The sequence below is a fragment of the Streptococcus tangpeifui genome (assembly GCF_011038795.1).
Lineage (GTDB): Bacteria > Bacillota > Bacilli > Lactobacillales > Streptococcaceae > Streptococcus > Streptococcus tangpeifui.
In genome coordinates, this window is the sequence record NZ_JAAKDU010000015.1 from 1 (window position 1) to 45,728 (window position 45,728).

43 protein-coding genes and 1 tRNA gene are annotated in these 45,728 nt (G+C 41.3%); 30 read left to right on the plus strand and 14 right to left on the minus strand.

What is annotated here, in order from left to right:
* Positions 1–525: 525 nt before the first annotated feature.
* The 3 genes from G7Y32_RS09600 to G7Y32_RS09610 all read left to right on the plus strand — a co-directional run bounded on the left by G7Y32_RS09600 (position 526) and on the right by G7Y32_RS09610 (position 2,356).
* Positions 526–1,152 (plus strand): hypothetical protein, encoded by a 627-nt coding sequence (locus G7Y32_RS09600; protein ID WP_004229403.1) that lies wholly within the window; start codon positions 526–528, stop codon positions 1,150–1,152.
* A gap of 17 nt (positions 1,153–1,169) precedes the next feature.
* Positions 1,170–1,826, plus strand: a complete 657-nt coding sequence (locus G7Y32_RS09605) for a DNA alkylation repair protein (RefSeq protein ID WP_165213174.1) — start codon at positions 1,170–1,172, stop codon at positions 1,824–1,826.
* 296 nt (positions 1,827–2,122) lie between these two features.
* Positions 2,123–2,356, plus strand: a complete 234-nt coding sequence (locus tag G7Y32_RS09610; RefSeq protein WP_165213176.1) for a leucocin A/sakacin P family class II bacteriocin — start codon at positions 2,123–2,125, stop codon at positions 2,354–2,356.
* Positions 2,357–2,712: 356 nt separating this feature from the next.
* On the opposite strand, the gene serS is transcribed toward G7Y32_RS09610, so the two are convergent.
* Complete coding sequence (gene serS, locus G7Y32_RS09615; RefSeq protein ID WP_165213178.1) at positions 2,713–3,993, minus strand: serine--tRNA ligase; 1,281 nt, start codon at positions 3,991–3,993, stop codon at positions 2,713–2,715.
* 267 nt (positions 3,994–4,260) lie between these two features.
* Positions 4,261–4,632, minus strand: a complete 372-nt coding sequence (locus G7Y32_RS09620; protein ID WP_165213180.1) for a DUF956 family protein — start codon at positions 4,630–4,632, stop codon at positions 4,261–4,263.
* 210 nt (positions 4,633–4,842) lie between these two features.
* On the opposite strand from G7Y32_RS09620, the gene G7Y32_RS09625 reads away from it, so the two are divergent.
* A complete protein-coding gene (locus G7Y32_RS09625; protein ID WP_165213182.1) occupies positions 4,843–5,193 on the plus strand; it encodes a hypothetical protein in 351 nt (116 codons plus the stop codon).
* Between the two features lie 547 nt (positions 5,194–5,740).
* Positions 5,741–8,032: a peptide cleavage/export ABC transporter gene (locus G7Y32_RS09630; protein WP_165213184.1), complete on the plus strand. Its 2,292-nt coding sequence runs from the start codon at positions 5,741–5,743 to the stop codon at positions 8,030–8,032.
* A 423-nt stretch (positions 8,033–8,455) separates the two neighbouring features.
* Here the strand turns inward: G7Y32_RS09630 and G7Y32_RS09635 are convergent, their stop codons facing one another.
* The 8 genes from G7Y32_RS09635 to G7Y32_RS09670 form a co-directional block, all read right to left on the minus strand.
* On the minus strand, positions 8,456–9,382 hold the full coding sequence (locus G7Y32_RS09635) for a PTS system mannose/fructose/sorbose family transporter subunit IID (RefSeq protein WP_165213186.1): 927 nt from the start codon (positions 9,380–9,382) through the stop codon (positions 8,456–8,458).
* Positions 9,383–9,396: 14 nt separating this feature from the next.
* Positions 9,397–10,212, minus strand: a complete 816-nt coding sequence (locus tag G7Y32_RS09640; RefSeq protein WP_165213188.1) for a PTS mannose/fructose/sorbose transporter subunit IIC — start codon at positions 10,210–10,212, stop codon at positions 9,397–9,399.
* A 32-nt stretch (positions 10,213–10,244) separates the two neighbouring features.
* Positions 10,245–11,246: a PTS sugar transporter subunit IIB gene (locus tag G7Y32_RS09645; protein ID WP_165213190.1), complete on the minus strand. Its 1,002-nt coding sequence runs from the start codon at positions 11,244–11,246 to the stop codon at positions 10,245–10,247.
* Positions 11,247–12,264: 1,018 nt separating this feature from the next.
* Positions 12,265–12,651: a DUF956 family protein gene (locus tag G7Y32_RS09650; RefSeq protein WP_165213192.1), complete on the minus strand. Its 387-nt coding sequence runs from the start codon at positions 12,649–12,651 to the stop codon at positions 12,265–12,267.
* Positions 12,652–12,664: 13 nt separating this feature from the next.
* The gene (locus G7Y32_RS09655) at positions 12,665–13,585 is read right to left on the minus strand and encodes a PTS system mannose/fructose/sorbose family transporter subunit IID (protein ID WP_165213194.1); all 921 of its coding nucleotides are present in this window, start codon (positions 13,583–13,585) and stop codon (positions 12,665–12,667) included.
* 15 nt (positions 13,586–13,600) lie between these two features.
* Positions 13,601–14,404: a PTS mannose/fructose/sorbose transporter subunit IIC gene (locus tag G7Y32_RS09660; protein WP_165213196.1), complete on the minus strand. Its 804-nt coding sequence runs from the start codon at positions 14,402–14,404 to the stop codon at positions 13,601–13,603.
* A gap of 17 nt (positions 14,405–14,421) precedes the next feature.
* Entirely contained in the window at positions 14,422–15,432 is a 1,011-nt protein-coding gene (locus G7Y32_RS09665) for a PTS sugar transporter subunit IIB (RefSeq protein WP_165213198.1), read from the minus strand.
* Between the two features lie 276 nt (positions 15,433–15,708).
* Complete coding sequence (locus tag G7Y32_RS09670; RefSeq protein ID WP_165213200.1) at positions 15,709–16,521, minus strand: Cof-type HAD-IIB family hydrolase; 813 nt, start codon at positions 16,519–16,521, stop codon at positions 15,709–15,711.
* Between the two features lie 252 nt (positions 16,522–16,773).
* On the opposite strand from G7Y32_RS09670, the gene G7Y32_RS09675 reads away from it, so the two are divergent.
* From G7Y32_RS09675 to lytR, 4 genes are all read left to right on the plus strand, one after another.
* Positions 16,774–18,192, plus strand: a complete 1,419-nt coding sequence (locus G7Y32_RS09675; protein ID WP_165213202.1) for an NCS2 family permease — start codon at positions 16,774–16,776, stop codon at positions 18,190–18,192.
* 100 nt (positions 18,193–18,292) lie between these two features.
* A complete protein-coding gene (gene tsaE, locus G7Y32_RS09680) occupies positions 18,293–18,733 on the plus strand; it encodes a tRNA (adenosine(37)-N6)-threonylcarbamoyltransferase complex ATPase subunit type 1 TsaE (RefSeq protein ID WP_165213212.1) in 441 nt (146 codons plus the stop codon).
* Positions 18,726–19,238 (plus strand): GNAT family N-acetyltransferase, encoded by a 513-nt coding sequence (locus G7Y32_RS09685; protein ID WP_165213214.1) that lies wholly within the window; start codon positions 18,726–18,728, stop codon positions 19,236–19,238. Before tsaE ends, G7Y32_RS09685 begins: the two co-directional genes overlap by 8 nt.
* Before the next feature lie 8 nt (positions 19,239–19,246).
* Positions 19,247–20,470 carry a glycopolymer--peptidoglycan transferase LytR gene (gene lytR, locus G7Y32_RS09690; RefSeq protein ID WP_165213216.1) on the plus strand — a complete coding sequence of 408 codons (1,224 nt, stop codon included), beginning with the start codon at positions 19,247–19,249 and terminating at the stop codon, positions 20,468–20,470.
* Between the two features lie 348 nt (positions 20,471–20,818).
* On the opposite strand, the gene G7Y32_RS09695 is transcribed toward lytR, so the two are convergent.
* On the minus strand, positions 20,819–21,121 hold the full coding sequence (locus G7Y32_RS09695; protein WP_165213218.1) for a hypothetical protein: 303 nt from the start codon (positions 21,119–21,121) through the stop codon (positions 20,819–20,821).
* A complete protein-coding gene (locus G7Y32_RS09700) occupies positions 21,118–21,537 on the minus strand; it encodes an HIT family protein (protein WP_165213220.1) in 420 nt (139 codons plus the stop codon). Before G7Y32_RS09700 ends, G7Y32_RS09695 begins: the two co-directional genes overlap by 4 nt.
* A gap of 100 nt (positions 21,538–21,637) precedes the next feature.
* Here G7Y32_RS09700 and G7Y32_RS09705 point away from each other — a divergent pair, with 100 nt between their 5' ends.
* The 17 genes from G7Y32_RS09705 (at position 21,638) to G7Y32_RS09785 (ending at position 36,817) form a co-directional block, all read left to right on the plus strand.
* A complete protein-coding gene (locus G7Y32_RS09705) occupies positions 21,638–22,363 on the plus strand; it encodes an ABC transporter ATP-binding protein (RefSeq protein WP_165213222.1) in 726 nt (241 codons plus the stop codon).
* 1 nt (position 22,364) lies between these two features.
* Positions 22,365–23,411, plus strand: a complete 1,047-nt coding sequence (locus G7Y32_RS09710; protein WP_165213224.1) for an ABC transporter permease — start codon at positions 22,365–22,367, stop codon at positions 23,409–23,411.
* 118 nt (positions 23,412–23,529) lie between these two features.
* Positions 23,530–24,336 carry a cell cycle regulator CcrZ gene (gene ccrZ / locus G7Y32_RS09715; RefSeq protein ID WP_398600683.1) on the plus strand — a complete coding sequence of 269 codons (807 nt, stop codon included), beginning with the start codon at positions 23,530–23,532 and terminating at the stop codon, positions 24,334–24,336.
* Entirely contained in the window at positions 24,337–24,972 is a 636-nt protein-coding gene (trmB, locus tag G7Y32_RS09720; RefSeq protein ID WP_165213228.1) for a tRNA (guanosine(46)-N7)-methyltransferase TrmB, read from the plus strand.
* A 165-nt stretch (positions 24,973–25,137) separates the two neighbouring features.
* Positions 25,138–25,224: transfer RNA gene (locus tag G7Y32_RS09725), tRNA-Ser, on the plus strand.
* A gap of 247 nt (positions 25,225–25,471) precedes the next feature.
* The gene (rimP, locus tag G7Y32_RS09730) at positions 25,472–25,948 is read left to right on the plus strand and encodes a ribosome maturation factor RimP (RefSeq protein WP_165213260.1); all 477 of its coding nucleotides are present in this window, start codon (positions 25,472–25,474) and stop codon (positions 25,946–25,948) included.
* Between the two features lie 164 nt (positions 25,949–26,112).
* The gene (nusA, locus tag G7Y32_RS09735; protein WP_165213230.1) at positions 26,113–27,345 is read left to right on the plus strand and encodes a transcription termination factor NusA; all 1,233 of its coding nucleotides are present in this window, start codon (positions 26,113–26,115) and stop codon (positions 27,343–27,345) included.
* 20 nt (positions 27,346–27,365) lie between these two features.
* A complete protein-coding gene (gene rnpM / locus G7Y32_RS09740; RefSeq protein ID WP_165213232.1) occupies positions 27,366–27,662 on the plus strand; it encodes an RNase P modulator RnpM in 297 nt (98 codons plus the stop codon).
* Positions 27,655–27,957, plus strand: a complete 303-nt coding sequence (locus G7Y32_RS09745) for a YlxQ-related RNA-binding protein (RefSeq protein ID WP_165213234.1) — start codon at positions 27,655–27,657, stop codon at positions 27,955–27,957. Before rnpM ends, G7Y32_RS09745 begins: the two co-directional genes overlap by 8 nt.
* A 19-nt stretch (positions 27,958–27,976) precedes the next feature.
* Positions 27,977–30,724, plus strand: a complete 2,748-nt coding sequence (gene infB, locus G7Y32_RS09750; RefSeq protein ID WP_165213236.1) for a translation initiation factor IF-2 — start codon at positions 27,977–27,979, stop codon at positions 30,722–30,724.
* A gap of 35 nt (positions 30,725–30,759) precedes the next feature.
* The gene (rbfA, locus tag G7Y32_RS09755) at positions 30,760–31,113 is read left to right on the plus strand and encodes a 30S ribosome-binding factor RbfA (RefSeq protein WP_165213238.1); all 354 of its coding nucleotides are present in this window, start codon (positions 30,760–30,762) and stop codon (positions 31,111–31,113) included.
* Between the two features lie 394 nt (positions 31,114–31,507).
* Positions 31,508–32,056, plus strand: a complete 549-nt coding sequence (locus G7Y32_RS09760) for a nucleotidyltransferase family protein (protein ID WP_165213240.1) — start codon at positions 31,508–31,510, stop codon at positions 32,054–32,056.
* Positions 32,057–32,174: 118 nt separating this feature from the next.
* Positions 32,175–32,597, plus strand: a complete 423-nt coding sequence (locus G7Y32_RS09765; RefSeq protein WP_165213242.1) for a CopY/TcrY family copper transport repressor — start codon at positions 32,175–32,177, stop codon at positions 32,595–32,597.
* Positions 32,598–32,621: 24 nt separating this feature from the next.
* Positions 32,622–34,859, plus strand: coding sequence for a heavy metal translocating P-type ATPase (locus G7Y32_RS09770; RefSeq protein WP_165213244.1), 2,238 nt, complete (start codon positions 32,622–32,624; stop codon positions 34,857–34,859).
* A 176-nt stretch (positions 34,860–35,035) separates the two neighbouring features.
* Positions 35,036–35,239: a copper chaperone CopZ gene (gene copZ, locus G7Y32_RS09775; protein WP_165213246.1), complete on the plus strand. Its 204-nt coding sequence runs from the start codon at positions 35,036–35,038 to the stop codon at positions 35,237–35,239.
* Between the two features lie 78 nt (positions 35,240–35,317).
* Positions 35,318–35,632, plus strand: a complete 315-nt coding sequence (gene trxA / locus G7Y32_RS09780) for a thioredoxin (RefSeq protein WP_165213248.1) — start codon at positions 35,318–35,320, stop codon at positions 35,630–35,632.
* A gap of 138 nt (positions 35,633–35,770) precedes the next feature.
* Positions 35,771–36,817, plus strand: a complete 1,047-nt coding sequence (locus tag G7Y32_RS09785; protein WP_165213250.1) for an alcohol dehydrogenase catalytic domain-containing protein — start codon at positions 35,771–35,773, stop codon at positions 36,815–36,817.
* A 45-nt stretch (positions 36,818–36,862) separates the two neighbouring features.
* Here G7Y32_RS09785 and G7Y32_RS09790 read toward each other — a convergent pair whose 3' ends face one another.
* Positions 36,863–37,291 carry a YjdF family protein gene (locus tag G7Y32_RS09790; RefSeq protein WP_165213261.1) on the minus strand — a complete coding sequence of 143 codons (429 nt, stop codon included), beginning with the start codon at positions 37,289–37,291 and terminating at the stop codon, positions 36,863–36,865.
* Between the two features lie 353 nt (positions 37,292–37,644).
* Between G7Y32_RS09790 and G7Y32_RS09795 the strand changes: the two genes are divergently transcribed.
* The gene (locus G7Y32_RS09795; RefSeq protein ID WP_165213252.1) at positions 37,645–37,923 is read left to right on the plus strand and encodes a hypothetical protein; all 279 of its coding nucleotides are present in this window, start codon (positions 37,645–37,647) and stop codon (positions 37,921–37,923) included.
* A 74-nt stretch (positions 37,924–37,997) separates the two neighbouring features.
* Positions 37,998–38,150 (plus strand): hypothetical protein, encoded by a 153-nt coding sequence (locus G7Y32_RS09800; protein ID WP_165213254.1) that lies wholly within the window; start codon positions 37,998–38,000, stop codon positions 38,148–38,150.
* Positions 38,151–38,212: 62 nt separating this feature from the next.
* Here G7Y32_RS09800 and mutY read toward each other — a convergent pair whose 3' ends face one another.
* The gene (gene mutY, locus G7Y32_RS09805) at positions 38,213–39,373 is read right to left on the minus strand and encodes an A/G-specific adenine glycosylase (protein WP_346773321.1); all 1,161 of its coding nucleotides are present in this window, start codon (positions 39,371–39,373) and stop codon (positions 38,213–38,215) included.
* A gap of 1,156 nt (positions 39,374–40,529) precedes the next feature.
* Between mutY and G7Y32_RS09810 the strand changes: the two genes are divergently transcribed.
* Together G7Y32_RS09810 and G7Y32_RS09815 are read left to right on the plus strand one after the other, a co-directional pair.
* Positions 40,530–40,811 carry a bacteriocin gene (locus G7Y32_RS09810; protein WP_165213256.1) on the plus strand — a complete coding sequence of 94 codons (282 nt, stop codon included), beginning with the start codon at positions 40,530–40,532 and terminating at the stop codon, positions 40,809–40,811.
* A 2,613-nt stretch (positions 40,812–43,424) separates the two neighbouring features.
* The gene (locus G7Y32_RS09815) at positions 43,425–45,728 is read left to right on the plus strand and encodes a peptide cleavage/export ABC transporter (RefSeq protein WP_165213258.1); all 2,304 of its coding nucleotides are present in this window, start codon (positions 43,425–43,427) and stop codon (positions 45,726–45,728) included.

Genomic DNA, 45,728 nt, shown 5'->3' on the forward strand with positions numbered 1-45,728 from the left:
CTTATTCTGAATTTTTAGCACAGAAAAAGACTACTAGGGACGAGCTAGTAGTCTAAATATAATTTTTTTCGCTTTGATTATATCATAGGGAGGGAATTTTTGCATTCTTTGTAGTTTTCGTATAAAAAATTTGTCCAGGCTTTCTGCTTTGGAATAAATTTTTGACGCAGTAGTTGGGAGTAAGAATTGTTAGTTATGCCAAGAGTCTTACCCCTGCACAGTTCATGAGGGGCTAAAAGCACCTCATAAACCGCTGCTGATTGGAAGTTCTTATCTTGGGGCGTAGTTCCATTTTTAAGCGCCCTCTTAAACAGTCCACAGGACTGTTTAACTACCACGCAAGGTTAGGTCAAACAGTTTGGGGAACTTTTGAAGGTTATCTAATCTGATGAACCTTGTTCATCTTATTTCCAACCTCAAAAGGGTTTCCCAAACCTTTTAAGCTGTGCGGGGATGGGAATGTAACCCAAAATTTTGGGGTTGATCCCACTTCCTTTTATCGCCTCCTAGTATTATAATAAACCTATGTTAACCGCAATCAATAACTATCTGGCTTATCAAGGCCAAAAATATATCAAACCTGAAAAATCAGGGACGCAAGCTTCTGCTATGCAGGATTTGCGGATCTTGGCTCAAGCTGCTCGTCAGGAATTCGCTGAAATCAGTCAAGGACTTGCTCAGCGAGTAGCACCTTTTGAACCTGAACGGGTCAGTCAATGGATGAATCAAGCTCAGGTCTGTCGGCCTCATTTTTGGTGTTATTATCGTCTACCTTCTGATAGCCCAGAGGATGTAGCTATAGCCATTCGCCTCTATGGTCGCAAGGATAACTTTGGTATCTCGGTGGAGGTCAGCTTTGTGGAGCGCAAAAAATCAGAAGATACCTTGTCCAAACAAAACAAGGTCTTGGCAGTGCCAATTGCTGAACCTCTTTACTATTTTGCCCAAGAAGCTGGTGTTAGCCGAAAAGTGGAGGGGAATGAAGAAAACCGATCCAAGCTGCAAGAAGCTGTCGAATCAGGAACTGTCCGAAAGGTACTGGTCAAATATGATATTCCTATAGAAGTGGGAACGTCTCTAGATTCACTAACAGATCAGCTGACCTTGGGGGTTGATCGGGTTCTACCTTACTATGATGCAACGAAAAACTAGAATTTACGAAGAAATAAATGGATTATAAAGAATTAAAAGCTCTTTTTGAAGCCCACCAAGACCCTGAAAATGCCCTTGCCATGGCTAAATACATGCGCAATCAGTTTCGTTTTTATGGTTTGAAAACAGCTGATAGGAGGGCTCTTTACAAGGGCTTTCTTAAAGAAGCAAAGAAAAAACAAATACCAGACTGGCAGTTCTTGAATCAATGCTACGAGGATAGCCACCGAGAACTCCAGTATTTTGTTTATGACTACCTGCTGGCACTGAACAAGTATTTAACCTATGAGGATATTGCTCATATCCGTCATTATATCAAAGACAAGCCGTGGTGGGACACCATTGATTTTCTATGCAAGGTAATCGGCAGTATTGGCTTGAGAGATGACAGGGTGGCTCCTTTAATGTTAAGTTGGTCGCAGGATGAAGATCTTTGGATCAGAAGGACGTCTATCGAGCATCAGCTTGGTCTAAAAGAAGAGACCGATAGAGACCTGCTGGAAAAAATTCTCCTTAACAATTTCGGCAGTCAGGAATTTTTCATCAACAAAGCTATAGGCTGGGCCTTGCGGGATTATTCAAAGACCAATCCAGATTGGGTCAGGCAGTTCATCGAGAAATATGGAAATCAAATGTCTTCCTTAAGCGTAAAAGAAGGCAGCAAGTATCTTTAAATAAGAATGCTGACTATCAAAAAAGCCAGACGGTCATTAGGACGTCTGGCTTTTTCTCATGTGCATAGCTAATAATAAAATAATATCGACAGTTTTCCATTAATAGCAGAAATAGCATAATCTGTAGCATTATTTTCATTTGAAATTAAAAATTCTTTTTCTTTAGGGGGCAGTAACGTAGGTATTTAGTTTCATTAACAATGACGCTTTAGGGGTTCACAGGCCAGCTAAAAAATTTTATAATAACGGCTGTCAGGTAAAAAACTGGCAAATAAAAATAAAAGAGGTATAATCTTATGACAACTCAAACATTGGAACAATTTGACGCAATGACTGTTCAAGAACTGGCTGCTATTGAAGGTGGAGCCACAGTTGAAGATGATGGATCAACGTATTATGGTAATGGACTGTATTGCAGCGAAGATAGAGGTTGCTGGGTAGACACTGGCCGCTTGCTTACTTCTCTTATAAACAATATCCCCGCCCAATGGTTTACTGGTGGCAAATCTGGTTGGAATTCCAACTATTAATTTGACCGCTTCAGTATTAGTGGTTGAATCCAAGTAAACACAGCACTAACGCTTAGTTGCCATACTTCAATTTAACTATGAAAAACAAAAAGAAGCGAATTGATTATATTATTGGCAAAATAGGCTAAGATACTTGTCTAGATTAAGAGGCTATCAGAAAAAAGACATCATTTATCTTGATTCTAGAGAACAGCACAGATTTTCAACATTGTAAATACTAGGCTGTGGTTACGAAGAGTTTCTATAAGAAAAGTAAAGATGGAGCAGTTGATGCTTCATCTTTTTTATAAACTTTATTAGCGCTTGCTTAAAAAAAAACAGACTTCCAAATTTGGAAATCTGCTTGAACTAGCTTATTAATGGTTATCAACAATCACTTCAACCCCACCCATATAAGGTCGGAGGACTTCAGGGATAGTGACAGAGCCGTCTTCATTTTGATAGTTTTCAAGAATGGCTGCGACTGTGCGGCCGACAGCTAAGCCTGAACCATTGAGGGTGTGGAGGAGCTTAACCTTGCCATCAGCTTCGTCGCGGTAGCGAATTTGTGCACGACGCGCTTGGAAGTCTTCACAGTTAGAGCAGGACGAGATTTCCCGGTAGGTATTTTGCGCTGGAATCCAGACTTCAAGATCATAGGTCTTAGCAGCTGAGAAGCCCATATCACCAGTACAAAGTGTGATCACGCGATATGGGAGCTCCAATTTCTGAAGGATGTTTTCGGCATTAGCCACCATCTGCTCTAATTGATTATAAGAGTCTTCTGGTTTAGCAAACTTAACCATTTCTACTTTGTGGAATTGGTGTAGACGGATCAGTCCGCGTGTATCTCGACCAGCAGAACCAGCTTCTGAGCGGAAGGATGGACTCATCGCGGTAAATTTAACAGGCAGCTCCCTACCGTCGATGATCTCATCGCGGTAGAAGTTAGTCAAAGGAACTTCAGCTGTCGGAATGAGGACATAGTCGGAATCGGCTAGCTCAAACGTATCCTCTTTGAATTTCGGATACTGGCCAGTACCAAACATAGAATCGTGGTTGACCATGTAAGGAGGAATCATTTCTGTGTAGCCTTCTTTAGCATGCTCATCTAGCATAAAGTTGTAGATAGCCCGTTCTAAACGAGCTCCTAAACCTTTGTAAAAGAGGAAACGTGACCCCGTAACTTTAGCACCGCGTTCCCAATCTAGAATATTTAGGTCTTCTCCTAGGTCCCAGTGTGGTTTAATTTCGAAATCGAAGTTGCGTGGCACTCCCCAACGGCGGACTTCGACATTTTCATCTTCATCTGCCCCAACTGGTACATCAGCATGTGGCATATTAGGCAGGGTTACAACGATATCGTTGAGCTCTTGGTCAACCTCAGTTAGCTCCGCATCAATAGCCTTGATTTGAGTTGAAACTTGCTGCATTTCAGCAATCTGATCGGAAGCATCTTCCTTGTTGCGTTTGGATTGAGCGATAGCAGCAGAAGCGATATTGCGGTGTGCCTTGAGTTCTTCGGATTTGACTAGCAGATCACGGCGTTTAATATCTAATTCCTTGAGCTGGTCCAAAGTTTCAGACTTGACTCCGCGGTTGGCCAAGTTTTTAGCAACATCGTCAAAATTTTGTCGGATACGTTTTAAATCTAACATAAGTCCTTCTTTCTAAATAAAAAGCACAGCTAGCATTTTGTTGGAGTGCCTGAGGCACGGTTCCATCCAACTTCACTAGCTGTGCACTTGATTGCTATTTGATTGAGTGATAACGGTAGAATTTCGATCAAACCTCTTTATCTGCTCGCAGCATCCGCAGACTTTCTGGAAAAGCTGACTGACCTACTTATCCGCTGTCCTCATTATATAAGAAAAGACTTAAAATGTAAAGACTGGGTATTTATTGACTCCTTCAGCTGCCTCACTTTACTTCTTGTTAAAGCGGCTTGTAATTTCTCCCCAAATCTTTTGCCCCAAAGTAGGGAGTCTGACAATTTTATCATTGCCAATCTTTTCACGAGCTACCTTTAAAATCTTACCAGACTCCTTAGAGGCAAAGAGGAATTTTCCTTGTTTGGTAAAAACTTGAAAATGACGGCTGATTTTACGACCGGAAACATTAGCCCCAATCTTTTCTACCGATGTCCAGGGAATTTGAATATTGTCTTCTGGATTGTTGTCGTTGTAGAATTCCAAAGCTTTGTCGCCAACCATATACTTGCCGACCTTGTTACCCATGCCCATGTAAAAGACACCAGTTGTTGCTAAATCTACCGTGTGATTAAGTGATTGTGCCATAGTTCCTACCTTATGTATTTTTATCTATTATACCATACTCATCTTTTATTCAAAAAATCAAATAAATATCTACTAAAAGAATAATTAAAATAACAGAATGTTAATTAAAAGATTTCAGTGATGCTAAAAAATAATAAAATATCCATAAAATCATGCTATAAGTTATTTTTAATGTTATACTAATGGACATAATTAAAAGGAGGAAATACTATGAAATGTCAAGCATTTGAAGATTTTAAAGCTACAAGTTTGGATAAGTTGTCTTGTACGACGGGTGGAGCTACTGATGGCGAAGTTCTAGCTAATCGGATGGTACAAGGTAAAGCAAGTAATGGCGAAATTGCTATGTATACTTGGAACATTGTTAAAGATGGTTGGGTAAATTCACTCATGTCTTGGGGTACAGGAGGTTATAATAGCTCTGTAGGTTATAATCCTAAAGGTAACCAAGGTTTTAGGAATTATTCATACGATGTTTCTACAGGTTCAGATAGTAGCAGTAGTAGTTCAAGTAATGGTGGTTATGTTAATTATAACCAAAGTTTCAATTCTGGATGGTAAATTTATCGTGATGGGAAGACCTTTTTATAGAATAATTAGCGATTGATAATTTTACTTGTGCAAGTAGCTAAAATCGAATATAACAATTTTTCAAGGATGCAGCTTATCTAGGAAACGCTGTAATTTATACCTGGCAGGATTGTTTAAAGTGCATGTGAGAAAATTGTAAGTAGTATTATTAGCACATATTCTGGTGCAGGCAATACCCTCCTGCTAACTTAGGTTTAATAATTGTGGGTACGATGTAACAAGAGATTCATTAGGTGGTTTATTCCATGCTCAGGAGCTAATAATCTTCTGAGCATGGGCGGTATAATCCATAGCGAGTCAATGATGCAATAATGGCTAACTAACAATACATCAATTCTAATATGAGCACTAGCCTGACTCTGACTATACAGATGTCAGGCTTTTTGTGAATAGTTTGTTAAGGATGCCCCTAAAAACTCTTTTTTTAATCAGAAACTTGATTTAACAATGTTTATGAGTATAAAACAAAAAGAAGTTTTTGAGCTTTCTAGGAGCCTTTGAGTAGAAGGAATGATATATGAACACATTTTCTTATCTTCTTTTGACTGTAGTTTTAGTATTATTAGTCAATGTATTCTTAAAATTTATAAAATACTTTTTTAAAACAACTCCAGCAATGAATAAGGAAAATTCTAAGAAATCTTCAAATTTTTTGTGGAGTCGAACTAGACGTTTTAAGTTTGTTCCTCAAATAGATAATAGGGATTGTGGTGCTGCGGCTCTAGCCTCTATTGCCAAGCATTATGGCTCAGATTATTCTTTAGTTCATTTACGTGAACTGACAAAGACAGACCGACAAGGAACTACAGCATTAGGAATTATTGAAGCAGCTAAGAGTATCGGTTTTGAAACACACTCTCTAGATGCTGATATGTCTTTATTTAGTTACGATGATCTTATCTATCCTTTTATTGTTCACGTTGTTAAAAATGGTCGTCTGCAACATTACTATGTTATTTATGCTAATGAAAGAAACCACTTAATCATTGGTGATCCTGATCCCAATGTGCAAGTTACCCGTATAAGCAAAGAAAAATTTAAGTCCGAATGGACAGGTGTAGCAATCTTCTTCTCCCCAAGAGATGATTACCAGCCCCAAAAGGACAAGAGAAAAGGACTAATAAGTTTTATACCATCTTTTTTAAAGCAGAAGGGTCTCTTGTTTTATATTACCATGGCTAGTCTAATAGTTACTCTAGTTGATATTACTGGAGCCTTCTTCTTACAAACAATACTGGATGAGTATATTCCAAGTCAACAAATTTCAACTTTAGGTCTCATCGCTGCAGGATTGATAATAACTTATGTTGTTCAACAGGTAATAGCTTTCGCTAAAGAGTACCTATTGATGGTATTAGGACAAAGACTGACAATAGATATTATACTTTCCTATCTAAAGCATATTTTTATTCTGCCTATGTCTTTCTTTGCAACTAGGAGAACTGGGGAAATTACATCTCGTTTCACGGATGCCAATCAAATTATTGATGCTATGGCATCGACAATTTTTTCAATTTTTCTAGATTTCACGATGATTATTATAGTTGGGGGAGTACTTCTGATTCAAAATGCTGTCTTATTTTATCTTGCTCTCATTTCTATACCAATCTATATTATGATTATTTTCTCATTTATGAAAATGTTTGGCTACTTAAATTATGAAGTGATGGAAAGTAGCGCAATGATGTCCTCATCTATCATAGAAGATATTAATGGAATAGAAACCATCAAATCTTTGACTAGTGAACAGACTAGTTACCAAAGAATTGACAAAGAATTTGTTAATTTTCTAGAAAGATCTTTTAAATTATACAAGTATGGAGCTATTCAAAACTCAATTAAAACTGCTACAAAGCTAATTTTGAATGTAGTTATTCTTTGGTATGGAGCACGCTTAGTCATGACTGGAAAAATTTCAGTGGGACAAATGATTACATTTAACGTGCTTTTAGGATATTTTTCAAACCCGATTGAAAATATGATTAACTTACAGATTAAACTCCAATCAGCCCGCGTGGCTAATACCCGTCTCAATGAGGTTTATCTGGTGGAGTCCGAGTTTGAAAATGATGGTGAGCTCTCTGAAGACAGCTTTTTAGATGGGGATATTTCCTTTGAAAAATTGTCCTACAAGTATGGCTATGGCCGTGATACGCTGTCAGATATCAACCTGACCATAGCGAAGGGCTCTAAAATCAGCTTAGTTGGACCATCCGGTTCCGGTAAGACAACCTTAGCGAAGATGATGGTCAACTTCTATGAGCCCAATCGCGGGATCGCTCGGATCAATGGTTACGACCTCAAGGTTATTGATAAGACAGCCCTGCGGCAGCACATCAGCTACCTTCCTCAACAGGCTTATGTTTTTAGTGGGACCATCATGGACAACCTGACCTTGGGAGCCAAGGAAGGTACAACTCAGGAAGATATTATCCGAGCTTGTGAACTCGCTGAGATCCGCTCAGATATTGAACAAATGCCTCTGGGGTATCAGACCGAACTGTCTGATGGTGCAGGTGTCTCTGGCGGTCAGAAGCAGCGGATTGCCCTAGCTCGTGCTCTTTTGACTCAGGCTCCGGTTTTGATATTGGATGAGGCTACCAGCAGTTTGGATGTTCTGACGGAAAAGAAAATTGTCGATAACCTCATGGCCATGACCGATAAGACGATTATTTTTGTGGCGCACCGCCTGAGTATTGCGCAGCGGACAGAGCGTATTATTGTGATGGATCAAGGAAAGATTGTAGAGACCGGTAGCCATAAGGAACTGTTGGCGAATAAAGGCTTCTATTACACACTGTTTAACTAAAGAGCTCCCAATTAAGTGAGGAATAACAATGAGAAGTTTAAATAATTAAAAAGAGAGAAGAAAAAGTAAAAACAAAAGGGAAAGATAAAGAAGGAGCAACAGTATAAACGAAACAAAGGAATGAGCTTCTGATTTTTACTGTCAGAGAAAAGTTTGGTAATATGTGTCGGCTTTCCACTAAGAAATGAAATCTTAGGTGATAATCAGAGTCAAGCTTTTTATCAGATAGTAAAATATAATGTGACGCATTAAAATAAAGAATACTATAAAAAGGCCACTTAATATTAAAAATGAAAGTGGCCTTTGCTATGTGACAAAATCATCTGTTTCAAAATATTAAACCCCAGATAGTGGATTTTGGCTGAATCCATTATCTGGGGAAGTTTATCTTGTTAACTAAAAAATTTAAGACAATCAGTAACCTTACATTAATCCAATAACATGAGCAACAATACCTACGATGAAAAGTCCGAGAATCATTACGATTGGTGAAACTTTCTTCTTGAGTAACCACATACAAAGTAGTGTGAGGAGAAGAGCCATCAAACCTGGAAGTAATTTATCCAATTGGTCTTGTAAAGTTTCCACTTTAACGTTAGTAAGACTCAAATTATCTTTGACACCTTGAAGAATCTTTTGGAGTTGACCACTATGAATAACTTCGCTGTCTTTAGGAAATTCTATATAAGTAGCGCCATTGTCATTTGTTAATTTAGTAGATGGGAGCTTCAGTGCAAAGTTAATTGTTACCCAACGTTGAACAAGTGCACCGATGACAAACATACCTAGAATAGAAGCCCCTTTGGTGATGTTTTTAAGGATACCACCTGAAAGGTCCTTTGTGATTTCTGTACCTGCTTTATAGCCAAATTCTTGAGTATACCAGAGGAAGGCCATACGGATGATATTCCAAGCAAGGAAGAAAATAATTGGTCCTAAAATATTTCCTGAAATAGCAAGAGAAGCACCAAGTGCTCCAAGTGTTGGACGAAGAACAAACCAGAAAACTGGATCACCAATACCAGCCAAAGGGCCCATCATGCCAATCTTAATTCCTTGAATAGCAGCATCATCTACTTCTGTACCATTTGATTTTTCTTCTTCAAGAGCAAGTGTCACTCCTAAAATAGGAGCAGCGATATAAGGGTGAGTATTAAAGAACTCCAAGTGACGCTCAAGTGCAGCGGCACGATCTTCTTTATTTTTATAGAGTTTCTTGATTGATGGAATTAAAGCATATGCCCAACCTAAGTTCTGCATCCGCTCATAGTTCCAAGAACCTTGCAAGAAAGTTGAACGCCACCAAACTTTACGGCGATCAGATTTTGATAATTGAATTCTTTCTGACATTATAATACTCCCTTCTAATAATCTTCTAGGATATCGCCGATCGGATCGTCTGACCCAGTATTAGCGTCTCTGCTATCGCTACTACCCGCTTGATTAGTAATGCCAATATAAATCATAGCAAGCGCTACACCAACCATACCTAATCCAAAAAGAGTAATTTGTGTATCAGGAATAGCAGCAAGAACAAAACCGATAATAAAGAATGGCCAAACTTCTCTCGTCGCCATCATATTAAGAATCATTGCATAACCGACAGCGACAACCATGCCACCTCCGATAGTCATACCATCAGATAACCAACTAGGAATAGCTTCCAGTATTGATTTAACATGATTAGCAGGAAGTGCAAGCAATAAAGCAACAGGAAGGACGATACGAAGACCTTGAAGAAGAAGAGCAAAATAATGTGAACGCTCAACTGCCTTAATATTACCGTTCTTTGCGGCCGCATCAGCTCCATGGACAATACCAATTGAAACTGCACGTACTACCATTGTTAACGCAAGACCAGCAATTGCAAGTGGTACCGCAACACCATAGGCGATGGTAATTCCTTTTTGTGAGAAATCTCCGCCTTTAATCATAACTACTGCAGCGGCAGTTGAAGCGAGAGCAACATCTGGTGCAACTGCCGCACCAATATTTGCCCAACCAAGAGCAAGAAATTGTAAAGTTCCGCCAAGCATGATACCTGCAGCGGGTTGACCAGCGGCTAAACCAATTAAGGTACAGGCTACTAATGGTTGGTGGAATTGAAATTGATCCAAGATGCCATCCAATCCCGCAAGGAATGAGACGATGAGGATCAAGATAATAGAAATAACTGACATTATTCTAGTTCCTTTCACTATTTATATTGAACTTACTGAACATTTGCTTTTTTAATCAAATCAAAAAGATCTTTTGGTGTATCTCCGGATACTTTACGAACATCGAATTTTATACCAAGATCACGCAATTTTTCAAAGGTTGCTACGTCATCCTTGTCCATTGATAAAACGTTGTTAACCATCGTTTTTCCAGTTGAGTGAGCCATGGAACCAATATTAAGTTCCTTGATTGGAACTCCTCCTTCAATTGCACGAAGAGCATCTTGAGGTGTTTCAAAAAGAACCAAGGCATGTGTATTGCCAAAACGTGGATCTTTAGATGCTTCAATCAATTTCTTGATTGGAATAACGTTTGCTCTAATCCCGTTAGGGGCAGCCTGCTTAATTAATTCCTTACGCATTTCATCTTTTGAAACAGCATCAGAAGCAACAATAATCCGATTAGCTTTAGAGGCTGGCGTCCAATTAGTTGCCACTTGACCGTGTAGGAGACGTGTGTCCACGCGAGCTAAATTAATTTTTAGCTTACCATCTCCAATGACGGTTCCTTCTGGGATAGCACCGGAAGGATGCTGTCCGACTGGTGCCGCAGCACCAGCTGCTGGAACAGCCTCAGCGGGAGCCAGCTCTTCAGGAAGCGGTTTGATACCATCTTTTGCTTCCTTAATGATATTTGCCGCTACTTGATCAACACCTGCATCAGCCGCCATCATGCGCTCTGTGTAGGCCTGAATCAACATTGGCAAGTTTAGTCCTGTGATGATAGCGATCTTGCGATCGGTCATTTCACCCATGACACGACTGGCTTGGTTAAATGGCGAACCAGACCAGAGGTCAGCTAGGACTAGAATTTCATCGTCAGCCTCAAAATGTGCGATAGCGTCGTTGAAGTGTCCATAAAGGTCATCAGGCCCTTCGTTTGGCATAAAGGTTACAACTTGAACCTTCTCTTGCTCACCAAAAATCATGGAGCCCGATTGGTGGATACCTTCAGCGAATTTACCGTGGCTGGCAATAATAATACCGATACCCATTCTTGATTTTCCTCCTTTTTATTTAGTTATCCCCGCACTCTTCACTAATCTCTCCCTTGACTTTTCTCTCGGAGCTTAGGGACAGTCAAGAACAAGTCTATTGTAAAACGCTTTCAGAGAAAAGTCAAGGTTATTTGATGAAAAAAATCACATATTTTCAAAAAACGTCAAAAGCTCTCAAATGAAAGGAAATTCTAAGGGATATAAAATCAACTGTTTTCATATAACTATTTGATTTTTGCTTATTTTATGATAGATTTTGGAAATTCTTACAAGAAAATTTTTCCTAACGGTCTGACTAAACTCCCACTTTTGATGGATTGAGAATAGGAAAACAGCCGTGATAGCTTAGTCCTCACTTATAAAGTATTGTAATCTCTGAAGATTACGTATAAAAAATCGATAAATCATCATAAGATGACGATTTCAATTTTCTCCGATCTTCCATTGAAGACTCTGAGCACTGTCACTCTCTTATTTGAAGGCGCCAAACTTTGGCTGTCTGGGGATAGACCGCCAAACTCCGCTGGAGCATTTCAATCTCACCTCCGCACAACTCCAAAGGTCCGGGGGACCTTTGGAGGTTGGAGATAAGATGAACGGTGTTCATCACATAAGGTCTGGGAGACCTTGTGAGGTTGGAAATAAGATGAATAAGGTTCATCACATTAGATAACCTCCAACAGTTCCCCAAACTGTTGGCGCTATCACTTGTGTGGTAGTTAAAACAGTCCAGTGGAGTGTTTAAAGGGGCGCCTGAAAATAGGAATGCGCCCAGGACTTCCAATTAGCAATGGTTCAGTGGTGCTAAAGCACCTAATGAACTGTGAGGACAGGGCTTCTTGGCATGGTCAACAAGTCTTACCCCTAACTGCGTCAATGTTTATTACTGCACAAAAGAATTAAGCTTTGGAGTTTTGTCCCAAGCTCGTCTGTATTGAGAAAGATTATCACTGGTATTTTTCATGATAATAAAAAGGAATTGAAAACCAATTGAGATTTTCAACTCCTTACAATTTTACCTTTTCTTAGTAATCAATCGAACAAGATCTTTAAATCGTTGTTTCAAAATTACGCCGACACTTGGTGCCTTTCTTAGGCTTTCACGAGGAATCCGTTGCTGAATAGCCTTGAGTGTTTCTCGGCTTTGACGGCTGGCAAAACGCAAGCGTCCATTGTGCTTGGTACGAACCTCAAAGCGTGGAATATATTTACCACCAAAGTAGATATCAGCAACCACATAGGTAACTTCTGTCCAAGGAATCTGAATATAATCCTGTAATTTAGTTTCGTTATAAAACTCGAAAGCCTGATCGCCGACCATGATATTGCCGTAAATAGGCCCTTCCCGGAACCAAGTGCCCTTTGAGGTGTGATCCATTTTTGTATTCAGCGATTTAACCATGGGATGCCTCCAATTAGATCAAACCGATAACATGGGCAACGATAGCGACAACAAAGATTCCCAAGATAATCAGAATTGGAGAAACTTTTTTCTTAAGTAAATACATACACAAGAAAGTTAAGCCAAGAGCAGCAAGACCCGGAACCAATTGGTCTAAGTTGTCTTGCAGGGTGGTTACCTTGTTGATATCCAAGGATTTACCATTACCTAGATTATACTGGATAAGGGCCTCTTTAATTCCCTTAGCACCAGATGGGATTTTACTCCAGTCGATATAAGCTCCAGGTTGTTGTTTAACAGTTGAGACAACAGGTGTGAAGGTAATGGTTACCCAACGTTCGATAAGGGCACCGATGACAAACATCCCCATCATAGAAGCACCACGTGTTACTTGTTGGAGGAGATTCCCTGACAGGTCGTCAGTAATAGCAGTTCCGGCTTTGTAACCAAACTCTTGAGTGTACCATTTCACGACTGCTGCCATGACATTCCAGAGAACAAAGAAGAGAATAGGTCCGAGAACGTTACCGGAAACGGCCAGGCTTGCTCCCAAAGAGAGAAGGATTGGGCGAAGTGTAAACCAGAAAAGTGGGTCACCGGCACCGGCAAGAGGTCCCATCATACCGACTTTAACCCCAGAAATAGCAGCATCATCTATATTAGCTCCATTAGCTCTTTCTTCTTCCAGAGCCAGGGTGACACCAAAGATTGGATTAGCCATGAATGGATGGGTATTAAAGAATTCCAAGTGACGTTTAAGAGCAGCCGCCCGTTCTTCTTTAGAACTGTATAGTTTCTTGATAGCAGGGATGAAAGTATAAGCAACCCCACCGTTTTGCATCCGTTCATAGTTGAAAGAACTCAAAAGAAAGTATGAGCGGATAAATGTTTTAATCCGATCTGATTTTGTTAGAGTAATTTTTTTATCAGCCATTATAGGTCCTCCACATTAAAAGTCTTCTAAAATTTCACCGAGTGGGTCACCTGAACCACCGCCGTTATTTGAAGATCCATTAGATCCGCTAGCTTCGAGGGCGAGGAAGAGGAGAGCAAGACAGGCACCGATGATACCTAAACTGATCAAGGTGAGTTGTTTGATGGCAGCCAAAGCAAAACCAATGAAGAAGAATGGCCAAACTTCACGGCTAGACATCATGTTGATAACCATGGCATAACCAACGGCTACGACCATTCCGCCACCTAGGGTCATTCCAGTTGTGAGCCAGTCGGGCATAGCTTGAAGCCCACTGCGAACAGCCTCAACTGGCAGTAACAGCAGTAAAAAGGCAGGAATGGCAACACGTAGTCCTTGTAATCCCATTCCGATAAAGTGCCATCTTTGGATACCGGCGATATTAGCCGATTCAGCAAGCCCGTCCATGATATGTGCGATAAAAGCAGTAGCTGTCCGAACAAACATGGTTAAAGCTAGTCCGGCAACAGCCAGAGGAACGGCCAGACCGATAGCAGTTCCGATTCCTTTGGCCCCTTGTCCACCAAGCATCAGAATGATGGCAGAAGCGACGGCAGCCAGAGAGGCATCTGGTGCCATAGCTGCACCGACATTGGCCCAGCCCATGGTGATCAACTGAAGACTTCCTCCTAGCATGACACCGAGTTCTAAGTTACCGGTTACCAATCCAATAAGTGAACAAGCAACAACGGGTTGGTAGGTTTCAATTTGGTCGTTAACAGAACTACACCCGATAATAAAGGCAACAATAACGACTAAAATGATTTGTATGGTACTCATTTATGTATCCTCCAAGATTATGATTTTTCGGCTAATTTCTTTTCAGCCGATTGAATAAGAGCGTCAATATTTGCAGGGCTGTCAGCTGGTACACCGCGAACATCAAATGCCACGCCCATAGCTTGCAATTCCTTAATAGCATCAACATCGGTTTGGTCAAATGATAAGGCCTTGGTGACGTTGACTTTCCCTTCTTTATAGGCAGAAGAACCAAGGTTGATTTCCTTGACTTCGACTCCAGCCTTGATAGCTGCTAGAGCATCTTCTACCGATTCAAAAAGAAGCATGGCACGTGTATCACCGAAGCGAGGGTCGTTGTTAGCTTTAACCATATTTTTGATAGGAATAACATTAACCATCACCCCGCTCGGAGCAGCTTGTTTAATCATATTAGTACGCAGTTTATCGTGACAAACAGTATCAGATACAACGATAATACGATTAGGATTTGTAGAGTGCGTCCAGCCTGTGGCTACCTGCCCGTGAAGCAGACGGGTGTCAACACGCGCTAAAACGTAATCAATCTTTCCGTCTCCTAAGACAGTTCCTTCTGGAATGCTTCCTTGAGGAACAGAATTTTCAGCAGGTGCTGCCTCAACCTTTCCCTCTTCTGGCGTGAGATCTTGCGGAAGGATTTTGACACCTTCCTTAGTCTCCTTGTAGATGTTTGCGACAACAGCATCAACACCCCCATCAGCAGCCATCAAGCGCTCTGTATAGGCTTGAATCAGCATTGGCAAGTTGAGACCTGTCATGATGACGATCTTGCGTTCGGGATTTTCCTCCATCAGACGGCTGGCCTGATTAAAAGGTGAGCCTGACCAAAGATCGGCAAGAACAAGGATGTCATCGTTAGTTTCAAACTTTGCAATGGCATCTTGGAAATGTTCATAGAGGTCGTCAGGACCTTCATTGGGCATGAAAGTGACAACTTCAACCTTCTCTTGCTCCCCAAAAATCATAGAGCCAGATTGGTGGATACCCTCAGCGAACTTTCCGTGGCTGGCAATAATAATACCGATACCCATTCTTGATTTTCCTCCTTTGTAAATAGTTTCTCTGAGAGACTTTTCAAATTCTTTCTCTCAGAAATCCAAGAATACTTCCATTATAGATAGCTTTTAGTTAAAAAGCAATAAAATCTTAAGAAAAATCAGTATATTTAGCTATATTTTCCAAAAACAGTCAAAAAACATCAAAAAAAATTCAAGAATTTAAGTAAAAACAATAATCTCATTAAAAAATCAGATCCAGTTTCTAGGGACCTGATTATTTTTTTGATATACGCATGCTTCTTAAGACACTTACAAGAAGAGTTCGGCTAACTGTTTGGCAACGCCATCTTCATCATTACTGTATTTTGTCCTAAAGTCCGCAAAAGGGAGAAGGGTATCGCTGGCATTCTTCATGGCATAGCCTTGGCCAGCAAAGGCTAACATTTCGGTGTCGTTATGCTCGTCGCCAAAAGCAATCAGATCATCTTTGTCTTTGCGCAGCCGCTCTAGCAGATATTTTAAAGCAAATGCCTTGTTGACACCTTTTGGAGAAAATTCCAGAATATTAAGAGGGCCGCCCCAAGAATCCACTTCTAACTGGTTATCGAAGTGCTGACGAATATCCTGAGCAAGTTGATACTTGTCGGCAGCGTGAGTCTGCATGAGCAGCGCATTGGGATCGCGGGTGATTTTCTCAGGTTTAAGCTCCATTTTATTGATGATTTTTTTGACCCCAAAGATTTCTGGCGGAATCAGCTGGCGATTTTCCATCGTAATATAGAAGTGCTTACGATATTCACTGGCGAGAAAATCTGTTTCAAAGGTTTGATAATTCTCCAGTACATCAAAGAGATATTGTTTATCAATTCTCCTACTGAACTCCCCAGCCCATTTAGTCTCAGGGATATGGGTTAGGGCACCGTTGAAATTAATCATAGGACCACCTAACCCCAGACGTTTGTAGGGAGCGATGGACATTCGATAAGGCCGCCCTGTTACAATGATAACTTGGTGACCTTGGCTTGCGACCTGCTTGAGGATCTCTACGGTATAGTCTGAAATGGTATTGTCACTGCGTAAGAGTGTTCCATCTAAATCTAAGGCGATAATCTTGTTAGTCATGTCTCCTATTATAGCAGAAAAGCTTTCTGGGACCAAAGCTCGGCAATTTTCCAGAACCAGAGCGGCTTTTTGTCTGCTGGCAGGGAGCGTTCAATCTTGATAAGTAAAGGGGATAAAAAATTGACTAAAAATATTGATTTCCGAACATTTATCATATATAATAGTTATATCGTTCAAAATAATCGAACGAATTCAGGGATAACCATGAGGTTACCTGCAAAATTACTATCTTTTGGAGGAAGTAGATTTCCAATGGAAAAATTTTTCAAATTGAAAGAGCACGGAACAGATATTCGTACAGAGATTATGGCAGGTTTAACGACCTTCTTTGCCATGTCCTATATTCTCTTTGTCAATCCAGCTATTCTGAGCCAAACTGGTATGCCGGCTCAGGGTGTTTTCTTAGCTACCATTATTGGGGCTATCGCTGGTACTCTCATGATGGCTCTCTATGCTAATCTGCCTTACGCTCAAGCGCCAGGTATGGGGCTCAATGCCTTCTTTACCTATACGGTTGTCTTTTCATTGGGCTATACCTGGCAGCAAGGTTTGGCCATGGTCTTCTTGTGTGGTGTTATTTCCCTTATTATCACTCTAACTAAGGTTCGCAAGATGATCATTGAGTCCATTCCTTCCTCGCTAAAATCTGCTATTTCAGCAGGTATCGGAATTTTCTTGGCTTATGTTGGGATTAAGAATGCTGGTTTGATCCAATTTGCTATCGACCCGGGTAAGTACACTGCGACTGGCTCCTTGAAAGGGGCACAGGCTTCAATCACTGCTAACTCAGCGGCTACACCAAGCCTGGTCCACTTTGATAATCCAGCTGTCATTTTGGCTTTGATTGGTTTAGCGATTACTATTATCTTTATCGTTAAAGGGATGAAGGGTGGTGTCATTATTTCCATCGCCTTAACCACTGTCGTTGGGATTTTTATGGGGGTGGTTGATTTGAATGCCATCAGCTGGAAAACAACTAATCTTGGCGCATCTTTCCATGATTTTAAAACACTTTTTGGCGCTGCTCTAGGCAGTAAAGGTTTGGGTTCCTTGTTTGCGGTACCAGCTAAAATTCCTGGCGTCTTGATGACCATCTTGGCCTTCTCCTTGACTGATATTTTTGATACTATCGGAACTTTGATTGGTACAGGTGAAAAGGTTGGTATCATTGCTACAACTGGAGAAACTCATGAGTCGGCTGGTCTGGACCGGGCTCTCTATTCTGACCTAGTTGGGACTTCTGTCGGTGCCATCGCTGGGACTTCAAACGTTACAACCTATGTTGAATCTGCTGCTGGTATCGGAGCAGGTGGACGAACCGGAATGACTGCACTTGTTGTAGCGGTGTTCTTTGGTATTTCAAGTGTTTTCAGTCCATTAGTTTCCATCGTACCAACACAGGCGACAGCCCCTGTTCTCATTATAGTTGGGATTATGATGCTGTCCAATCTCAAAAATATCAACTGGGAAGATTTGGCTGAAGCAGTACCGGCTTTCTTCACTTCAGTTTTCATGGGCTTTGCCTATAGTATTACTTACGGTATCGCAGCTGGTTTCATTACTTATACTTTGGTCAAAATTATCAAGGGGCAAGCCAAAGATATCCATCTAATCTTATGGATTTTAGATATCCTCTTTATCCTTGACTTTATCAGTTTAGCTCTGCTATAATTCATCAAAAAAGGCTACTGTGATAGCCTTTTTAGCTATTTTTAAAAGGAAATACTGGTAAACAATTGGAAGGCTGAGGCATTTTTGATATAATACCTTTATGTTTTATAGTCATAATGAAGCCGAGCTAATGGCTATTGGTTCTAGGATAGGGCAATCTTTGCAAGCGCAGGATGTCCTTATTTTGACCGGAGATCTGGGTGCTGGAAAAACAACTATCACTAAGGGAATTGCTAAAGCTCTAGGAATTTCACAGATGATTAAGAGTCCCACCTATACGATTATTAGAGAATATGAAGGAAATTTGCCTCTCTATCACTTGGATGTTTACCGTATCGGTGATGACCCAGATTCGATTGACCTAGATGATTTTCTCTTTGGTGATGGCGTCACCGTTATTGAATGGGGGGAGCTTTTGGCTGAAAATTTACCGAGTGATTACTTGGAGGTTATCATTGATAAATCCAGTGATGGCCGGCAGGTTGCTTTTAAGGCTAAGGGAAAGCGCTCAAAAGAACTTTTGGAGTCTATTAATGGTTGAAAGAGAGGTGCTTTTTGAAGAAGCTCAGTCTGGCGATGCTGCTCAATTAGTTGATTTTTTAGCTCAGGTCACAGCTGAAACGGATTTGATTAGTCAAACGGCTCCAGCCCTAACTGAAGCTGAAATGATAAATTTTCTGCTCAAGCAGGCAGAAAATCAGAAAGCCATCTGCCTTTTAGCTAAACTAGATTCACAGGTGATTGGCACTTTAAATGTAGTTGCTTACCAAAAAAATGACAGTTGGCTTGGCGACCTTTTCTTAGTTGTTGGTCAGGCCTATCGGGGTTACGGTATCGGTCAAACGCTCTTAGAGATGGCCCTAGATTGGGCAGAAACTATGCAGACTTTAGATAGTCTGGTACTAACGGTTCAAGTTCGCAATAAAAGGGCTCTTCATATTTACCAGAAGTTTGGCTTTAACATTGACAGTCTTCAACCATCTGCTTTAGTGGGTAAAGAGAATAATACGCTTGATGTCTACACTATGTCTAGATCAATAAAGTAAGGACTTATATGAAACTTGGAAGAAAAATACTTTTGATGTTGTTAACAATTTTTGTAACAACCTTTGTCGCAGTGCTTGTCTATACAGGAAATGCCCTTAATTTTTCCAATAACCAGTTGGGAAAAACCTTCAAGCAATTTGGGAAAAATAGTTCTGCTATTGAGCAAACTAAGCCTTTTTCAATTCTCTTAATGGGGGTTGATACTGGCGATAATCAACGTAAAGAGACTTGGGAAGGAAACAGTGATACCATGATTTTGGTCACAGTCAATCCCAAGACCAATCAGACGACCATGACCAGCTTGGAGCGGGATGTTCTGGTTAACCTAGCAGATGACTCTAGCCAAGAAGAGCAGGCAAAGCTGAATGCGGCCTATGCTAACGGTGGTACCAAGGAGGCCTTATCGGTTATCAGTGGCCTCCTTGATATTGATATTGATTACTATATGCAGGTCAACATGCAGGGCTTAGTTGACTTAGTGGATGCTGTCGGCGGTATCAAGGTCACCAATAATTTTGATTTTCCTATTTCGATTGAAGAGAATGAACCTGAGTACACAGCTAAGGTTGAACCTGGAACCCACCATATTAATGGTCAGCAAGCCTTGGTTTATGCCCGAATGCGATACGATGATCCTGAAGGGGATTATGGTCGGCAGAAGCGTCAGCGTGAAGTTATTCAGAAAGTAGTGTCTAAATTGTTAGACATGGGAAGCAGTGTAGGTAACTATCAAAAGATTCTCAGGGCGGTCAGCAAAAATATGCAGACTGACATTGACCTATCAACGGATAATTTGGGTAATCTCTTGGGCTACAAAGATGCTATTGGGCATGTTAAGACCTATCAACTTAAAGGAACGGATGCTTCTATCAATGGTGGTTCTTACCAGTTGGCAGATGTGAAAGGTATTCTTAAGATTCAAAATCGCATTAAAAAACAGTTAGGCCGAAAAGAAGGAACTAAGGAAACCCTGAAGACCAATGCGATTCTCTACGAGACCATCTATGGCGAAGGCTATTCGGATGTTTCTGGTGGTTCAGAAACGAGTGACTACAGCAGTGGTTACAGTAGCTATGATTCGGGAGCAGCTGGCGGGAACAATGGTGCTGTCGATGGCTATAGTGACAGCGGTGCTGGGGGCAATACTGGTGGTTACGCTCCAGCGCCGTCTGGCGGCTCTGGTACAGCCGGCGGTAATGATGTCTATAATAGCGGTACGGCTAGCTATTAAGACTCTTTGGTGTCGGATACATCATTGATTGGGTAATTGCTCTACCAAAGTTCAGCCTGCATGTTGTCACGGTACGATTCGTAGCGCTCGATGTTATTGTGGTAGGTGAGTTAGTGAGGACCTTAGTTAGATCCAGCAGCGGATTTAACTAAGGCTCCGACTTATCTATTTTTGAATTTCTTTGGATATAAACGAATAAAAGGCAGCTCGATCGAGCTGCCTTTTTGTGCACAATAGGGAAAATGAGAATACGTCCCAGATAAGAATTACCAAGCACTGCGCCAAACTTTCTATCTAAAATAATAGTTAACATGAGGCGGGAATTTTAGGTCTTCTGTCAGAACACCATTAAACTTGGTCTTGACCAGACCGCCAGCTTTCCATTCTTTGATTGATTTCATTGAGACGGGCTTGAGCTTCCTTGTTAATGAGCTTGAATTTATAGGTCAAGTCCTTCTTATAGTCATGGATTAAATTAGCTTGCTGGGCAATGATTTGCAGCTGATCTTGGATAATTTCAGAATCCACCTGAGCTCTGTCAAATGCTGTTAGGGTTTCTGCAAAGTCTGCCCTGATTTTGTCTCGATTTTGATAGGCTTTGTAGCTGGCAAAGGCTGCAAGGCCAAGCATAGCTATATGGGTGATTTTCATGCTTGCACCTCTTTTGCAATATCTTGAGCCAAGCGACCGAGAGCATCGAAGTCAGGTTCGTGTTCGGTAAATGTGATAGCAATTTCATCTTGACTGCTGTAACGGGGGATGATATGGATATGGGCGTGGAAGACGCTTTGACCAGCAATCTCTTCATTGTTGTTGAGAATATTGAGCCCCTTAGCCCCAGTCGCTGCCTTGACTGCTCGAGCTAGTTTAGGTAGACGGGCAAAAACATTAGCTGCAGTCTGGTCAGACATTTCTAACACATTGCGAACGTGCTCCTTGGGAATAACCAAAGTATGCCCCTTAGTCGTTTGAGAAATATCCAAGAAGGCTAGAACTTTATCGTCTTCATAGACCTTTGATGAGGGAATCTCTCCGGCGATGATTTTACAAAAAATACAATCAGACATGTTTTTCCTCCGCTTTTCTATCGGCTTCAAAAGGGGATAAACCCCAAAGGTTATCAAGTTTTTGATATAATGATTATATCAAAATTTAGAAGAGAACGTTATGTTAAAAATAGACAAAATGACAGGGGGCTACCGCAATATCCCTGTCTTAAAAGAGATTTCTTTTGAGGTTCCTGATGGTCAATTGGTCGGTCTTATTGGCCTTAATGGGGCCGGAAAATCAACGACTATCAAGGAAATTATCGGCCTTCTGACCCCTTATCAGGGAATTATTACTATTGATGACCTCAGCTTAGCTCAGGATAAGGAGGCCTATCGGAAAAAGATTGGCTTTATCCCTGAAACGCCCAGCCTCTACGAAGAACTGACCCTAAAAGAGCACCTAGAAACGGTGGCTATGGCTTACGATATTCCACTTGATAAGGCATTGGATAGGGCTCAAAAGCTCCTCAAAATCTTTCGTTTGGATGATAAATTGGACTGGTTCCCAGTTAATTTTTCTAAGGGAATGAAACAGAAAGTCATGATTATCTGTGCCTTTATCGTGGAGCCTAGGCTCTTGATTGTAGATGAGCCTTTCTTAGGATTAGATCCGGTTGCCATCAATGATTTGATTGATCTTTTAGAGGAGGAAAAAGCTAAGGGTGCTTCCATCCTCATGTCCACGCACGTTTTGGATTCGGCTGAAAAGATGTGCGATAGCTTTATCATCCTCCACCAAGGAAGAATTAGGGCTCAGGGGACTTTGGAGGATTTACGAGCTAACTTTAGTCAAGCAGATGCCAGCCTCAATGACATCTACATGGCTTTGACAAAAGAGGTCTAATATGAAAGAAGTATTTGCCAAACGTCGCTTCGACTTCAATCAGCAGTGCCTTAAGTACCTTCGTTATGTCCTCAATGACCATTTTGTTTTGGTACTAATTTTTCTTTTGGGCTTCATCCTCTATCAATATAGCAATTTACTTAAGCATTTTCCCAAAAATCATTGGCCTATCATCGCTGGCTTGATAATAGTCAGCTTAATCTTGCTCTGGTTGGGACGTGTTGCAACTTATTTAGAGCCAGCTGATCAGGTTTTCTTATTAACTCAGGAAGATGACTTAATTGCCCAAATCAAGCAGGCCAGATGGCGTAGTTTTCTGGTTTGGGGAAGTCTGCAAACCTTCTTCTTGCTGATTCTAGCTCCTCTCTTTTTGGTCTTAGGTTTGTCGAAACTAGGCTTTGTAACTCTGTTGGTGATGATGCTGGTCATCAAGGGAACCCTAGTCCTTTTTAAAAGTCGAAAACTCCTTGTGGGAGAAAAATTAAATTGGGAAGAAACCTTAGCTCAAGAACAGGGACGAAAACAAGCCATTCTAAAATTTTATTCTCTTTTTACTAATGTTAAGGGAATTTCCAGTCAAACAAAGCGGCGGGCCTACTTGGATTTCTTCCTAGCTGGTCTGGCGAAGAGACAGTCTAAGCTCTGGTCCAATCTTTATCTGCGGGCCTATTTACGCAGTGGAGATTATCTGGCCTTAACCTTGCGGCTCTTGTTTCTCAGCCTGCTCAGTTTGGTTTTCGTCAAGGCGAAGTTGGTTGCTCTGGCCTTGACCCTGATTTTTAATTATCTCCTGCTCTTTCAACTGCTGGCCTTGGCCAAGCATTATGATTATCAATATTTAACTCATCTCTTCCCTTTAGGAACGAGCTTGAAAAAGATCAATCTCAAGCAGGTGCTGCGTGGAATTCTCTATGGTCTGGTTCTGCTTGAAGGGACTGCCTTGCTCATTTTTGCCTTTTCATGGCAGAATATGGGCCTCCTGCTAGGAATCAGCCTCCTGCTGGTTGAGGTCTACCTGCCTTATAAGTTGAATAAATTATTTGCTTGAGTGAGCCTAAAAACAGTCTTGCTTAATATTGACTAGGCTGGATAAAACCAGTAAAATAAGAGAGCAATTAATAGCCCCCACTAACCTAGTGGCAGGGGATCCTAGATAAAGAAAATACATGGAGGAAAGAAATTTGGCTACAACTGATTCAGATTTAACGCTAAAACCCTTGCGGGGCAAGAGCGGTAAGGCCTATGTGGGAACCTATCCCAACGGCGACCGAGTTTTTGTCAAAATGAATACGACCCCGATTCTGGCTGCCTTAGCCAAAGAACAAATCGCTCCTCAGCTCCTTTGGGCTAAACGTATGTCTAATGGAGATGTCATGAGTGCTCAAGAATGGCTCAATGGTCGAATTCTCAATAAGCAGGATATGACTAGCAAACAAATCATTCAAATTCTTCTGCGAATGCACCGCTCGAGGACTCTAGTTAACCAGCTCATGCAGCTCAACTACCGGATCGAAAAGCCTTATGATTTGGTTGTGGACTGGGAAAATAGTGTTCCTGAGCAATTGCGAGCCAACTCCTTCTTGCAATCTATTGCCAAGGAATTGAAAGATAATCTGCCGGAATTTGACCAAGACAAGGCTACGATTGTCCACGGTGATTTGCGCCACAGCAATTGGGTCATCACAACTAGCGGTCTAATCTATTTGGTAGACTGGGACTCCGTTCGCTTGACCGACCGCATGTATGATGTGGCTTATATGCTCAGCCACTACATTCCTTATACACACTGGAATGAATGGCTGAGCTATTATGGGTACAAGACCAATGATTTGGTTATGGCAAAGGTGGCTTGGTTTGGCCAACTGTCCTACCTGACCCAAATTCTTAAATGTTACGATGAAAATGATATGGAACACGTTAATCAGGAAATTTATGATTTGCGGAAGTTCCGTGATGTTCTTGGAAAGAATTAGATGCGAGTTAGAAGACGTAAAGGTGCCGAAGAGCATCTAGCCAATCACCCTCATTACGTGATTGTAAATCCCGAGAATGCCAAAGGAAAATGGCAGGAAATTTTTGGCAATGATAAGCCGATTCATATTGAAGTTGGTTCTGGTAAAGGGGCCTTCATTACAGGAATGGCCTTACAGAACCCTGATATCAACTATATCGGGATTGACATTCAAGTTTCAGTACTCAGCTATGCTTTGGACAAGGTGCTGGCTAGTGGAGCAGAAAATATTCGCCTCCTGCAAGTTGATGGTTCCAGCTTGACAAATTATTTTACAGATGGGGAGATTGACTTACTCTATCTTAATTTCTCAGACCCTTGGCCTAAGAAAAAGCATGCCAAGCGCCGTCTGACCTATAAGACCTTCTTAGATACCTACAAACAGATTTTGCCTGAACATGGTGAGATTCACTTCAAAACCGATAACCGTGGTCTCTTTGAATACAGCTTAGCCAGTTTCTCTCAATATGGTATGGTCCTTAAACAGGTTTGGCTGGACCTCCATGCCAGTGATTTTCAAAACAATGTCATGACAGAGTATGAAAAGAAATTTTCCACCAAAGGTCAGGTTATCTATCGGGTAGAGGCGAGATTTTAGATTTGTAATTGCGGTGATAAGTTCGGTAGTCGGTTGAGCTACCAAGGCTGAGCTTCAGAAATTAAGAAGCATTTCTTAAAGATGTTTATCCAGAGTTTAATGAAAAAAATCATTTTGAAAAATTGTTAATTCATGTTATAATGTCACTCGTGTGGCATTTATTACGGAGAGGTCGCATAGTGGCCGAGTGCGCACGCTTGGAAAGCGTGTAGTCCTTAACGGGGCTCGGGGGTTCGAATCCCCTCCTCTCCTTAGAGACAAAGGCAGGTTGGCGAAGAAATATTTCTGTGGGGAATAAGAAACTTAACCATATTGGAAAGGTGACTTTCTCCCAAAAATTGCTAAAAAGCAACTAATCCCTTGCAATTAGAGGATTGATGTGCTACACTATAGAAAATAATACAGAAAGGGGCGGAGTTGAATGACTTCGCCTCTTAGCTATGTATAGACCTTTGTTGGTATTATTTTAAGTAAAAACTAGAAAGTAGAGGTAGTTGCTATCGCTAATCAAACGCTTATTGATACAGTTACTCAGGTCGTTGCTCCTGCTATTCCAGAGCCCTTCGAATTGGTTGATGTGGTGTATGAAAAGATGGGGGCTGATTATGTTTTGTCCATTCTGGTGGATAAGCCAGAAGGGATTACGGTAGATGATACCGCTGAGCTGACAGATATCATCAGTCCGCTCTTAGATACCATCAAGCCTGACCCCTTTCCAAGCCAGTATATGCTGGAAATTTCTAGCCCTGGTTTAGAACGGCCTCTGAAAACGGCCGAAAGTCTCAAGGCAGCTATCGGTTCCTACGTCAATGTCAGCCTGTACAAAGCCATTGATAAGGTCAAAGTTTTTGAGGGAGAGCTGCTAGATTTTGATGGTCAAAATTTAACTCTGGAATATCTGGATAAGACTCGCAAAAGGCAAGTAGAAATCCCTTACTCGACAGTTGCTAAAGCTCGTTTGGCTGTTAAGCTTTAGTCGGATTGATCAGGAACGAGTCAGCTGACCTACAAGCTTTCTAGTGAGTCTGGATACAGCCAAGTCAAGATAGTTTATCATTTTTGGATGTTCCAAAAATCCAAGTGCGTATTGAAAAACATAGAAAGGATAGAAGTTCCGCCGATCGGCGGATAAAAACACTTATGAGCAAAGAAATGCTAGAAGCCTTCCGTGTTCTGGAAGAAGAAAAACATATCGACAAAAACGACATTATTGATGCAGTGACTGAGTCACTTAAATCTGCTTACAAACGTCGCTATGGTCAATCTGACAGTTGTGAGGTCGAATTTAATGAGAAGACAGGGGATTTTCAAGTCTATAGCGTGCGTGAAGTTGTCGAAGAAGTTTTTGACAGCCGTCTGGAAATCAGCCTAGCGGATGCCCTCAAGATCAGCTCAGCCTACGAGCTGGGTGACAAGATTCGTTTTGAAGAATCCGTTAAAGAATTCGGTCGTGTCGCTGCCCAATCTGCTAAGCAAACCATCATGGAAAAAATGCGCCGTCAGATGCGGGAAATCACCTACAATGAGTACAAAGAGCATGAAGGTGAAATCATGACTGGAACGGTTGAACGTTTCGATCAACGCTTCATCTATGTCAACCTAGGCTCGATCGAAGCTCAGCTGTCCCACCAAGACCAAATTCCTGGCGAGACATTCAAATCCCATGATCGTATTGAAGTCTATGTTTACAAGGTGGAAAACAATCCTCGCGGTGTCAATGTTTTCGTTAGTCGGAGCCATCCGCAATTCATCAAACGTATCATGGAGCAAGAAATTCCTGAAGTTTTTGATGGTACTGTTGAAATCATGAGTGTCTCTCGGGAAGCTGGGGATCGCACCAAAGTTGCGGTTCGCAGTCACAACCCTAATGTGGATGCTATCGGAACGATCGTTGGTCGCGGCGGTGCTAATATCAAAAAAGTTGTCAGCAAGTTCCACCCAGTTCGCCTAGATCCTAAGTCAGGTTTAGCTGTTCCTGTCGAAGAAAATATCGACGTTATTCAATGGGAAGAAGATCCAGCTGAATTTATCTATAATGCAATTGCGCCAGCGGAAGTAGATTATGTTATCTTCGATGATGAAAATAGCAAGCACGCTACGGTGGTTGTTCCAGACAATAAACTGTCATTGGCAATCGGCCGTCGTGGTCAAAATGTTCGTCTAGCCGCTCACCTGACTGGTTATCGTATCGATATTAAGTCAGCGACAGAATACGAAGCGGCCATGGAAGCAGAAGAAGCTTATGAAACTGAGGCTGATGACTTGGTGGAAGATACAAATTTGGAAACAGTTGACCAAGTACAAGCAGAAGAAGTTGCTCAGGCTAACCTTGATGCTGAACTGACCCAAGCTGAGTCAGCAGAAGCAGAATAAGAAGTTAAGGAAGGTGTTTTATGGCTAAAACAAGAAAAATACCTTTAAGAAAATCAGTTGTTTCCGGTCAAGTGATTGACAAGAGAGATCTCCTTAGAATTGTTAAAAATAAGGAAGGTCAAGTTTTCATTGATCCAACAGGTAAGCAAAACGGTCGAGGAGCCTATATCAAACTAGATAATGAGGAAGCCCAGTTGGCCAAGAAAAAGCGGGTTTTTAACCATAGTTTTTCTATGACTATTCCCGAAGAATTCTACGATGAATTGATTGCTTATGTGGATCACAAGGTCAAAAGGAGAGAGTTGGGCCTTGACTAGTTTAGAGAAATTATCAAATCTATTGGGTCTAGCTCAGCGAGCCGGAGCACTTATCTCTGGTGAAGGCTTGGTCATCAAGGCTATCCAGAAGCATCAGACCAGATTAGTTTTTCTGGCACATGATGCTGCTCCAAATTTGACCAAAAAAGTAACTGATAAATGTCAATATTATGATATAGAAGTCTCCACAGTGTTTTCATCACTGGAATTAAGCGTTGCCATCGGTCGCTCCAGAAAAGTTTTGGCCGTGACTGACGCTGGATTTGCAAAGAAAATGAGGACTCTTATGAACTAAAAGAATAGGAGGACATGATTTGTCTAAGAAAAGATTGTACGAAATTGCCAAAGAACTCGGCAAACCAAGTAAAGATGTGGTGGAAAAGGCTAAGAGTTTAGGTTTGGATGTTAAGAGCCACGCTTCTAGCGTAGAAGATACCGATGCCAAACGCATTGTCAGTAGTTTTTCATCGGCTGCCAAGCCCCAAGCCCCAAAAGCAGTAACGCCAAAGGCTGACCAAGCTGACAGTAAGGTTACGGCTAAGTCGAATCAACCAGCTAAGTCTGAAGCAGAAGCTAAGCCAGCTCAAGGGACCAAACCAGCCTCAGAAAAAGCTGCTCAGGTTAAACCAACTGCCAAGTCAAAGCCCAAAATTCGTAATTTTAAAGCAGAACGTGAAGCTAAGGCCAAGGCAGAAGCAGAGCGTCGACAAAATCAAGGAAACAAAGGTAAGCAGAATAGCCGTGGTGATCGTCGCAATAATGATCGCCGTGGTGATCGCGACAATCGTTCAGGTAATCGTAATGATCAAAGAAACAATCGCAATCAGACCAATCAAGGCCCACGGATTGATTTCAAAGCTAGAGCTGCTGCGCTTAAGGCCGAACAAAATGCAGAATATTCGCGCCAAAGTGAAGTTCGTTTCCGCCAAGAGCAAGAAAATAAGGCAGCGATGGCGCGCCAACAAGAAGAAGCTCGTAAAAATAAACGAACAGCCCAAGATCAAGTTCAGGATCAGCCTGCTAAACCGACTCAAGTGGCCCCTGCTCCAGCAGCAGTCGCTTCTAAGCCAGCCCCAGCTAAGGATACTCGCCGCAAGAAATCCAATCGTTCAGACAAATCACGTGACTTTTCACATAAGAATGAAGATGGACCAAAACAAAGCAGAAATAAGAAGTGGAATAATCAAAATCAAGTGAGAAATCAAAGAAATAGTAATTGGAATCATAAGAAGAAAAAAGGGAAGAATAACCGCAATAAGGATGTGGCTCCAAAACCAGTCACCGAGCGTAAATTCCATGAGTTGCCTAAGGAATTTGAATATACTGAAGGTATGACAGTTGCAGATATCGCAAAACGTATCAAACGCGAACCTGCTGAAATTGTTAAAAAGCTCTTTATGATGGGCGTAATGGCCACACAAAATCAATCCTTGGATGCAGAAACAATTGAGCTTTTGATGGTAGATTATGGTATCGAGCCTAAGAAAAAGGTTGAAGTTGACGATGCCGACATCGAGCGTTTCTTTGTCGATGATGACTATCTCAATGAAGACCAGTTAGTTGAACGGGCTCCAGTTGTAACAATTATGGGACACGTTGACCATGGTAAAACAACCTTACTGGATACCCTGCGCAATTCTCGTGTTGCTACGGGTGAAGCTGGTGGTATTACCCAACATATCGGGGCTTATCAGATTGATGCCAACGGTAAGAAGATCACCTTCCTAGATACTCCAGGACACGCGGCCTTTACTTCAATGCGTGCGCGTGGTGCCTCTGTTACTGATATCACGATCTTGATCGTCGCTGCGGATGATGGGGTTATGCCACAGACCATCGAAGCTATCAATCACTCTAAGGCTGCTGGCGTCCCAATTATTGTAGCCATCAATAAGATTGATAAGCCAGGAGCCAATCCTGAACGAGTTATCGGAGAACTGGCCGAACATGGGGTTATCTCGACAGCTTGGGGCGGTGAGTCAGAATTCGTTGAAATTTCGGCTAAATTTGGTCAAAATATTGATGAGCTCTTAGAAACTGTCCTTCTGGTTGCAGAATTGGAAGAGCTCAAGGCAGATCCAACCGTTCGTGCTATCGGTACCGTTATTGAAGCCCGTCTGGATAAAGGAAAAGGTGCTGTGGCTACCCTCTTGGTTCAACAAGGAACGCTGCACGTCCAAGATCCAATCGTTGCGGGCAATACCTTTGGCCGAGTTCGTGCTATGGCTAATGATTTGGGGCGCCGTGTTAAGACTGCCTTGCCATCTACGCCAGTTTCTATCACTGGGCTTAATGAAGCGCCTATGGCTGGTGATCATTTCGCCGTCTATGAAGACGAAAAAGCTGCTCGGGCAGCTGGTGAAGAACGGGCTAAACGGGCTCTACTCAAACAACGTCAAGTTAATCATCGCGTCAGCTTAGAAAATCTCTTTGATACTCTGAAAGATAGTGAAGTTAAGTCTGTTAATGTGATTATCAAGGCTGATGTGCAAGGTTCTGTTGAAGCCTTAGCTACCTCTCTTCAAAAGATTGAAGTGGAAGGTGCCAAAGTTACCATCGTTCACTCGGCTGTCGGTGCCATCAATGAATCTGATATTACTCTGGCTGAGGCTTCTGATGCGGTTGTTATTGGTTTCAATGTTCGCCCTACTCCGCAGGCTCGTGCTCAAGCTGAAAGTGATGAAGTTGAAATTCGTCTTCACAGCATTATCTATAAGGTTATCGAAGAAATTGAAGATGCCATGAAGGGTATGCTGGATCCTGAATACGAAGAAAAAATCATGGGTGAGGCTATTATCCGTGAAACATTCAAAGTATCTAAGGTCGGTACTATCGGTGGATTCATGGTTACCAGTGGTAAAGTCACTCGTGACTCTAGCGTCCGAGTTATTCGTGATGGTGTTGTTATCTACGATGGGAAGTTAGCCAGCTTGCGTCACTTCAAAGATGATGTCAAAGAAATTGGTAACGCTCAAGAAGGCGGTCTCATGATTGAAGGCTATAATGATATTAAAGTGGATGATACTATTGAAGCCTATATCATGGAAGAAATTGAGCGCTAAGCCTCTTGCTATACGAAGAAAGAAGGAGTGAGCGCATGGCTAATTCATTTCGTACCGATCGGGTTGGAATGGAGATTAAGCGGGAAGTCAATGAAATTCTGCAAAAGAAGGTTCGTGATCCCCGTGTCTCTGGTGTAACCATCACCGATGTCCAAATGCTAGGAGACTTATCCATGGCTAAGGTCTACTACACCATTATGAGTGACCTAGCTTCGGATAATCAAAAAGCCCAAACGGGTCTAGAAAAGGCCAAGGGAACTATTAAACGGGAACTTGGTAAGAATCTCCAAATGTATAAAATTCCAGATTTAACTTTCATCAAAGATGAATCTATTGCCTATGGTAATAAGATTGACCAGATGTTGCGCGATTTGGAAAGTAAGAAATAAATAGTTAGAGACTGAGAGAGACAGCCAATTCGCTATAGTGGTTGGCAGTAGTTATGAATGTGGGGCATTGAGACAAAAAATCTTGCTGTAGCTTAATGAAACTGCGCAGGGGATAGCAATCTATTTCCATTCGAACCTTAAAATGGAAGAGCAAAGAAAAATGAAGTCGTTATTTTATGGTGGATTTACCGATTTCTGTCCAACTTTCATAACCCCATTTTCATTGTGAGATCATTTATCAGCAATTCCTGTCTCTTGATGCAAAATTCAAAAACGAGCAAAATTAGAATTTTCAGCATTAGAAAACTAACTTTGTTCGTTTTTTTGTGCTGTTATCAGTCTTTTATTTTATACTTGTATTCAGTAGCCAATTGAGGATAGGTAGGAGAATAGAATGGATATAAAGGAGTTATTTGAAAGAGATTCGGATATCGTGAGAATTTTAACGATCATAGATCAGCTGGGACTTTCAGATGCATGGCTGGCAGCAGGAACCTTACGAAATTTTGTCTGGAACAAATTATCTGGTTATCCAGCTTTTGATAAAGAGACAGATGTTGATGTTGTTTTCTTTGATCAGACTATAACCTATGAAGAGACATTAGAAATAGAAAAGCGACTCCGCAAAGAGCATCCAACTTATAATTGGGAGCTGAGAAATCAAGCAGTTATGCATAGCCATAGTCCTAACACTCGCCCCTATACTAGTTCCAAAGATGCCATTAGCAAATATCCTGAGAGATGCACAGCAATTGGGGCTAGGCTTGACAACGACCAACACATAGAATTATTTTTGCCCTATGGGATAGAGGATATTCTATCTTTTAAGATTAGACCCACCCCTCATTTTCAAATAGATAAAGATAGAATGACTGTTTATCATGACCGTTTAGCTCAGAAAAATTGGCAATCTAAGTGGCCACAGCTAAAAATTGAAAACTGACTGTTAGCTAACCCTGATAACTTGCTTCTTACAGGTTATTTTAATTTACATTTGTAAACGATTCTGTTATAATATATCTACAAATGTAGATGGATTTAAAAAGAAGGAGGTGGAGTCCATGATTTCAAATGCAGAATGGGAAGTCCTGCGAGTCGTCTGGACAAAAGGGCAGGTCACCAGTAAACAAATTATCGCTGTTTTGGCTAATAAGAAGGAGTGGTCAGAGTCCACCATCAAAACTTTGATCGGCCGTTTAGTTGATAAGGGCATTTTGCTTAGCCGCCGCGAGGGACGCAGCTATCTTTATTGGACTGAAGTATCAGAAGATGATGCAAACCTAGCTTGCCTGAAAGGAGAGCTGGATAAGATTTGTGTCACCCAGCATACAGACCTTCTGGGAAAATTGCTAGTAGAAACACCTATGACGGCGCAAGATATCAAGACGCTGCAGGATATCTTGTCTGCTAAACAGGCCGTTACCGAAGTAACCTGCGACTGCACGCCTGGTCAGTGTCGCTGTCACGAAACTGGTGCAGCCTAATCAATTAGTAAGGAGGTATTTTTCATGGTTAAAGAAACCTATGTTGTTGATGGAATGGTCTGTGCAGCCTGTGCAGCCACAGTCGAAGGAGCTGTCAAAAAATTAAAAGGTATAGAAAGTTGCGCTGTTAATCTAACTACTGAAAAGATGGCAGTGACCTACGATCAGCAACAACTAGATGCTGATCGGATAGCAAAAGCGGTTGCAGATTCGGGTTACCGTGCCCATGTTTTTGATGAAAAGAAAGATGCCAGCCAAGAAGAGCGAGAGCTAAAGCGCCTTGCTGGTATGAAAGTCCGCTTGATTTGGTCTGCAATCTTTACCCTTCCTCTATTATATATATCAATGGGAAGTATGGTGGGACTGCCCCTGCCGCAGATTTTAGATCATCACTCTCATCCACTGGTTTTTGTTCTGAGTCAGCTTCTATTAACAGTACCAGTTATGGTATTGGGCTGGCATTTTTACAGATCAGGATTTAAATCTCTGAGCAAGGCCCATCCTAATATGGATAGCCTAGTTGCAGTAGCAACCAGCGCAGCCTTTCTTTACAGTCTTTATAGCACCTACCATGTGATTTTGGGACATCACCACCACATCCATCAACTCTACTTCGAGTCTGTTGCGGTTATTTTGACCCTGATTACTCTCGGAAAGTTTTTTGAAACTCTTTCTAAGGGTCGTACCTCTGAAGCCATTAAAAAACTCATGCACCTTTCGGCTAAAGAAGCCTTGGTGATCCGAGATAATCAGGAAATACTGCTGCCTATTGAGGAGTTGGTCATTGGCGATCGCGTTTTAGTTAAACCGGGTGAAAAAATTCCAGTCGACGGTCAAATAGTAACTGGTCAATCCTCAATTGATGAGTCCATGCTGACAGGAGAATCTATCCCTGTTGAAAAAACTGTCGGTGATCAAGTTTATGGTGGTTCTATTAATAGTCAGGGAGCTTTAACTGTTCAGGCTGAAAAATTGGGCAAAGATACACTGCTCTCACAGATTATTCAGTTAGTGGAGGAGGCGCAAGAAACCAAGGCACCGATTGCCAAAATTGCCGATCAGGTTTCAGGCGTTTTCGTACCGATTGTCATGGGAATCGCCTTTGTGACAGGTCTGGTTTGGTTCTTCATCGGTGGAGAGTCCTTTACTTTTGCTTTGACTGTGGCCGTTAGTGTTTTAGTGATAGCTTGTCCTTGTGCTCTGGGGCTGGCAACACCGACTGCAATCATGGTTGGGACAGGCCTGGCAGCTGAACATGGTATTCTTTTCAAATCTGGTGATAGTCTTGAATTAGTTCATCAAGTTGATACCATTGTTTTTGACAAGACAGGAACGCTGACCCAAGGGAAGCCAGAACTGCTATCGGTTTACAACTATGCAGGCGATTTAGATCAGACATCTTTACTGACTGTCATAGCTAGTCTAGAGGCCAATTCTAGTCATCCTATCAGTTCAGCAATCGTTGCTAAGGCTAAAGAAGACCAGCTTCAGTTATTAGATGTAGAGCAGTTTGAGAACCTAGCTGGTTTTGGACTTAAAGGCCAAATCAATGAGCAAGAATGGTTAATTGGTAATAAAAATCTGATGGAGCAGGCCTCTATTGATCTCACCCCAGCTCGCTCTGATTTTGATTTGTTGACACAGCAAGGACAGACCCCAATCTACGCTGCCAGTCAAGGACAGTTAATGGGGTTATTAGGAGTGGCTGATCAGCTTAAGCCAGACAGTCAAGAAGCTTTGAGCCAGCTTAAAGAACGTGGCTTTGATCTCGTTATGTTAACAGGAGATAATGAGCAAACGGCACAAGCTATTGCTCGAAAGGCAGGACTTGACCACGTGATTAGCCAAGTGCTTCCTGATCAAAAAGCCCAAACAATCAGTGATTTACAAGCTCAAGGTAAAAAAGTCGCCATGGTCGGTGATGGTATCAATGATGCACCAGCTTTAGCAACAGCTGATGTTGGCTTAGCCATGGGGGCTGGGACTGATATCGCTATTGAATCAGCCGATGTTGTGCTGATGAAGCCTGATTTAATGGACGTTGCTAAGGCCATGACGGTCAGTCAAGCCACCATTAAAACTATTAAGGAAAATCTTTTTTGGGCTTTTATCTATAATATTTTAGCTATTCCCGTTGCTATGGGTGTGTTGTACTTATTTGGAGGGCCACTTTTGAATCCTATGCTGGCAGGTCTTGCCATGAGCTTTAGTTCGGTTTCAGTAGTTCTCAATAGTCTTCGATTGAAGTATCGAAAGGTATAATATAGAAGAACGGTTATAAGTTATAATCATCAGAGCAGACATCATCAATCGAAAAAAGCTATTTTGGACTCTTCTTCTAAATTTCGGCTTCTTTGAAACTTTGATGATTCTTCAGTAACTTGTCTATTTTCTCTTGAATCGCTTAACAGCTTAATATCTTATAAAAGGAGTTTATTATGTCAAAAATCTATCAAGTATCAGGAATGAAATGTGATGGCTGTGCTAAAACAGTCACTGACAAACTTTCAGCAGTTAAAGGCGTCGAATCAGCTACTGTTGATCTTGAAAAAAATCAGGTCACCATCGAAGGAAAAGCTTGGAAATGGTCGCTGAAGCACGCTTTGAAAGGGACCAACTACCAATTAGGTCGTGAAGTTTAATTCTCGTAGCAAATATTTGGCAAAGTCATCTTTTTCCGTTAGAATGACACTATAATCAAAAGAAATGGAGATCTAATTATGGCAGAAGTCGTAACAGATAACACCTTTGAAGAAGAAACAGCCCAAGGTCTTGTCCTTGTAGATTTTTGGGCAACATGGTGCGGCCCTTGTCGCATGCAATCACCAATCTTGGAGCAAATGTCTGAAGAGTATGATGAAGACGAGTTGCGCGTGCTTAAAATGGACGTTGATGAAAATCCTGAAACAGCTCGTAAATTTGGCATCATGTCAATTCCTACCCTCCTCTTCAAAAAAGATGGTCAAGTGGTCAAACAAGTAGCAGGTGTCCACACTAAAGATCAAATTAAACAAATTATAGCTGAAGTAGGATAACTAAAAGGCAGCGTTCCCGTAAGGTTCGCTGTTTTTGCTGAGTGTTGCAAGTAGAATATCTATAGATATTAGGTATCTAATTTTGGTTAGCCAAACTACTACACTACATAAAAGTAATATAGTTAAGGAGTAGAAAAAATGAAGACTGCTATTTTTGAAAAAGCCGGTCAAATGATCGTTGAAGACGCACCAATGCCAACAATTCAGGCTGCTGATGATGCCATTATTAAAATTGTTCGTGCTTGTGTTTGTGGTTCGGATCTCTGGTCATACTCACACGGCGATGAACGCGAAGAACGCTCTGTAAACAGTGGTCACGAGGCACTTGGCATCGTCCAAGAAGTAGGACCTGATGTCATTAATGTCAAACCGGGTGATTTTGTTATCGTACCATTTACCCATGGCTGTGGCGAATGTGATGCTTGTCGTTCTGGATTTGATGGGACCTGTGATAACCATCCAGCACCAACTAACTGGGGCGGCGGTTTTCAATCTGAATATCTTCGCTTCCACTATGCTAACTGGGCTCTCATCAAGATCCCTGGTCAGCCATCAGACTATTCAGAAGGCATGATTAAGTCACTTTTGACTCTTGCTGACGTTATGCCAACAGGCTACCACGCAGCACGAGTGGCTCGTGTCGCTCCCGGTGATAGGGTTGTCGTTATTGGTGATGGTGCTGTTGGTCAATGTGCGGTTATTGCTGCTAAAATGCGCGGAGCTTCCCAGATTGTCCTGATGAGCCGTCATGAGGATCGTCAACAAATGGCCTTGTCTTCCGGTGCAACTGCTGTTGTTGCTGAACGCGGAGAAGAAGGTATTGCTAAGGTTCGCGAAATTCTTGGCGGCGGGGCAGATGTTGCTCTGGAATGTGTCGGTACAGAAGGGGCACTTGAGCAAGCTCTCGGTGTCCTGCATAATGGCGGCCGTATCGGCGCTGTCGGCGTGCCCCATTATGGCGATCATCGCATCGGTTCGACTTTTGCTCAAAACATCTCAATCGCAGGTGGCTCAGCTTCTGTTACAACCTATGACAAACAAATCTTGCTCAAGGCTGTTTTGGATGGCGACATCAATCCAGGTAAAGTTTTTACAAACACCTATAGCCTAGATGACATTAACCAAGCTTATCAAGATATGGCGGATCGCAAAACTGTTAAATCAATGCTGGTAGTAGCAGAATAAAACAAAAGGAACCTCTTTGATAAGGTTCCTCACAGGGACGCTAAATCAGTGTCCTTTTTTCTTTTGCCGGCGCTTTTCCTGCTTGAGCTGAAACTGTCTCTCCTTATATTCCTGCCGCTTTTGCCGTTTGGAGGCTTTCTTTTCCAGTTTCAGCAGCTCATGACTAGCCTGCATGGCATGTTGAGCCTTAGAGGATAGCGCAGGCTGTTTCAGCTGCTTGCTAATTTCTCTTTGCATTCGCTTAGGATTGATGGATTTATGCACAAGAGATGTATCTGGTTCGTCACTGACTAAGCCCAGCCTTTCTTGTTTTTGCATCAATTCAGTCAAGTGACGATAGACAAAATCAAGTATTTCGCTGTCCTTGGGCTCCTTGCCAAAGGGATAGCGAAAGGCTTGGTAGCCAAGCTGTTTGTCCTGATATTCAACCAAACCAAACCAGAAACCGCCGTCAAAAAATACTGTCATTTTCATGCCAGCCCTCCAAAAATGATAAATATTTTGATAAGGGACGACCGGAGGGAAGGTTACTGACACTTGTTGAAGATAAACAAAAGCAATGACCATGCATGATGGCTGCCTAATGCTGGAAATTTCCAGTCCTGACATGCCAGCTCTCCAAGTTGATCATTCCGCAAGTGCGTGCAGACTACCCAACTGCACCTGTGTTTTTATATCAATAGGGTTATTATAGCACTTTAAGTCTGCACCTGCTCAAAGGTTTCAATCATTATGTTTTTTTGCGTTCGACTGACACTCGCAAATGACTTTTTATTTTGATACAGTTAAGACAATGACTAGTGTTCAGAAAGGATGAAGGTTATGTTATGGATGGGAAAAAGAGTTTTCTTGAGCGACATGAATGGATTGGAATTATAGTAGATTGGGTGATATTTTTGGAAACGACTATTGTCTTAGGGGGTATCTTGTCTCAAGTCCTAAAAGATGGTGATTATTTTATTCCAATACTTGCTCTTCTAGTGGTCCCCATTTTTAGCTTTTATGTCAATATTCTTCGCCCGTCTAAAAGTGAACGGCTAAAGGAGTGGAAGGGTTATTTCTCGGGAAATGGTTTCTTCGCTTTGATTATCTGGGGCTGTCACTAGACGATTGGCCTCTATGGCAAATACAGACTGGCACAAGGTCCTGTCTGGAAGATGGGGCCAAGAAAGCTGTGCCTATGTTTGTCCTTGAAGGAGCGGTAACAGGCCTCTGGTTTCTCCTGGCCTATATCAGTAAAAAATACAATTGGCAAACGACTAAGTCACAACCAACTGATGAGCAAGAAGTGGCTATTATCGAAATAGCTACGAAAAACCGAAAAAAGGGCTGAGCTCCAGTGGAGCCAGTCCTTTTGCATGGTCAGAATTCAGTACATTAAGTTGCTTGTCCCATCTATTCTTGTACCTTCTCAAAGGCGTCAATCATTTTTTTCTGAGGTGTCGCCATAGGAAAATGCTCAAAGTCCTCAGGGGCTACCCAGCGGAGCTCACGCGAGCTAGAAAACTGGGCTTTCCCAACTTTTCCAGCTATGAGCTGGACCTGCCATTTTTGGTGGCTAAAGGTGTGCTTGACCAAGGGATAGTTGGTTTCTTGCCAGACAGGATTGATTTGGTAATCGTCCTCGAAAACCTTTAGCAATGAAAGGCTGTCCAGGACCTGGTTGTCAGTTTTGTCGAAGAGTGATAGTTGTTTCCCCACCAGCTGAGTCTCCATGATGGGGAAGGACCAAAAGCCAGCCAAGAGACCATCTTTTTGGTTTTTCTCAAGGAGAAATTCGCCCTTGTCATTTTGGATAACAAAAGCTTGTAAAGTCATGGGTTTTGGCTTTTTCTTAGGCAATTTAATCGGATATTTATCATAGGTGCCGTGCAGGTAAGCGGCATTAAAAGCTCGGATGGGGCTCTCGTCAGGTCTGGGATTTTTAGCCGATTCAATATCCGTTCCTAGGTCCATCAGAGCCTGATTGAAATCTCCAGGACGCTTGGGATCAATCAGCTCTTCCATAATGGCTTGGAAGAGCTTACGATTACTGGGATTGCCGATATCATAATCCACCTCGAAAAGACGGGCTATGACGCGCATAACATTACCATCAACGGCAGGCTCTGGTAAATCAAAAGCAATACTGGCAATAGCCCCTGCAGTATAAGGGCCAATCCCCTTTAGGGAGGCAATCTCATCATAGCTCTTCGGAAATTCTCCGTCGAAGTTCCCCACGATCTGCTGGGCTGCTACCTGCATATTACGAACACGAGAGTAATATCCTAGCCCCTCCCAAGCCTTGAGCAATCGCTCTTCGGGAGCACTCGCTAGATCGTCTACAGTCGGGAACAAGTCCAAAAAGCGTTGGTAATAAGGAATTACTGTCTGAACTTGAGTTTGTTGCAGCATAGTCTCTGAAATCCAAATGTAGTAAGGATTCTTTGTTCGTCTCCAAGGTAGGTCGCGTTTTTCTCTGTCGTACCAATCTAGGAGGGTTCGTCTAAAGGCGAAAATCGTAGGTTGATCCCACATCTCAATACCAAAATCACGTAAATTCAGCTTTTTCTTCATAGGAAAAATTATAACAAAAATATTAACTAAAAAAGCAATAAAAGCTTGACAAAAGAAAACGCTTACAATATAATAAGAGTGTAAACAAGATAAGACTTAATCAAGGAGGAATTCTCTATGATTAGACAAAACATTTCAAGGTACAAGAACGGTGACAGGCCTTAGACGGTAGGCAAAAAAAGATTAATTTTACAGTAAGTATTGTCACTAGTTCGTATGAGATATTGTGTTAAGTGGTGAAAGAAATGATTAACATGAATAAATCTCGGTACAAAAATGGAGACAGTCGTTTTAATGAAAATAAGCAAAATTATTCGATCCATGGTTGATTACTCGTTTTAGTTTGAGAAAAAGTGATAAGAAAATTTTTAAAGTGAAGCTCACAGTCCTAACAGTAGTTAATCATCAGTTTTTAAAACTTGCCAAAGTGTCGGAGGAAGGCTTATGTTGAAGTTTAACCTGAGTCGTTATAAAAATGGAGATAACTTAAGCTGTCGTCTAAAATAGCTTAAGGGGTGAAACCGATGTAATATTAATAGTTTATACTTAATGAAGACCCGATGTAAGCTTAGTTTGTAGGTGAGATGCTTGTCAGAAAGCCAGTATAACTAAGAAATAGATTTCTTCGTAGAGTGTCATGTTAAATATTGTTGAAGAGGTGGTCTTATGCTAAAGATGAATTTAGGTCGTTATAAAAACGGAGATACTGAGTTACTTTAACCTCCTTATGAGAAAATGAAAGGTGTGATGCCAGTGACTGAAAGTGAAATAGAAACGTAGAATCCGATTCTAAGCGTGCAAGAATCGGATTTTTTTGTGCTTTGGTAACGATATCAGATATTCCAATTATAAAGCCAGTCTAAAACGTAAATTTCTTAAGAATTTACTGTCGCCTTTACCTATACCTAAGAAAAACTACCAGGGTTCTACTGCCTAATCTATTACTGTTTTTAGTAAGATAATTACTTTTTTCTAATTTATCGATAAATCTTCTAAAAGATTCGTTTTATTTTACATAACGATTGCTGCTATCTAACATTTTTTAATCAATCTTGAAAAAAACTAAAAAATATAATAAAATGAACCTATATTAACAGATGAGTTGGTACCACTATATCTATTAGTATAAACTATTAACAAATTTAAGGAGAATTTTATGAATTCATTAGCATTTGAAGATTTTGAAGTCGCAACTACAGATAGCCTTTCTGAGATAGAAGCAGGCGGAGTCCTTTTAGGTGTTTTAGGAGCAGTAGGCGGTGGAGTTGGTGGCTTCTTCACAGGCGGGGTTGCTGGAGCAGCTGCTGGAACAATAACTTTGCCAATCGTTGGAACAATTTCAGGGGCTGCAGCTGGAGCTATCGGTGGAGCAGCAACTGGCGCCGTTACTGGTGGTTTAGCTGGAGCCGGTGTTAACACTTGGGGTAAATGGATCTAATCTACCCTAAGAAAAGGAGATGCGTATGTTGTCACCTAAGTTATGCTGGTTTGTTTTAGCTAGCTATCCTATCATGTTACTTATTCCTATGCTATTTCCACAGATAAAAAATATTAAGCTTATCGTATTTTCTATACTATTGGTAGAAAATTTACTGGTAATAGCCCTTTATTTAAAAGGTAAGTATTACAGCTAATTAGGTATGTTTCATGGGTGCTTCAGCACTTGTTCCTCTACTTTCTAATAGCTTAACTACTGCTATATAAGCATAGAATCCGATTTTAAGCGTGCAAGAATCGGATTTTTTTGGCTCTTTGTCAACTGTAGTGGGTGATGAAAACAGGTGGACTATAGAGAATTCTAATAAAAAGTAGATAAACAGGAGTTAAATTATAAGCTTATTTGACAAAAGGTTATTCTATCAGTTAAACTAGCGGAAAAAATTTAAGGGGGGATAAATTAATGTATTCCACAAGTATCAGGCTGAAATACTGCTTAAATAAAATATGATGATGGATTCATTAATAAAGGAGATTTTATTTTATGTCAAAGATTTCAGCCGTTCTAATATTACTTGGTGTTTTTATGTTGGCATTTGTCTCTTCTCATACCAAAAGTTCTAATGTAAAAATTGCTTGTTTTGCAATTTTGTTTCTCGTAGCTATTTATACCGTAGGAGATTTAATATATTCGTTTCTAACTTAAAATTAAACTTTATAAATTAGTCTTTAAGATCATAGACTCTTTATCAGAAAATAATAATGGATATGATAGTGTTAGCCATCTACACCATTTTATTTACATAAGTAGTTACTACCCTGTTTCCATCATGGTGCCAGAGTAATTTAAAAGGTGACTGATTCAGTGAGTTGACTATTGAAAGTTCTATTGGCGGAGGTATTGGATCTGAACTTGGAAATTCAATTTATATATTCGGTACGCCATCTGAGATAAGGATATCAATATGGAATGCCTTATCTTGAAAACGATTGGCTGGTTTAGTATCAGCTAGTTATCTTGGAGCTAGCGTCAATAAAGGTGGCCTCCTTTAAATGTTAGATGTACCTAATATGTGAGAATAGCTATATAATTTATCAAAAGTAAGGACTAAAATGAAAACACCAATTGATATCATTAATGCAATAGTTATTATTGCTATGTTTTTTTAGCTGATCAAGGACTTAAAAGTATTAAATCAAAAAAATTAGATTTTGTGTTTCAGGTTCTTTACTGCTCTATTTGATTGTGATGGCGATATATTATTATTTACATAACAGATAATTTTACACGAATTATCAGAATTTTTTTGGCGACATGTCATCTTTGTTTTTCTTTAGTTAAAACCTCCTTAAAGTTATTGCCAACTGAGAATAATTGCGCTAAACTAACCACCGTTAATTTATATTAGCAAATGCAAAATTAAAGGAGAATTGTTATGAACACAGTAGCATTCATTGGACGCGACGGTTTTTGATAACTTTGAACGCAGCTGACAAGAGTTGCCTAGCTGGTATTGAAGCTGGGGCGAGTTTGTTGATGCTACCGCTGAAAGAGCTTGGACGGGTGCAATAGGTAGTGGTATTGCAGTAGCAGTCGAAGGTGCTGCATCATATTTGATTACGTGTGATTAGGAATATGAAATATATTATTATTGGTATTATTGCTTTTATATCAGTCATTGTACTAGCTGTAATTTTTTATAAATTAGGTATTATAAAATTTAAATAACTGTACAATAATTAACTTTTATGGAATATTCCTCTCCTTGTTATGTAGCTGGCGCAATTTTAGGCGGTATTGGTGGTGCCGTTGTAAACGGAAGTTGGTATTTAATAAAGGGAGGCGACTGAGAATAATTATGAAGTATATTGTGCTTATGATCATCGGTGCTATATCAGCAATTGTAGGACGAATTATTTTAGAAAAAATAAGGAAAAGATAAAACATAGTAAGAAAGTGGTGAGGAAGCTTCTTCTATCGGATATTTTTCACTACTTTTATTGCTTGTCTTTCCAAATCAGAAGGGAGCGGTTTACTTCTTGGTGTTGCTGGCATCGTTGTAGGCGGTATTACCTTTGGGGTCCTTGGTATGCCAGTGCATCTGTTGGTACATGGAGGCTGTGAGGTATACAGGATGCAGTTTCCTAGGTTTACTAACATGATTATAAGAGGTATACTGATATTTCCGATTCTACTAGTTTTGTTTCCCAATAATAAAATAAGACTTTTCATTTATGCATTACTTATAGCTAATGCTCTAGTGATTGCTTATCTTTTTTTGAAAAATAGATATTTTATCAATAAAATTGATTTGCCCCTTTTCCACTCTGGTGTCGAAATCTTTTATATCCACTCCCTAACGTAAGAAAAATTGACCTCGCCTACGACTCTGTGAATTAGATAAATGCCCTAGAAGCTTTGATGCTTCGCTGTCTATTTTCTAAAATTCTTTGAGTCTCTAAACAGCTTAGCGACATGAAGAAACTTCGGTCGAAAATACAGAAGTTTCGCAATTAGTAAAGTGCATAGCTAACTATCATAGTAGTTGGCGTAGTAGAGCAAGGTAGAAATACCTTAGCAATACTCTGCACTTGTATCTTTGGAAGGAATCTTATGAAACAAGAACAAGTCACTTATATTATTTTAATTGTAGCGCTTGTCATAGCAATTAATATTATTTTAGAGGCTGTCAGACGCTACTTTAGATCCAGAGGAGCAGCTCCTGTTTCTCAATCCGCAGCTAAAGCTTCTGGCTCCTCCAGCCTATTTTTCCGCAGACGCTACAAGCTTGTTCCTCAGGTTGACACCAGGGACTGTGGGCCGGCGGCCTTGGCTTCAGTAGCTAAGCACTATGGTTCTGACTATTCTCTGGCACATCTGCGGGAATTATCTCAGACAGATAAGCAGGGAACAACTGCTCTGGGGCTGGTGGAAGCCGCTAAGGCTATCGGTTTTGAAACCCGCTCCATTAAAGCTGACATGAGCCTTTTTGACTACACAGATTTAACCTATCCTTTTATCGTTCATGTGCTCAAGAATAAGCGTCTCCAGCATTATTATGTGGTTTATGCCAATGAAAAGGACAGCCTGATTATCGGAGACCCCGATCCCAATGTCAAGGTCACTCGCCTGTCTAAAAAGGACTTTCAGGAGGAGTGGACAGGGCTGGCAATCTTTTTGGCGCCGACTCCAAGCTATCAGCCTAAGAAGGATGAGAAAAACGGTCTGATGAGCTTCGTCCCAATTATTCTGCGGCAAAAGGCACTGCTGACCTATATCATCCTAGCCAGTCTGATTGTCACCCTGATTGATATTGTTGGCTCTTACTACTTACAAGGGATGCTGGATGAATACATTCCAGACCAACTGATTTCGACTCTGGGGATTATCACTATTGGGTTGATCATCACCTATATCATCCAACAGCTGATGAGCTTTGCCAAGGAATACTTGCTCAATGTTCTCAGTTTGCGTCTGGTCATCGATGTCATTCTTTCTTATATCAAGCATATCTTTACCCTCCCTATGTCCTTCTTTGCGACGAGGCGGACCGGTGAGATTACCTCCCGTTTTTCTGATGCCAATCAGATTATTAATGCCGTAGCGTCCACCATCTTCTCAATTTTCTTAGATGTGACTATGCTATTGGTAGTCGGTGGGGTTCTTTTGGTGCAAAATAACCACCTCTTCCTTTTGACCTTGCTGTCCATCCCGATTTATGCCATTATCATCACGGCCTTCCTCAAGCCTTTTGAAAAGATGAATCATGAGGTCATGGAAGCCAATGCTGTGGTATCATCTTCTATCATTGAAGATATTAACGGGATGGAAACCATCAAATCTTTGACCAGCGAAACCAATCGTTATCAAAATATCGATGGGGAATTTGTCGATTACTTGGAGAAAAATTTCAGGCTCCAGAAGATGAATGCCATTCAAACCTCGCTTAAGAGCGGTGCCAAGCTCATTCTCAATGTAGTTATCCTCTGGTACGGGGCTCAGTTAGTTATGGATGGTAAGATTTCTGTCGGGCAACTGATTACCTTTAACGCCCTCTTATCTTATTTCCAAAATCCGATTGAAAATATTATCAGCCTGCAAACCAAGCTCCAATCAGCCCGCGTGGCTAATACCCGTCTTAATGAGGTTTATCTGGTGGAGTCCGAGTTTGAAAATGATGGTGAGCTCTCTGAAGACAGCTTCTTAGATGGGGATATTTCCTTTGAAAAATTGTCCTACAAGTATGGCTATGGCCGTGATACGCTGTCAGATATCAACCTGACCATAGCGAAGGGCTCTAAAATCAGCTTAGTTGGACCATCCGGTTCCGGTAAGACAACCTTAGCGAAGATGATGGTCAACTTCTATGAGCCCAATCGCGGGATCGCTCGGATCAATGGTTACGACCTCAAGGTTATTGATAAGACAGCCCTGCGGCAGCACATCAGCTACCTTCCTCAACAGGCTTATGTTTTTAGTGGGACCATCATGGACAACCTGACCTTGGGAGCCAAGGAAGGTACAACTCAGGAAGATATTATCCGAGCTTGTGAACTCGCTGAGATCCGCTCAGATATTGAACAAATGCCTCTGGGGTATCAGACCGAACTGTCTGATGGTGCAGGTGTCTCTGGCGGTCAGAAGCAGCGGATTGCCCTAGCTCGTGCTCTTTTGACTCAGGCTCCGGTTTTGATATTGGATGAGGCTACCAGCAGTTTGGATGTTCTGACGGAAAAGAAAATTGTCGATAACCTCATGGCCATGACCGATAAGACGATTATTTTTGTGGCGCACCGCCTGAGTATTGCGCAGCGGACAGAGCGTATTATTGTGATGGATCAAGGAAAGATTGTAGAGACCGGTAGCCATAAGGAACTGTTGGCGAATAAAGGCTTCTATTACACACTGTTTAACTAA

Excerpts from the sequence above, each read along its gene's own strand:
- G7Y32_RS09600 (WP_004229403.1), top strand. The coding sequence starts at position 526 with ATGTTAACCGCAATCAATAACTATCTGGCTTATCAAGGCCAAAAATAT.
- G7Y32_RS09605 (WP_165213174.1), top strand. The coding sequence starts at position 1,170 with ATGGATTATAAAGAATTAAAAGCTCTTTTTGAAGCCCACCAAGACCCT.
- G7Y32_RS09610 (WP_165213176.1), top strand. The coding sequence starts at position 2,123 with ATGACAACTCAAACATTGGAACAATTTGACGCAATGACTGTTCAAGAA.
- serS (WP_165213178.1), bottom strand. The coding sequence starts at position 3,993 with ATGTTAGATTTAAAACGTATCCGACAAAATTTTGACGATGTTGCTAAA.
- G7Y32_RS09620 (WP_165213180.1), bottom strand. The coding sequence starts at position 4,632 with ATGGCACAATCACTTAATCACACGGTAGATTTAGCAACAACTGGTGTC.
- G7Y32_RS09625 (WP_165213182.1), top strand. The coding sequence starts at position 4,843 with ATGAAATGTCAAGCATTTGAAGATTTTAAAGCTACAAGTTTGGATAAG.
- G7Y32_RS09630 (WP_165213184.1), top strand. The coding sequence starts at position 5,741 with ATGAACACATTTTCTTATCTTCTTTTGACTGTAGTTTTAGTATTATTA.
- G7Y32_RS09635 (WP_165213186.1), bottom strand. The coding sequence starts at position 9,382 with ATGTCAGAAAGAATTCAATTATCAAAATCTGATCGCCGTAAAGTTTGG.
- G7Y32_RS09640 (WP_165213188.1), bottom strand. The coding sequence starts at position 10,212 with ATGTCAGTTATTTCTATTATCTTGATCCTCATCGTCTCATTCCTTGCG.
- G7Y32_RS09645 (WP_165213190.1), bottom strand. The coding sequence starts at position 11,246 with ATGGGTATCGGTATTATTATTGCCAGCCACGGTAAATTCGCTGAAGGT.
- G7Y32_RS09650 (WP_165213192.1), bottom strand. The coding sequence starts at position 12,651 with ATGGTTAAATCGCTGAATACAAAAATGGATCACACCTCAAAGGGCACT.
- G7Y32_RS09655 (WP_165213194.1), bottom strand. The coding sequence starts at position 13,585 with ATGGCTGATAAAAAAATTACTCTAACAAAATCAGATCGGATTAAAACA.
- G7Y32_RS09660 (WP_165213196.1), bottom strand. The coding sequence starts at position 14,404 with ATGAGTACCATACAAATCATTTTAGTCGTTATTGTTGCCTTTATTATC.
- G7Y32_RS09665 (WP_165213198.1), bottom strand. The coding sequence starts at position 15,432 with ATGGGTATCGGTATTATTATTGCCAGCCACGGAAAGTTCGCTGAGGGT.
- G7Y32_RS09670 (WP_165213200.1), bottom strand. The coding sequence starts at position 16,521 with ATGACTAACAAGATTATCGCCTTAGATTTAGATGGAACACTCTTACGC.
- G7Y32_RS09675 (WP_165213202.1), top strand. The coding sequence starts at position 16,774 with ATGGAAAAATTTTTCAAATTGAAAGAGCACGGAACAGATATTCGTACA.
- tsaE (WP_165213212.1), top strand. The coding sequence starts at position 18,293 with ATGTTTTATAGTCATAATGAAGCCGAGCTAATGGCTATTGGTTCTAGG.
- G7Y32_RS09685 (WP_165213214.1), top strand. The coding sequence starts at position 18,726 with ATGGTTGAAAGAGAGGTGCTTTTTGAAGAAGCTCAGTCTGGCGATGCT.
- lytR (WP_165213216.1), top strand. The coding sequence starts at position 19,247 with ATGAAACTTGGAAGAAAAATACTTTTGATGTTGTTAACAATTTTTGTA.
- G7Y32_RS09695 (WP_165213218.1), bottom strand. The coding sequence starts at position 21,121 with ATGAAAATCACCCATATAGCTATGCTTGGCCTTGCAGCCTTTGCCAGC.
- G7Y32_RS09700 (WP_165213220.1), bottom strand. The coding sequence starts at position 21,537 with ATGTCTGATTGTATTTTTTGTAAAATCATCGCCGGAGAGATTCCCTCA.
- G7Y32_RS09705 (WP_165213222.1), top strand. The coding sequence starts at position 21,638 with ATGTTAAAAATAGACAAAATGACAGGGGGCTACCGCAATATCCCTGTC.
- G7Y32_RS09710 (WP_165213224.1), top strand. The coding sequence starts at position 22,365 with ATGAAAGAAGTATTTGCCAAACGTCGCTTCGACTTCAATCAGCAGTGC.
- ccrZ (WP_398600683.1), top strand. The coding sequence starts at position 23,530 with ATGGAGGAAAGAAATTTGGCTACAACTGATTCAGATTTAACGCTAAAA.
- trmB (WP_165213228.1), top strand. The coding sequence starts at position 24,337 with ATGCGAGTTAGAAGACGTAAAGGTGCCGAAGAGCATCTAGCCAATCAC.
- nusA (WP_165213230.1), top strand. The coding sequence starts at position 26,113 with ATGAGCAAAGAAATGCTAGAAGCCTTCCGTGTTCTGGAAGAAGAAAAA.
- rnpM (WP_165213232.1), top strand. The coding sequence starts at position 27,366 with ATGGCTAAAACAAGAAAAATACCTTTAAGAAAATCAGTTGTTTCCGGT.
- rbfA (WP_165213238.1), top strand. The coding sequence starts at position 30,760 with ATGGCTAATTCATTTCGTACCGATCGGGTTGGAATGGAGATTAAGCGG.
- G7Y32_RS09760 (WP_165213240.1), top strand. The coding sequence starts at position 31,508 with ATGGATATAAAGGAGTTATTTGAAAGAGATTCGGATATCGTGAGAATT.
- G7Y32_RS09765 (WP_165213242.1), top strand. The coding sequence starts at position 32,175 with ATGATTTCAAATGCAGAATGGGAAGTCCTGCGAGTCGTCTGGACAAAA.
- G7Y32_RS09770 (WP_165213244.1), top strand. The coding sequence starts at position 32,622 with ATGGTTAAAGAAACCTATGTTGTTGATGGAATGGTCTGTGCAGCCTGT.
- copZ (WP_165213246.1), top strand. The coding sequence starts at position 35,036 with ATGTCAAAAATCTATCAAGTATCAGGAATGAAATGTGATGGCTGTGCT.
- trxA (WP_165213248.1), top strand. The coding sequence starts at position 35,318 with ATGGCAGAAGTCGTAACAGATAACACCTTTGAAGAAGAAACAGCCCAA.
- G7Y32_RS09785 (WP_165213250.1), top strand. The coding sequence starts at position 35,771 with ATGAAGACTGCTATTTTTGAAAAAGCCGGTCAAATGATCGTTGAAGAC.
- G7Y32_RS09790 (WP_165213261.1), bottom strand. The coding sequence starts at position 37,291 with ATGAAAATGACAGTATTTTTTGACGGCGGTTTCTGGTTTGGTTTGGTT.
- G7Y32_RS09795 (WP_165213252.1), top strand. The coding sequence starts at position 37,645 with ATGGATGGGAAAAAGAGTTTTCTTGAGCGACATGAATGGATTGGAATT.
- G7Y32_RS09800 (WP_165213254.1), top strand. The coding sequence starts at position 37,998 with ATGTTTGTCCTTGAAGGAGCGGTAACAGGCCTCTGGTTTCTCCTGGCC.
- mutY (WP_346773321.1), bottom strand. The coding sequence starts at position 39,373 with ATGAAGAAAAAGCTGAATTTACGTGATTTTGGTATTGAGATGTGGGAT.
- G7Y32_RS09810 (WP_165213256.1), top strand. The coding sequence starts at position 40,530 with ATGAATTCATTAGCATTTGAAGATTTTGAAGTCGCAACTACAGATAGC.
- G7Y32_RS09815 (WP_165213258.1), top strand. The coding sequence starts at position 43,425 with ATGAAACAAGAACAAGTCACTTATATTATTTTAATTGTAGCGCTTGTC.